The 57,671-nt window shown below is 40.2% G+C and carries 47 protein-coding genes and 1 tRNA gene (2 of these 48 running past the window's edge); 17 read left to right on the plus strand and 31 right to left on the minus strand.

Annotated features, from left to right (window positions below; translation table 11 throughout):
* On the minus strand, positions 1-36 hold the start of the coding sequence (locus ACRD69_RS01790) for a PSP1 domain-containing protein (RefSeq protein WP_430813345.1). 1,248 nt of this gene lie to the left of the window's left edge; 36 of the gene's 1,284 nt are visible here — the first part of the coding sequence; its start codon is at positions 34-36; its stop codon lies off the left edge, out of view.
* A 40-nt stretch (positions 37-76) separates the two neighbouring features.
* Positions 77-1,198, minus strand: coding sequence for a DNA polymerase III subunit (locus ACRD69_RS01795; protein WP_430813347.1), 1,122 nt, complete (start codon positions 1,196-1,198; stop codon positions 77-79).
* Between the two features lie 308 nt (positions 1,199-1,506).
* Here ACRD69_RS01795 and ACRD69_RS01800 point away from each other — a divergent pair, with 308 nt between their 5' ends.
* From ACRD69_RS01800 to ACRD69_RS01810, 3 genes are all read left to right on the plus strand, one after another.
* Positions 1,507-2,286 (plus strand): radical SAM protein, encoded by a 780-nt coding sequence (locus tag ACRD69_RS01800; RefSeq protein WP_430813348.1) that lies wholly within the window; start codon positions 1,507-1,509, stop codon positions 2,284-2,286.
* A 41-nt stretch (positions 2,287-2,327) separates the two neighbouring features.
* A complete protein-coding gene (locus ACRD69_RS01805) occupies positions 2,328-3,407 on the plus strand; it encodes a glycosyltransferase (RefSeq protein ID WP_430813349.1) in 1,080 nt (359 codons plus the stop codon).
* Positions 3,408-3,604: 197 nt separating this feature from the next.
* The gene (locus tag ACRD69_RS01810) at positions 3,605-4,057 is read left to right on the plus strand and encodes a hypothetical protein (protein ID WP_430813350.1); all 453 of its coding nucleotides are present in this window, start codon (positions 3,605-3,607) and stop codon (positions 4,055-4,057) included.
* 102 nt (positions 4,058-4,159) lie between these two features.
* Here the strand turns inward: ACRD69_RS01810 and ACRD69_RS01815 are convergent, their stop codons facing one another.
* On the minus strand, positions 4,160-5,047 hold the full coding sequence (locus tag ACRD69_RS01815) for a hypothetical protein (RefSeq protein WP_430813351.1): 888 nt from the start codon (positions 5,045-5,047) through the stop codon (positions 4,160-4,162).
* 271 nt (positions 5,048-5,318) lie between these two features.
* On the opposite strand from ACRD69_RS01815, the gene ACRD69_RS01820 reads away from it, so the two are divergent.
* The 3 genes from ACRD69_RS01820 to ACRD69_RS01830 are packed head-to-tail and all read left to right on the plus strand — an operon-like array spanning position 5,319 to position 8,314.
* A complete protein-coding gene (locus ACRD69_RS01820) occupies positions 5,319-7,145 on the plus strand; it encodes an Ig-like domain-containing domain (RefSeq protein WP_430813352.1) in 1,827 nt (608 codons plus the stop codon).
* The gene (locus ACRD69_RS01825) at positions 7,145-7,456 is read left to right on the plus strand and encodes an MTH1187 family thiamine-binding protein (protein ID WP_430813353.1); all 312 of its coding nucleotides are present in this window, start codon (positions 7,145-7,147) and stop codon (positions 7,454-7,456) included. Before ACRD69_RS01820 ends, ACRD69_RS01825 begins: the two co-directional genes overlap by 1 nt.
* A 45-nt stretch (positions 7,457-7,501) precedes the next feature.
* On the plus strand, positions 7,502-8,314 hold the full coding sequence (locus ACRD69_RS01830; RefSeq protein WP_430813354.1) for a DUF3108 domain-containing protein: 813 nt from the start codon (positions 7,502-7,504) through the stop codon (positions 8,312-8,314).
* Here the strand turns inward: ACRD69_RS01830 and ACRD69_RS01835 are convergent.
* From ACRD69_RS01835 to rnr, 4 genes are all read right to left on the minus strand, one after another.
* A complete protein-coding gene (locus tag ACRD69_RS01835; RefSeq protein ID WP_430813355.1) occupies positions 8,301-9,113 on the minus strand; it encodes an HAD hydrolase family protein in 813 nt (270 codons plus the stop codon). The genes ACRD69_RS01830 and ACRD69_RS01835 overlap by 14 nt on opposite strands.
* A gap of 67 nt (positions 9,114-9,180) precedes the next feature.
* Positions 9,181-10,098: a homoserine O-acetyltransferase MetA gene (metA, locus tag ACRD69_RS01840; protein WP_430813356.1), complete on the minus strand. Its 918-nt coding sequence runs from the start codon at positions 10,096-10,098 to the stop codon at positions 9,181-9,183.
* A 41-nt stretch (positions 10,099-10,139) separates the two neighbouring features.
* Entirely contained in the window at positions 10,140-10,751 is a 612-nt protein-coding gene (locus ACRD69_RS01845) for a TetR/AcrR family transcriptional regulator (protein WP_430813357.1), read from the minus strand.
* A gap of 142 nt (positions 10,752-10,893) precedes the next feature.
* Positions 10,894-13,053: a ribonuclease R gene (rnr, locus tag ACRD69_RS01850; RefSeq protein ID WP_430813358.1), complete on the minus strand. Its 2,160-nt coding sequence runs from the start codon at positions 13,051-13,053 to the stop codon at positions 10,894-10,896.
* Positions 13,054-13,256: 203 nt separating this feature from the next.
* On the opposite strand from rnr, the gene ACRD69_RS01855 reads away from it, so the two are divergent.
* The 4 genes from ACRD69_RS01855 (at position 13,257) to rnhB (ending at position 17,509) form a co-directional block, all read left to right on the plus strand.
* A complete protein-coding gene (locus tag ACRD69_RS01855) occupies positions 13,257-14,072 on the plus strand; it encodes a toxin-antitoxin system YwqK family antitoxin (RefSeq protein WP_430813359.1) in 816 nt (271 codons plus the stop codon).
* 259 nt (positions 14,073-14,331) lie between these two features.
* A complete protein-coding gene (gene cysS, locus ACRD69_RS01860) occupies positions 14,332-15,807 on the plus strand; it encodes a cysteine--tRNA ligase (RefSeq protein ID WP_430813360.1) in 1,476 nt (491 codons plus the stop codon).
* A 4-nt stretch (positions 15,808-15,811) separates the two neighbouring features.
* Positions 15,812-16,822, plus strand: coding sequence for a M28 family peptidase (locus tag ACRD69_RS01865; protein WP_430813361.1), 1,011 nt, complete (start codon positions 15,812-15,814; stop codon positions 16,820-16,822).
* A gap of 84 nt (positions 16,823-16,906) precedes the next feature.
* A complete protein-coding gene (rnhB, locus tag ACRD69_RS01870; protein WP_430813362.1) occupies positions 16,907-17,509 on the plus strand; it encodes a ribonuclease HII in 603 nt (200 codons plus the stop codon).
* Positions 17,510-17,801: 292 nt separating this feature from the next.
* Here rnhB and ACRD69_RS01875 read toward each other — a convergent pair whose 3' ends face one another.
* The gene (locus ACRD69_RS01875; RefSeq protein ID WP_430813363.1) at positions 17,802-18,374 is read right to left on the minus strand and encodes an outer membrane beta-barrel protein; all 573 of its coding nucleotides are present in this window, start codon (positions 18,372-18,374) and stop codon (positions 17,802-17,804) included.
* A gap of 354 nt (positions 18,375-18,728) precedes the next feature.
* Here ACRD69_RS01875 and ACRD69_RS01880 point away from each other — a divergent pair, with 354 nt between their 5' ends.
* The 3 genes from ACRD69_RS01880 to ACRD69_RS01890 all read left to right on the plus strand — a co-directional run bounded on the left by ACRD69_RS01880 (position 18,729) and on the right by ACRD69_RS01890 (position 23,900).
* Positions 18,729-20,879, plus strand: a complete 2,151-nt coding sequence (locus ACRD69_RS01880; RefSeq protein WP_430813364.1) for a S46 family peptidase — start codon at positions 18,729-18,731, stop codon at positions 20,877-20,879.
* A gap of 172 nt (positions 20,880-21,051) precedes the next feature.
* Complete coding sequence (locus ACRD69_RS01885; protein ID WP_430813365.1) at positions 21,052-23,229, plus strand: S46 family peptidase; 2,178 nt, start codon at positions 21,052-21,054, stop codon at positions 23,227-23,229.
* 41 nt (positions 23,230-23,270) lie between these two features.
* Positions 23,271-23,900, plus strand: coding sequence for a ribonuclease H1 domain-containing protein (locus ACRD69_RS01890; protein WP_430813366.1), 630 nt, complete (start codon positions 23,271-23,273; stop codon positions 23,898-23,900).
* A gap of 9 nt (positions 23,901-23,909) precedes the next feature.
* Here the strand turns inward: ACRD69_RS01890 and ACRD69_RS01895 are convergent, their stop codons facing one another.
* A complete protein-coding gene (locus ACRD69_RS01895; RefSeq protein WP_430813367.1) occupies positions 23,910-25,676 on the minus strand; it encodes a tetratricopeptide repeat-containing sensor histidine kinase in 1,767 nt (588 codons plus the stop codon).
* 479 nt (positions 25,677-26,155) lie between these two features.
* Between ACRD69_RS01895 and ACRD69_RS01900 the strand changes: the two genes are divergently transcribed.
* Positions 26,156-27,754, plus strand: a complete 1,599-nt coding sequence (locus tag ACRD69_RS01900) for an RluA family pseudouridine synthase (RefSeq protein ID WP_430813368.1) — start codon at positions 26,156-26,158, stop codon at positions 27,752-27,754.
* A gap of 359 nt (positions 27,755-28,113) precedes the next feature.
* Positions 28,114-28,260 carry a hypothetical protein gene (locus tag ACRD69_RS01905; RefSeq protein ID WP_430813369.1) on the plus strand — a complete coding sequence of 49 codons (147 nt, stop codon included), beginning with the start codon at positions 28,114-28,116 and terminating at the stop codon, positions 28,258-28,260.
* Positions 28,261-28,609: 349 nt separating this feature from the next.
* Here the strand turns inward: ACRD69_RS01905 and ACRD69_RS01910 are convergent, their stop codons facing one another.
* The 4 genes from ACRD69_RS01910 to ACRD69_RS01925 all read right to left on the minus strand — a co-directional run bounded on the left by ACRD69_RS01910 (position 28,610) and on the right by ACRD69_RS01925 (position 30,573).
* Positions 28,610-28,804 (minus strand): YwbE family protein, encoded by a 195-nt coding sequence (locus tag ACRD69_RS01910; RefSeq protein WP_430813370.1) that lies wholly within the window; start codon positions 28,802-28,804, stop codon positions 28,610-28,612.
* A 365-nt stretch (positions 28,805-29,169) separates the two neighbouring features.
* A complete protein-coding gene (locus ACRD69_RS01915; RefSeq protein WP_430813371.1) occupies positions 29,170-29,721 on the minus strand; it encodes a VOC family protein in 552 nt (183 codons plus the stop codon).
* Positions 29,722-29,736: 15 nt separating this feature from the next.
* Positions 29,737-30,132: a VOC family protein gene (locus tag ACRD69_RS01920; RefSeq protein ID WP_430813372.1), complete on the minus strand. Its 396-nt coding sequence runs from the start codon at positions 30,130-30,132 to the stop codon at positions 29,737-29,739.
* A gap of 60 nt (positions 30,133-30,192) precedes the next feature.
* Positions 30,193-30,573 carry a helix-turn-helix domain-containing protein gene (locus ACRD69_RS01925; protein ID WP_430813373.1) on the minus strand — a complete coding sequence of 127 codons (381 nt, stop codon included), beginning with the start codon at positions 30,571-30,573 and terminating at the stop codon, positions 30,193-30,195.
* 87 nt (positions 30,574-30,660) lie between these two features.
* Between ACRD69_RS01925 and ACRD69_RS01930 the strand changes: the two genes are divergently transcribed.
* Positions 30,661-32,964, plus strand: a complete 2,304-nt coding sequence (locus ACRD69_RS01930; RefSeq protein ID WP_430813374.1) for a tetratricopeptide repeat-containing sensor histidine kinase — start codon at positions 30,661-30,663, stop codon at positions 32,962-32,964.
* Positions 32,965-33,075: 111 nt separating this feature from the next.
* Here ACRD69_RS01930 and ACRD69_RS01935 read toward each other — a convergent pair.
* From ACRD69_RS01935 to folB, 3 genes are all read right to left on the minus strand, one after another.
* A tRNA-Cys gene (locus tag ACRD69_RS01935) sits at positions 33,076-33,146 on the minus strand.
* A 51-nt stretch (positions 33,147-33,197) separates the two neighbouring features.
* Positions 33,198-33,392, minus strand: coding sequence for a cysteine-rich CWC family protein (locus tag ACRD69_RS01940; protein ID WP_430813375.1), 195 nt, complete (start codon positions 33,390-33,392; stop codon positions 33,198-33,200).
* A gap of 2 nt (positions 33,393-33,394) precedes the next feature.
* Positions 33,395-33,763: a dihydroneopterin aldolase gene (gene folB / locus ACRD69_RS01945; protein WP_430813376.1), complete on the minus strand. Its 369-nt coding sequence runs from the start codon at positions 33,761-33,763 to the stop codon at positions 33,395-33,397.
* A 141-nt stretch (positions 33,764-33,904) separates the two neighbouring features.
* On the opposite strand from folB, the gene ACRD69_RS01950 reads away from it, so the two are divergent.
* Positions 33,905-35,617 carry a glutamine--tRNA ligase/YqeY domain fusion protein gene (locus ACRD69_RS01950; protein WP_430813377.1) on the plus strand — a complete coding sequence of 571 codons (1,713 nt, stop codon included), beginning with the start codon at positions 33,905-33,907 and terminating at the stop codon, positions 35,615-35,617.
* Positions 35,618-36,295: 678 nt separating this feature from the next.
* Here the strand turns inward: ACRD69_RS01950 and gltX are convergent.
* The 15 genes from gltX to ACRD69_RS02025 form a co-directional block, all read right to left on the minus strand.
* The gene (gene gltX / locus ACRD69_RS01955; RefSeq protein ID WP_430813378.1) at positions 36,296-37,819 is read right to left on the minus strand and encodes a glutamate--tRNA ligase; all 1,524 of its coding nucleotides are present in this window, start codon (positions 37,817-37,819) and stop codon (positions 36,296-36,298) included.
* Positions 37,820-38,076: 257 nt separating this feature from the next.
* Positions 38,077-38,925 carry a sugar phosphate isomerase/epimerase family protein gene (locus ACRD69_RS01960; RefSeq protein ID WP_430813379.1) on the minus strand — a complete coding sequence of 283 codons (849 nt, stop codon included), beginning with the start codon at positions 38,923-38,925 and terminating at the stop codon, positions 38,077-38,079.
* Positions 38,922-39,668: a 3-keto-disaccharide hydrolase gene (locus ACRD69_RS01965; protein WP_430813380.1), complete on the minus strand. Its 747-nt coding sequence runs from the start codon at positions 39,666-39,668 to the stop codon at positions 38,922-38,924. The genes ACRD69_RS01960 and ACRD69_RS01965 overlap by 4 nt, the downstream gene beginning before the upstream one ends.
* 134 nt (positions 39,669-39,802) lie before the next feature.
* Complete coding sequence (locus ACRD69_RS01970) at positions 39,803-41,287, minus strand: glycoside 3-dehydrogenase (RefSeq protein WP_430813381.1); 1,485 nt, start codon at positions 41,285-41,287, stop codon at positions 39,803-39,805.
* 42 nt (positions 41,288-41,329) lie between these two features.
* On the minus strand, positions 41,330-42,880 hold the full coding sequence (locus tag ACRD69_RS01975) for a Gfo/Idh/MocA family protein (RefSeq protein ID WP_430813382.1): 1,551 nt from the start codon (positions 42,878-42,880) through the stop codon (positions 41,330-41,332).
* Positions 42,881-42,882: 2 nt separating this feature from the next.
* Positions 42,883-43,365, minus strand: coding sequence for a DoxX family membrane protein (locus ACRD69_RS01980; protein WP_430813383.1), 483 nt, complete (start codon positions 43,363-43,365; stop codon positions 42,883-42,885).
* A gap of 191 nt (positions 43,366-43,556) precedes the next feature.
* A complete protein-coding gene (locus ACRD69_RS01985; RefSeq protein ID WP_430813384.1) occupies positions 43,557-45,728 on the minus strand; it encodes a beta-glucosidase family protein in 2,172 nt (723 codons plus the stop codon).
* Positions 45,729-45,950: 222 nt separating this feature from the next.
* A complete protein-coding gene (locus ACRD69_RS01990) occupies positions 45,951-48,305 on the minus strand; it encodes a glycoside hydrolase family 3 C-terminal domain-containing protein (RefSeq protein WP_430813385.1) in 2,355 nt (784 codons plus the stop codon).
* Positions 48,306-48,363: 58 nt separating this feature from the next.
* Positions 48,364-50,085 (minus strand): MFS transporter, encoded by a 1,722-nt coding sequence (locus tag ACRD69_RS01995; protein WP_430813386.1) that lies wholly within the window; start codon positions 50,083-50,085, stop codon positions 48,364-48,366.
* Positions 50,086-50,108: 23 nt separating this feature from the next.
* Positions 50,109-50,906 (minus strand): glycoside hydrolase family 16 protein, encoded by a 798-nt coding sequence (locus tag ACRD69_RS02000; RefSeq protein WP_430813387.1) that lies wholly within the window; start codon positions 50,904-50,906, stop codon positions 50,109-50,111.
* A 14-nt stretch (positions 50,907-50,920) separates the two neighbouring features.
* Positions 50,921-52,369 (minus strand): MFS transporter, encoded by a 1,449-nt coding sequence (locus tag ACRD69_RS02005; RefSeq protein ID WP_430813388.1) that lies wholly within the window; start codon positions 52,367-52,369, stop codon positions 50,921-50,923.
* A 40-nt stretch (positions 52,370-52,409) separates the two neighbouring features.
* Positions 52,410-53,450: a glycosyl hydrolase family 17 protein gene (locus ACRD69_RS02010; RefSeq protein WP_430813389.1), complete on the minus strand. Its 1,041-nt coding sequence runs from the start codon at positions 53,448-53,450 to the stop codon at positions 52,410-52,412.
* Between the two features lie 10 nt (positions 53,451-53,460).
* A complete protein-coding gene (locus tag ACRD69_RS02015) occupies positions 53,461-54,405 on the minus strand; it encodes a glycoside hydrolase family 17 protein (RefSeq protein ID WP_430813390.1) in 945 nt (314 codons plus the stop codon).
* Positions 54,406-54,425: 20 nt separating this feature from the next.
* The gene (locus tag ACRD69_RS02020; RefSeq protein ID WP_430813391.1) at positions 54,426-55,313 is read right to left on the minus strand and encodes a glycoside hydrolase family 17 protein; all 888 of its coding nucleotides are present in this window, start codon (positions 55,311-55,313) and stop codon (positions 54,426-54,428) included.
* Positions 55,314-55,375: 62 nt separating this feature from the next.
* A protein-coding gene (locus ACRD69_RS02025) for a hypothetical protein (protein ID WP_430813392.1) crosses the window boundary here: on the minus strand, positions 55,376-57,671 show its 3' portion. Its footprint extends 1,157 nt past the window's final position; only the last 2,296 of its 3,453 coding nucleotides appear in the window; the start codon falls outside the window, past its right edge; its stop codon occupies positions 55,376-55,378.

A 57,671-nucleotide genomic window follows, 5' to 3' on the forward strand; every position in this document is an offset into this window, starting at 1 on the left:
ACTCTGCTTTTCAGTATCTTGAATAACTTCTTCCATAAAAAAAATAAATAAAAGGCTCTAAGACCTTGTGAACCTACTATTGCTTTAAAAGCATAATTACTTTCAGGCATAAGTCCATTAATATAATACGAGCATTCCCATTTTGTTCAAGATGCGAATGCGCCAGGCTAAACTCTTCACTCAATTGCAAGATGTTACCATCATTAATAAATGGTGAAAATCGTGCCGAGAAATTCTCTTCTTCAGGTGTAAGATACAATAAATCCTGTTCCTGAATGTTCATCATAAAATTTTCACGAATCAAACGCAGGGCAAAATCAAAGAAATTCTTCTGCCTTTCTTTAGACTGCCTGTTCATTTCATCACACCAGTCAATTAAATCAAAGAGCTTTCGCTGATATGCCAAACGCATCATACTTACAAACTTATCAAAAAAGTATGCACGCTCTGCACCCTGTCCTACAATTTCTTTAGCTGCAACAAAGTTGCCAACCGACAGTTTTGCAAAACGCTGGCTCTCTTCATCGCTTATATCATATTCCTTTTTAAGGGCTGCGGCAATGTCTGAAATTTCAAGAGCGGGAATATTTAATCGCTGGGCGCGACTTTGAATGGTTCCCAAAATATCATTTGGATTATCTGACACTAACAGAAAAACCGTTCCTTCAGGGGGTTCTTCAAGCAACTTAAGCAATTTGTTAGAAGCCGCCACATGCATCTTTTCGGGCAGCCAGATAATCATCACTTTGTATTTGGCCTCAAATGTTTTCAGGCTTAACTTCTTGATAATCTCCTGACTCTCCTGGCTGTATATCAAGCCTTGTTTATCTGCTTCAAGAAAGGTAAACCACTGTCGAATGTTAAAATATGGTTCATTCAGCACAAACTGACGCCATTCATTAAGATATGAATCACTAACAGGATTTTTATGTTTTGTGCTTTTTACAACTGGGAAAACAAAATGCAAATCAGGATGAATCAGTTTTGCATACTTCAAACACGAAGGACATTCTCCACATGAATCATTTGCCTGACGGTTCTGACAGTTTAAATACTGCGCAAAAGCCAAAGCCAGGTTTATTTTCCCAACACCTTCGGGTCCGCCGAATAACTGAGCATGGCTAACACGGTTTTCATTCACCATGTTCACCAAATGTTTCTTTATTCTTTCGTGTCCTATTACCTCGTTAAACTTCATGAAGCTGCCTAAAATTCAAGTCATCAAAGATAGCAATTTAGTTGGTTGTGGAAAATGACGTCAGGCCTCTTAATTCCTTTGGCATATTTCAGCCTTATGCAGATAAAAGAAAGGCATCATCTTTTAAAGCTATAGGGCTTAATAAGCGGTGAAACAGAAAATCTTCCATTCATATGCAACGGTTGCTTTCCGGTAAAATGACATAGTATTGCGGCCACTAAAACAACAGTCTTCTCCTCAATAATGACTTACATCAGTTAAGGCAATACTTACATAGATTCCATTACCTTTGCACAAAATTATATAGCATGTCTACATTTTTGTTTGATGAAATTGTTTTTGGTCCCGTCAATAGTCGTCGACTTGGTGTTTCACTGGGAATGAATTTACTTCCTGTTAACCGCAAAATATGCTCTTTTGATTGTATTTATTGCGAGTGTGGTTTAAATGGTGAACTGGGTGATAAAAGCGGACAAATGCCAACCCGGAAAGAAGTCAAAACAGCTCTTTTCAACAAACTACAGGGCATGCTGAAAGATAATCTTAAGCCAGACGTCATAACATTTGCCGGCAATGGCGAACCAACATTACATCCTGAATTCAGTGGTGTTATAGACGACACGATAGAGCTACGCGATCAGTTTTGCCCGGAAGCCCGTATAGCAGTTCTTTCCAATGCTTCGCGACTGCACAAACCGGAAGTTGTAAAAGCACTTTTGAAAATAGAAGACAACATTCAAAAACTGGACTCCGGATTAAAAGAAACCATTTTACGACTGGATCAGCCCAATTATCCTTTCGACCTGAATAAAACCATCAGTCAATTAAAAGATTTTAACGGTCGTTTAATTATTCAAACCATGTTTGTAGCCGGAGAGATGAATGGTGTTGACGTCGACAATACAACAGAAGCAGACATCAGTTCGTGGCTCGACGCGCTAAAAGAGATACAACCTGAGAAAGTGATGATATACACCATTGAGCGCGATACCCCCTACAATTCTCTTAAAAAGGTACCCTTGGATAAACTAAAGGAAATAGCACAACGAGCTGAAAAATCAGGTTTTACTGTTTCGGTTTCCGGCTAACATAGTAAAGCCTGCTTCATGCATATTATTATATTTGTAATGTGGCAGAAGTTAAATCACATCGACGCATATTAGTCAGTCCTCTGAACTGGGGCTTGGGTCATGCCACACGTTTAATACCGGTTATCAGTGCGCTTATTAAGCAAGGCCATTATGTGATAATCGCAGGTGAAGGTGCTTCTCTGTCGGTGTTACGAAATGCTTTTCCTGAACTGGACTGGATTTTGCTTCCTGGCTTCAATGTATCGCTTTCACACCACCAATTTCAATGGTTCAAACTATTAAAACAGGTACCATCATTTATTAGAGCTCTAAATGAAGAACATGTCGCCGTTAATAAATTGATTAAATCACATAAGATTGATTTGCTCATATCCGACAATCGATATGGAATTTATTCAAAACAAGTATCTTCAGTAATTATTACTCATCAAACCAATCCATATCCCGGAAAATACCTAAGCTGGATACGCCCTTTCACCCGGGCTATCTCAACCAGACTAATAAAGCAATTTGATGAATGCTGGATTCCTGATAACACGAACGAACCCAGGCTATCGGGTTCTTTATCGACTCCGGCAAAACGATTAAAATACAAGTACATTGGATATCTGTCACGCTTAAACCCAATGCTTCATACAAGCAGAGCATTTTCAACAGATGTACTAATCATTTTATCGGGTCCTGAACCACAACGAACACAATTGGAACAAATACTCATCGATCAGCTTAGGCAAAGCCAGCTTAAAACGACCATTCTTTGTGCACGTCCTGATAAAAAAACGGCACAGATCGGCACCATTACGCTGCTACCACATTGCACGGCAGAAGAACAAAATCAACTCATTAACAATAGTAAATATATTATTTGCCGCTCAGGCTATTCCACATTAATGGATTTAATGCTGTGTAACAGAACCGCATTGCTAATTCCTACACCAGGTCAGTATGAACAGGAGTACCTGGCACAAAGAGCCTGCACCTTATTCGGCTTTCAATCAATCAGTCAAAGCGAATTAAAGAAAGGACATTTACCCGCCAAACTGAAGCATGACAACAACTTAAACAAAACGATTCAAACACCCGGATTTAAGCTTCCCTCCCTGCCTCTAAAAAAGTAGTTAATCGGTTTCAAACTTGTTTTAAAGGCATTCATCCTGAATTAAGGTCATCTCGTCAATAAAAATGTAACCTTTACGTCTTATGTCAGTATCTATAATCGGAATTGCACATCAAAGGTGAGTTTAATTTTCATCTAAAGTTAATTCTATCTAAACCGAACTCTTACAGGTATTGTAGGACATATATTAAAGACAAAATGACAACGTTACTAATAACATTATTATTACTATTGGCTTTCGGCCTATGGTTCTGGAAAAAAGGCATCGCCTTGCTGGCTGAACGTTATGCATCCAAAGAACTTGAAAAGTTATTATTTCCAAAAGGAGATAATGAAAAAGAAGCCATATTAGAATCGTTAGTTAAAATTACCAAAGGAAAATACAACAAGGAGTTATTACTTGATTATTTTTTGAAGATAAAAGGATTGCAGGTTATCAACATGTATGATCCTGTAGATTTCTGGACACGTCGATTTTTAATGAGTCCAACAAAGTTAAAGCTTAACTACTTTGAACAAGTTAAATTTTACGAAAGCTTTTTAAACTATCCTGAAGCTTCGGCCAGGATATTGGCAACGCAAACTGAGGATAACGATTATATCACATCCGAATCAAATGGGGGCTTCTACAAGAAGAAGCAGCTGGCCTAGTCAGCAAAACAAATGGCGCAAGTGGGATACAATTACTACTTGACAGGAAAGAAAACGGGAAGCCATCTGGCTTCCCGTTTTTTATTATTTTATAAGGTAGTGTTATTTCAATTCGAAGGTACTGGTTCCAATATTAAAACCATCAACAAAAACATCAACTGTGTATACGCCACCTAACAATTCACCATCTGCAGCTGCATAAAAAACACAGACATCAACATCTTCACCACCATATTCAAATTCACGACTGGCTGAATAGTTGATTTCCTGATCCTCATAGGTAAATACATTATCCTTTGAGTTTATTAACAACACTTCATCCGGTCTTTGAATACGCACATAAATTGTTTTAATACCAACAGGAGCTGTTACATTTTTATTAATGGTACAACACATGCGTATCTTTGCAACACTTCTGGCTTTCTTAGTAGTTTTCCCTTTTGCATTTAAACCCTGGGTTTCAATATTGCTGGTTTCCAACTGCGATGCTATCTCCACCTTTTTATCCAGGGTTTTCTTAACCTCTTCAAGCTCCTTATATGACTGTGCTATTTGATCGTGCTGCTTTCGGTACTTAATATTTTCCTTTGTCAGCTCCTCATTACGCCGGTTAAGCGAATCGATCTGAATAACAAAATTGCGCATTACGCCTCTCAGAGTTGTTAATTCCTTTTTGTACTCTCTTATTTTCCGGGCATTTGTCGCTTTTATAGTTTTAATCTCTTCAATTAAATGGGTAATCTTTTCACGTTCCTGCTCCAGCATCAGGTTTAATGTATCATTATTACTATGCAATGAATCATAATCCAAAGCCAGTTCCTGAAACTCTTCTGTTAACAACACTTTCTCTTCAGTCATCTCTTCAACAACCGCACGGTACTCCTGACGGTTACTGATAAAAAAGAATAATAAAACAGCAATAACAACTACAGCAACACCGCCAATAATATATACCAGTTTATTCGACGATGGTTTGTTTGTATTTTCCATAACTAACAGTCTACTTTTGAGTCTGAACACAAAGTTATTATTTTTTAACGTGCCTGCAATGACTGTCAATACAGTTGCACCGTTAGCTCAATAACATATCCTGCAATCGACATGCTTATTGGAATTATTGCAATCAAACCAACAAACTATTTACAAAGGAATTATAGATACAATCCAACCTCAATTGTTACCAATTACTGAAAATAAGTATTACACACTATAAACTATCGAACTATTATATAAATTTGTGAAGAATTAAAAAGTAGCTGTTTTGAAGAAAAAAATATTTCAACTGGCCATAATCGCTGTTATCTCTCAATTATTTTGGTATTGTGCAAACGTAGGAATGCCTAGCGGAGGCATCAAAGATGAAAATCCTCCTGTTGTTGTTAAGTCAATACCCGAGGCCAATGCTTTAAATTATCAAAAAAACACCGTTTATATTGAGTTTGATGAACTGATTCAGTTAAAAGACTACCGAAGCAAGTTTATTGTTTCACCTCCGGTTAACGAGCAACCTATTGTTGAAGCCCGGGGCAATCGCTTGATAATTGATTTTGAAGATGAAGAATTACAGCCAAATACAACCTACACACTTGACTTTGCCGATGCTATTGTTGACAATAATGAAGGAAATGTATTAGAAAACTACTCATTTTCATTCTCAACAGGCGAATACATAGATTCACTGCAGGTTTCAGGTAATCTTTACGATGCCGATGACCTTTCTCCTTCTGAAGGTGTTCTTATTTACCTGCACAAAAACCTGAACGACACGGCCATTCAAACACTGGTTCCAATACGTATAGCAAAAACAAATTCACTGGGACGTTTTAACATACGTAATGTCAGTCCGGGTAAGTACCGTATTTACGCGCTTGATGATGCCAATCGTAATAATAAATTTGATCAGCCAGGTGAAGCTATGGCATGGTCAGACATTATTGTTGAACCAGGTTTTGAGTACCGTACTTTTGCCGATACCATACGTATCGATTCTTTAGAAACAGATTCAATCAGCTATTATGAAAAACTGGTTTATACACCTGATAGTCTGCAGTTGTTTAAGTTTCAACACGATTATAAAGAGCAATACCTGGTCAGCGAAGAGCGCAAAGAGCGTGCTAAACTAACCTACTACTTTAATCGTCCACTGGAAGAAGACGCGAAAATATCATTGACAGGCAAAGATGATTTAAGAGATGTTTTTTTCATGGATCGATCTGCCATGAACGATACGGTTACCTTCTGGTTAAGGGATAGCACCTATTACAACCAGGACTCTTTATCAATTTCGATCAGCTATCCAATGCGTGACACGCTGGATAATCCATTCACCAAAACAGATACAATAGCCATGTACTTTTTTGAAGTGAAGGACAAAAAGAAAAAAAGACGTAAGAAAGATGAAGAACCGGAGCCTATTCCAACCATTAAATTGAAAAATGTTAAAAACAAGCTGGATGTATTTGGTCAGTTTCACTTCTCATTGCCGGCTCCGGCAACAACCTTTGATACGAAAGCGATAAAATTGTACAATCATAAAGACACAATACCTGAGGAACAAGCCTTTGAATTTATTCACAACGAGCATCAAATACTTAACTACACCATTAAGAGCGACTGGGAACCGGGCATTAAATACGAAATGATTATTGACTCAGCTGCAATATTTGATATCTATGGCTTATACAATGACTCGATCAACGCACAATTTTCTGTCAAATCGGTGGATAGTTATGGTCTGATACGCATCCAGGTATTAAATCCTCAAAAAAACTGGCTGGTTCAACTTATCAACCGAAAGGACATTATTGTACAACAAAAATACATTCGCAACGAAACTGGTAAAATTGGTTTCCGCTATATTAACCCTGGCGAATACATGTTACGCATTGTTGTTGATGAAAATATGAATGGCGAATGGGATAGTGGTAATTACTACGAACGTATACAACCCGAACAAATGTATTACTTCCCTAAGAAATTAAATGTTCGCAAAAACTGGGAAGACAATCATGGCACCTGGGATCCAATCTTGTTCAACGTTGATAATTTCTCCAGACAGTTTCGTAAACCTAAGAAAAAAGAAGAATAATGTCAGTACTGCTTAATTTTGCCATGTTTCCGACCGACAAAGGAGACAGCGTAAGTAAATATGTGAGTCAGATAATTAACCACATTAAAGAGAGTGGTGTTAGTTATAAGTTAAATCCCATGGGCACAACCATTGAAACCGATACCATGGAGCAGGCTCTTCAAATAGTACAGGAAAGCTATGATATTCTTGAACCGGTTTCCAATCGTATCTATTGCTCGATTAACATTGATGCTCAGAAAAACAAAGGAATGCGAATAGCCAGTAAAATTGCATCAATTGAAGCTAAAATTGGTGAAGTCAATAAGTAATTCGGGGCACTGTTTTTGATAGCAAACTGCCGTTAAATTATTTTTATGCAGAAATTACTTTCAGCAGTGCTTTTCACGACATTGAGCCTGCACATTAATGCCCAGTGCGATGACATTAACACATCCTTTAAATCGGGTGAAGTTGTTAATTACCATGCATATTATAACTGGGGATTTATATGGCTTAATGCGGGGCAGGTTTCGTTTACCGTTGAAGATTTTAAAGTTAATGATGTACCTGCCTATCATTTAAAGGCTCATGGTGCCACTTATTCTTCATACGATATCTTGTTTAAGGTACGTGATACCTTTGAAACCATTGTAGACACACTTCACCTTGAGCCTTATGAATTTAAGCGTATCACCAATGAAGGTAGCTATCATGCAAGCTATCTATATCAGTTTGACAGGGATAAACGGCAAATTAATGCAAGCATAAAAAAGGAAAAGGAGGCTCGACGCGACACCATTCTGCAATGGAAAGACTGTTCCTTTGATCTGCTGACAATGGTGTACAAAGCACGTAATATCGATTATACACAATACCAGGTAAATGAAAAAATCCCTATCAGCATGGTAGTTGATGGAGAAATACATGACATTTATATTCGTTACCTTGGAAAAGAAACTATTAAGAACCGGGACGGACGCAAGTTCAATTGTCTGAAATTTTCACCACTTTTAGTTGAAGGAACGATATTCAAAAGCGGGGAAGATATGACAGTTTGGGTAACCGATGATGCCAACCGCATTCCCATAATAGTTGAGGCAAAAATTCTTATCGGCTCAGTAAAAGCTGTTTTTGTAGATGCCTTCAATACACGTTACCCAATGTCTGCCGAGATTAAAAAGATGTAAATCGCTCTTTCCAATCCATTAATGGCGCCTGATAAACATCTTTTAAAATTGTAAACCGCCTCTTCAGGTCATCAGGCGCATTACCAACAACAAAGGTTCTTTTGAATGTTGTTAGCATATCCAGGTCATTGTAGTCATTACCAATAGCTGAAACATTAATGGCATCTACACCTTCCAGTCGACAAACCTCCAATATCCCATTGGCTTTAGAAACTTCAGTATTAAAACATTCCATCCAGATGCTAACACCATCAATTGGTGAGGTAGCCCTCACCACTTTCACACCAGACAATTGCTTCTCAATTGCCTTATATGTATCTATATCAGGAATAAAAGCAAGTGTCTGCGTATAGTCCAGTTCCGGAACGGAACCATTGATCACCTCCGCATGCGGATGATTAAATTCAAGGTAGCGTTCAAAATCGGGATGCGGATCATTTCCTTCAGGATGGAAAAACAAATGATTCTCAGGTATTGGATGATGTAATGTATACTCAACATGAAACTGTTTAAAAACCTCAACCACATCTTTGGTCTTTTTATAGCCAAGATGACACGTTTTTAATAATTTCTTTGTTTTCCAGCAATATATGCCGGCTCCGGATGAAAACACGAGGTAATCAATCGGAAAATCATCAGGTAAAACCCTAAAGGCTGACTGCAAGGTACGACCTGTTGCCACAACCCTTACAACACCATTCTCTCCCAACATTTTAAACACTGATAAATCCTTGGCATTAAAATCATGATCTCGTGCCAATATTGTTCCATCCAGGTCGCTTGCAACTAATTGTTTCATCTTTCAAATTAATTTTCAATATTGGTCTGTTCCTCCTGCACTATAGCCTTATTATCCAGGATGTATACTATTGTATTTGATCCAATTGATAAGGAGTGGCCTGATAAACGTAATAATTAAGCCAGTTAGAATATAACAAGCTGGCGTGACTTCGCCACAAGACCATCGGCTCATTATCAGGATTATCGTCAGGAAAATAATTCTCTGGTATGGCAATATCCAAACCCTTTGCCACATCACGGTCGTATTCCTCTTTTAGGGTCGATGCATCATATTCTGAGTGACCGGTCACAAATATTTGACGACGATCTTTCGACATCACCATGTAAACACCGGCCATATCTGATTTCGACAGTAAGATCAAATCAGGATGAGATAGTACCTCACTCTCTTTTACCTCGGTATAACGTGAATGGGGGGCATGGTACAGATCATTAAATCCGCGCATCAATGGCTCTTCCCTTTTTTCAACAGTATGCTTGAATACGCCAAACATTTTACTGTCGAGTTGATATTTTTTGATACCAAAATGATGGAACAAACCAGCCTGAGCACCCCAGCAGATATGAAAGGTGCTGGTCACATTGTTTTTGCTCCAATCCATTATCTCCTGTAATTCGGGCCAGTAATTCACCTCTTCAAAATCCAGCAGTTCAACAGGTGCACCGGTTATGATCATACCATCATACTTGTTGGCACGCACCTCGTCAAACACCTTATAAAAGGCAAACAAATGCTCTCTTGGAGTATTTTTTGAAACATGACTTGAAGTCATTAAAAAATCAACTTCAACCTGCAGCGGACTATTTGATAATGCTCTTAACAGGTGTGTTTCAGTAGCTATTTTTAAAGGCATCAGATTCAATATCAAAATTCTGAGGGGCCTTATATCTTGATGCAAAGCGCGCGTTTCGCCTATAACGAAAACATTTTCATTTTCCAGCACGTGGCGTGCCGGCAGCGCATCAGGAATTTTAATTGGCATATGGTGGTATTAGTTGTGTGGTGGTTAATGTTTTGCCAGTATTATCTTTTAACTATTCCAAAAAACAGAATATTTAAAATATTATCGATCTGCACTTTAAAATCTTCAAAGTTATCTAATGCCTGAAAAAGAGGACCTTCCAGACCTTTTAAGGCGATGGCAATTGCGACTGCAGCCATATTCACATTCTTCACCTGAAAACTATCGTCTTTCTGTCCTTCTTCCAGCATTTTAGTTAAAAGCTGTGCTTCTTCTGCTTCTCCTTTACCTCTTAGTTTATCAAAGAAATCGTATACACCTAGCGCGTCGTCTTTCAGTACCTTCATATAGTTCTCCAGCATATGAATGGTTTTCATGCGGGTGATAACGTATTCTTTAAATTTATCTTTTGGCTTTAACTCTGAGTCAACTACTTTATTCAATTCGGTAAAAAGTATGTCTTTTTCCATTTCAATTACGGCCTGAAAGATCTCCTCTTTATTTTTAAAATAATAATAAAGCGAGCTCTTTCCTTTACGCAACGCATGGGCAATATCTTCCATGGTTGTTTTCTTGTAGCCAAATTTTGCAAACAGCTCTCTGGCCGCCTCAATAATTGCAATGCGCATTCCGTCACTTGTCGTTTCTGACGGATAAGCAACTCCTATAGTCATCCCGGTATTTTTAGTAAGTATTTAAGCACAAAAATAAAAATACTTTTCTCGAATCAAAAGCACAGACCAAACGATTCTAAAATTAAAACTCTTATACCTCTGATTTGCTGCTCATTAAAAATCACTGAACCATTTGGTCGAATTACCTCTTCTCCTCAACCAATGCAAAATCCAATTGCTTTTTCTCCAGGTTAGCACTTGCAATCGATATCTTTAGCTGATCACCCAACTGATATGTTCTATTGAATTTACGGCCAACCAAACAATAATTATCTTCATCAAATGTATAGAAGTCATCATCCAGGTCTCGTATTGGAATCATTCCCTCACATTTATTTTCAATGATCTCAACATACAAGCCCCATTCTGTAACACCGGAAATAACTCCATCAAACTCTTCTCCCAGGTGATCTTTCATAAACTCAACCTGCTTGTACTTGATGGATGAACGTTCGGCATCTGCAGCACGTTGCTCCATATCCGAACTGTGCTCGCACATCTCTTCGTATGTTTCTTCATTAACCGAGCGTCCGCCATCGAGGTAGCGTTGCAGCAGGCGATGTACCATCATGTCCGGGTATCGGCGGATTGGCGAAGTAAAATGCGAATAGTGCTTAAACGCCAAACCATAGTGACCAATATTGTGTGTTGAATAAACAGCTTTAGCCATGGTACGGATGGCGAGTGTTTCAATCATATTTTGCTCACCTTTACCCTGCACTTGCGTTAACAAACGGTTCAATGAAGCACTAACTGACTCGGCACCTTTAGGCATGGCTTCATATCCAAACTTACGAACAAAGGATGCGAAGTTTTCAAACTTATCAGGGTTGGGCACATCATGGATTCGGTATACAAATGTTTTGGCCTTTCCTCGTCGTCCCTTATCCATCTCTTTATTACCTATGAGCTGAGCTACTTTTTTATTGGCCAGCAACATAAACTCTTCAATCAGCTTATTGGCATCTTTCGATTCCTTAAAATAGACACTTAATGGTTTGCCTTTATCATCGATCTTAAACCTCACTTCAATACGTTCAAAACCGACTGACCCTTGTGCAAATCGTTTATCCCGCAATTGTTTAGCAAGTTTATCCAATGATAAGATCTCATCCTTTAAGTCACCCTCTCCTGTTTCTATAATTTCCTGTGCCTCCTCGTAAGTGAAACGGCGGTCAGAATAAATCACTGTTCGTCCGAACCAGCTATTGTGAATATTGGCATCATCATCCATTTCAAAAACAGCGGAGAAACACAATTTCTCTTCATGCGGTCGCAGCGAACAAATAAAATTACTTAGGCGCTCCGGTAGCATCGGCACGACGCGGTCGACCAGGTAAACTGAAGTAGCACGTTCATACGCCTCTTTCTCCAGTAGAGTTTTTGGTTGCACATAATGGGTTACATCGGCAATATGCACACCCACTTCCCAACGTCCGTTTTCAAGCTTTTGAACAGAAAGGGCGTCATCAAAATCTTTGGCATCTACAGGATCAATGGTGAAGGTGGTAACATTCCTAAAATCCCGACGCTTCTTGATCTCTTCTTCAGTGATCTCAGCATTTATTGTTTCAGCTTCATCTATCACTTCCTGTGGGTATCGATAAGGTAAATTGAATTCAGCCAAAATAGCATGCATCTCTGCATGATGATCGCCTGCATCACCTAAAACATCAACGATCTCACCTATAGGATTCTTGGCTCTTTCAGGCCATTCTACTATACGGGCAATCGCCTTTTGTCCGTCTTTAGCATCTTTTAAACTCTTCCCGGGAATAAAGATATCATGCGACATTACACGGTCATCTACAACTAAAAAGGCCAGTCCACGTGATATTTGCATGACTCCTACAAAAGAGTCACGTTTGCGTTTTAAAATTTCGATAATTTCACCTTCAGGCTGCCTGTTACGACGGCGGGCATGCATAAATACTTTTACATGATCGCCGTTAAGCGCCTGGTTCATATTATTGCGTGGAATAAAAATATCGCCACCTTCATTTTCCTCATCAGGAACAACGTATGCCGAGCCTGAAGCTGTCATATCAACAACTCCGGTTATTGTAGACCCTCGACTTAAGAGTTTATATTTACCTGCTGCTACTTCGGTCAGGTAACCCGATTCAAACAAATCACTTAATATAATCTGTACCTTCTGACGCCCTGTTTTTTTCCTCACTTCCAACAACGACGCCACTTGTTTATAATTAAATGTTCGTTTGGGGTTATTAAAAAACAGTCCTTGTATTAATTGTCTCAGCTCATCTGTTCGGGATGGCTTTTTCTTTTTCTTCTTTACCATTTTAATTTCATTTGTGGTTTAAGGTTATGTCAATCTCCATGCATAAGCATTGATTTTATTGGTTTCGGGAGCACTACCCAAAGGTATAAAATAAATCCAATCGTAATTCCCTCCAATTTATGCTAACCTTTTCTTCATATTATCAGTATAAAAAGTTCCAGCAAGTCATTTTGTTTGGCTTCTTAACACCCAATATTGAAAAAATGCGAAATTACTTAATCATTATACTACTGACAGTTAGCTTCAATTGTATAGCCCAATCATATGAGTTATACAAAGGAGATACAATCAACTACACCGATATTAACAATCTGAAACAAGGATTATGGATTAAATTCAACAATTCGGGTGATGAGATACTGGAGCAGGGTATTTACACAAGCAACAAAAAAAAGGGTAGCTGGATCAGCTACTATCCCGACGGGAAAATAAAGCATAAAATAACCTACAAGAACGGTAAAGCAATAGGGCCAGCAGTATTTTATTACGAAAGTGGCTTAATATCGGAACAGGGCATCTGGCACATTGATCACTGGAAAGGAAATTATAAGTTCTACAATAAGAACGGAAGCCTTGCCTATGATTGGAATTATGATGAAAAAGGGAAACGAACAGGCACACAAAAATATTACCATGATAATGGAACCTTAAAGTATACAGGTGAGTGGAACGAGGGTAAAGCGACCGGTACTTTAAAGATATTTGATGATGATGGAAAGCTGGTTACAGAGCGTGTATACAACGATGGTGAGTTCCAGGAAAACAAAGCCATTACTGAAGTTATTACAACCAAAGAAGTGGCACCACGACAAGAAATGGCAGAAGCCAGAACAGCAAGTACGTTTAAAGGCACAGGTAATCACACCATATACAATCTGCACGGATTAGTTGAAAAACAAGGCTTTTTTGTCAACGGTAAAATTTTCACAGGCAAACATTGCTTTTATGACAGCCAGAATGAACTATCTAAAGTCATTCACTATCAAAACGGCAACATCATTAAAACTGAAGTATTTTAAACCATCAATTCACAAGCGTAAGATTTAGCGGTTCATTGATACAATTTCCAGATTTTAAAAGTATTAAACGTGCAATCTTAACTCAGCAGGACGGGGCTATGCCTTATTTCTATAAAACCTTGTTTTATTGTACTTTCACTGTTCATGACAACATTCTAATACATAATCCGGGTTAAACTACTGAAATAGTGTTCGTGGGAACAAGGTTTTTTGTAATTTAGCGGCTTGTTAAAAACACCACAATTAGGTTTGAGCAAGCATGGAAAATAAATTATTTCTATACAACACCCTATCTCGGAAGAAAGAAGAGTTTCAACCAATCAACCCCAAGCACGTTGGTTTATATGTATGTGGACCAACTGTTTACGGAGATCCTCATTTAGGCCATACGCGTCCGGCCATTACATTTGATATACTTTTCAGATACCTTAAGCACAGCGGCTTTAAAGTGCGTTATGTGCGTAATATTACCGATGTTGGTCACCTTGAAAACGATGGTGATGTTGGTGAAGATAAAATTGCTAAAAAAGCACGCCTGGAGGAACTGGAACCAATGGAAGTGGTACAATATTACACCGATCGCTACCATTCATACATGGATGAACTGAATGTACAAAAGCCAAGTATTGAACCACGTGCATCAGGACACATCATTGAACAGTTGGAAATTGTTGAAGATATACTTAAAAAAGGCCTGGCTTATGAAAGTAACGGCTCGGTTTACTTCGACGTTGAAAAATATAATAAAGACCATAACTACGGTGCACTTTCAGGTCGTAACATCGAAGACCTGTTAAGTACAACACGTGAACTGGACGGTCAGACTGAAAAGCGAAACAGCTTTGATTTCGCATTATGGAAAAAAGCTGCCCCTGAGCACATTATGCGTTGGCCATCTCGATTCAGTGACGGTTTTCCTGGCTGGCACCTTGAATGTTCGGCTATGAGCGCCAAGTACCTGGGTACTGAGTTTGACATTCATGGAGGAGGCATGGACCTGTTATTCCCGCACCACGAATGTGAAATAGCGCAGAGTACAGTTTGTAACGGACACACACCCGCACGTTACTGGATGCACAATAACATGATTACCATTGACGGACAAAAGATGGGCAAATCGTTGGGCAACTTTATCACATTAGAACAAATGTTCTCAGGTGATCATGAAAAGCTGGAGCAGGCCTACAGCCCTATGACTGTGCGTTTCTTTATCATGCAGGCACACTATCGCAGTACTCTTGACTTTTCAAACGAAGCCCTCCAGGCTTCGCAAAAAGGAATGGAACGATTGCTTGATGCCTGCAGTAACATGGATAAATTATCTGCCGGTCAATCTTCAAGCTTTAGTGTTAAGGAATTAAGCGACAAATGCTATACTGCATTGAACGATGACTTAAACACACCGATATTAATTGCTCACCTTTTCGATGGCGTTAAAAACATTAACAGTATGCTTGCTGGTAAAGCAAGTCTTAATGAAGCTGACCTCGAAACATTAAAGCAGTTAATGAACAATATGGTGGTTGATATCCTTGGATTATCAGTTGATGCTGATAGTAATTCAGGAGGCAATGATGAATTATTATCAGAAACCATTAACTTGTTATTGAATTTAAGAGTAGATGCCAAAGCCAACAAAGACTGGGCTACCGCCGACAAGATCAGAAATGAGCTTCAGGCACTGGGCGTTACAATTAAAGACACAAAAGACGGCTTCGAATGGAGCGTAAAATAATACAATGAAGATATTATCTAAACATACAACAGCAGGTTTGGCAATAGTTGCCAGCCTGCTTTTTTTTGGCTGTAACGAAAAGAAATCAACCGGCAGCAGTTCTAAGAAAAGCTCCAATGTTAAAACATTAGCAACCCCTGTATTTAATGCCGACTCGGCTTACCAGTATGTTGCCAGGCAGGTTGATTTTGGCCCAAGGGTACCCAATACAAAAGAGCATGCGGCCTGTGCTGAGTACCTGGCAGGGGAGCTTAAACGCTTTGGTGCCGACGTTATTGTACAGGAGGCCGATGTGGTAGCATATGACAACACCATATTAAAAGCCAAAAACATCATCGGACAATTCAATCCTGAAAAGAAAAATCGATTACTATTATTTGCTCACTGGGATACTCGCCCTTTTGCCGATTATGATCCTGATGAATCAAAACGGAACACTCCTATTGACGGGGCCAATGATGGCGCAAGTGGTGTAGGTGTTTTATTAGAGATAGCAAGACAAATTGGAAAACAGGGTCATCAACTGGGCATTGATATTATATTTTTTGATGCTGAAGATTATGGTCAGCCAGCCCACCTGAACCTGCCAAACAAAGAGGACACCTGGTGCCTGGGCTCACAATACTGGGGCAAAAATCCTCATAAACAAGGATATACAGCACGCTATGGCATCTTGCTTGATATGGTGGGTGCCAAAAATGCTCTTTTTTACAGAGAATTATATTCCAAAAGTTTTGCTCCAGAGCTTCTGAACAAAGTATGGAACACCGCTTATGACCTGGGCTTCGGTCAATATTTTGCTTTTGAAGATGGCGGAATGATAACAGATGACCATGTATATGTTTACCAGTTAACCGGTATTCCTTGTATTGATATTATCCAGCACGATCCTTCTTCATCGACAAGTTTTGGCAGCTATTGGCACACCCACGATGACACAATGGATAATATTGACAAACGCACCTTAAAGGCGGTAGGGCAAACGGTACTGGAAGTCATTTACTCTGAAAATTAACCCCGGGTTAAATATAAACAGTGAGAAGAACACTTCAATTGAGGTGTGACTTCTCTTCTTTTAGATGGAATAATAAAACTAAAGATGCCTCACTTACTTCCATATTTAAATGAACAGCTGATTGAAGCGGGTTGCGACGAAGCGGGTCGCGGATGCCTGGCTGGTCCTGTTGTAGCTGCTGCCGTTATACTGCCAAAAGATTTTAAGCACGAGTTATTGAACGACTCGAAGCAACTAACAGAAAAACAACGCCAAAAACTACGCCCGGTTATTGAACAGGAAGCCATAGCATGGGCTGTTTCATTTGTTGACCACCGGGAAATTGATGAAATAAACATATTAAAAGCATCGTATGTAGCCATGCATCGCAGTGTGGACCAGCTGACAACAAAACCTCAACACTTGTTAATTGACGGTAATCGCTTTATTCCTTACAAAGGCATTGATCATACTTGTATAGTAAAAGGTGATGGTAAATACTTATCTATTGCTGCCGCCAGTGTATTAGCCAAAACACATCGCGATGATTACATGGAGAAGATGCATGAACAATATCCCTTTTATGCCTGGGATAAAAACAAAGGATACCCAACCAAAGTACACCGGGCAGGTATTAAAGAACATGGCATCTCCCCCATTCATCGTAAAACCTTTCGTCTGCTCGATGAGCAATTGAGCCTGTTTTAGTGCTACTATTCCTTGATCAGGGAAAGTCATATGACTAAATTATTGCCTAACAACCTTTTTGTTGATGGTCATTGACGAGGCATCTTATGAAGTAACTCACAGGTAAGGTATCACTTTTAGTGAGGTGAAAACGACCATCACTGCCTGTCCTGTTCATAAAAAAAAGTCATGTACAGCTATTACTTAACTACATATGGCGTATAAACACTGAGCAAACATTTTCTTTGATGGTGGAACGTAAAAAAACCGGCCTGTAGCCGGTTCTTAATAACTTATCTGTCGGTATATAGAATCAGAAATAAACAGAGAAACCTCCTGTGAAAGCTACACCTCCGGCTTTAAGCTTAAACTTATCATCGTCATCATCTGTTTCGGTAAGCGATGCGTAACCAAGCCCCAGATCAATTGAAACAAAATCATTTAAAAAGATGGCAACACCAGCTCCTAAATCCCATCCTGAAATATTAGATTTCGACTCTTCATCTCCATCATCAGCTTTCGAATTACCAACCAATACATCGGCCTGAACATATGGTTTTACTTTTGAGGCGCCAATATAGTATCGTACCGTTGGTCCGAACATAAAAGAGTTTTCTTTGTAATCATCAATTTTTTCAAACTGATAATTAAAGGCTAAACCAATTGCAAGATTATCAATCACAAAGTAACTAACAGTCGGTTTAATGTTGAAATTGGTGACACCAAAGTCTTCTCCTACATCTTCTCCATCATACTCAAATTGATAGTTTAATGCTGAAAAATTCAAATCAGACGCGCCTGAAACTGCGACTTTTCCTTTTTCAGTTTGACCAAATGATACAACAGTGACCATAATAAGAATAACAAGTGATAAATACTTTTTCATAAATAAATAAGATTTGATTAAAACATAGTGCTTAAAGTTAAATACTAAGTATTAGAATACAATAACAAGCAATACAAAATAAACATAATACATATCATTGCTTATTATCACATCCCCTTGATAGCTCCAGTAATATTCATTGAATAGCGCCTTATTCCGGAAGAACTAAAAGGCCTGCTACAAAACACGCCTCACTTTTCGTCAAAAATTATATCTTTGGCAATCTGAAAATAGATTATAAATCAATAGACTTTGAATGTTGAACGAGCTTTGATTGTTGATAACTGTCCCATTTACAATCATTAATGACAATTAAAATTTGTAAGCAACTTCAAATCATTAAAGTACAGTAGTATGAGAAAAATAGCAGCGATTTTGCTAGTAGCATGCATTGGCTTTGTACAATTTGCGAAAGCTGATGAGGGTATGTGGTTATTGCCACTTATCAACAAGTTAAACATTGAGAAAATGCAGGAAATGGGCTTTAAACTTTCAGCTGAAGAAGTTTACAGCATCAATAATAGCAGTTTAAAAGACGCCATTGTCATTTTTGGTCGTGGCTGTACAGGTGAATTGATTTCCGACCAGGGATTGATCCTTACCAACCACCACTGCGGATATGGTAACATTCAGGAATTAAGCTCCGTTGAACACAACTACCTTAAAGATGGTTTCTGGGCTAAAAGCTTTGAGGAAGAGTTACCAGCACCTGGATTGTCTGTTACTTTCTTAAAGTACATGACAGACGTAACAGAGGATATCAACGCTGAGTTGAACGAAAACATGACCGAGGAAGAGCGAGCAGCTAAAATCAAGGAAGTTTCTGCTAATCTGGTTAAAGCTGCTCAGGAAGGTAACGAGTATCAAATTCGTGTACAGAGCTATTTCGAAGGCAACCAGTTCTTCCTGATTGCATACGAAAAATTTAACGATGTACGTTTCGTAGGTGCTCCTCCATCATCAATTGGTAAATTCGGTTTCGATACTGACAACTGGATGTGGCCTCGCCACACAGGTGATTTCAGCATGTTCCGTGTATACTGTGGTCCTGATGGCAAACCTGCAGAATATTCAAAAGACAACAAGCCTTATAAGCCAGCTCACCATCTACCTGTATCTTTAAAAGGTGTGCAAATGGATGATTATGCGATGACTATCGGTTTCCCTGGTAGCACTGAGCGTTATTTAACTTCATGGGGTATTGAAGAACGCATGGACATCATTAACCAGGCTCGCATCAAGCCTCGCGGTGTTAAGCAGGACATCTGGTTAAAAGACATGCGTGCTGATGAAAAAGTAAATATTCAGTATGCTTCAAAATTTGCCGGTAGCTCAAACTACTGGAAGAACTCTATTGGAATGAACCGCGGTTTAGAGAAATTAAATGTTCTTGGTCAAAAGCGTGAGTTAGAGAAAGAATTTACTGAGTGGGTAAATGCCGATAGCGACAGAAAAGCAAAATATGGCAATGTATTAGCTGAATTGGAGAAATCGTATGCTGATCGTGCTTCATTTGTAAAAGCCACTTCTTTCATAGCTGAATGTCAACTTCGTGGTGCTGAAGTATTCTACTTCGCATTTAAAGCCGGAGGCCTTGAAAAAGCCTTGGAAGAAGGTAAGCAGGAAGATATTGATAAAGCAGTTGCTAATCTTAAAAAAGCTGGTGAAAACTTCTTTAAAGATTACAACCCGGAAACAGATCGTAAAGTGATTGGTGCATTGTTGAAAATGTACAACGAGGATATTGACACCAAATATCACCCTTCGTTCTACGAAACAATTAACAAGAAATTCAAAGGCGACTTCCAGAAATTTGCTGACTATGTATATAACAAGTCTGTATTTATGGATGAAGCTCGTTTTAACGCTTTCCTTGAAAAGCCTTCTTTGAAAGTATTACAAAAGGATTTAGCTTACATCGGTGGTGTATCTTCAATTGAAAAATACCGTGAAATCAAAGGTATGGAAGCTGAAAGCGCTATTGCTATTGGCAAAAACAACCGTTTATTCATTGCCGGACTATTTGAAATGCAGCCTGACAAGGTATTCTATCCGGATGCTAACTTCACAATGCGTTTATCATACGGTAAAGTTGGTGACTACGAGCCAAAAGACGGAGTTCTTTACAAGCACTTCACCACCATTGAAGGTATCATGGAAAAAGAAGATCCTGATAACTTCGAATTCGAGGTACCAGCTAAACTTAAAGAACTTTGGAAGAACAAAGATTACGGTCAGTATGCTGATGCGGCTGGTTACATGCCTGTTTGTTTTACTTCAAACAACGACATTACCGGTGGTAACAGTGGTAGCCCTGTAATCAATGCTGAAGGTCATTTATTCGGTCTTGCGTTTGACGGAAACTGGGAAGCTATGAGTGGTGATATTGCTTTTGAAACAGAGCTTCAGAAGTGTATTAATGTTGATATCCGTTACGTACTGTTCATCATTGACAAGTATGCAGGAGCAACTAACCTTATTGATGAAATGACTTTGATAAAGTAATTCAGAATAATAGATAAACAAAAAGAGCTGCCGGATTCATCCGGCAGCTCTTTTTTGTTAAAATTGCTTAAATTCAGGCAGATTCATAGTATTCACCCGTTTAATCTTGTAGTTTCGTGCCACTTGAATGAACTTTAAAAATCCAAAGTATTCCATGGATTAATAGCTATTTTTGGAATATAAGCTAACTAGACTGATGCGCATCTTTTTAACTGTTATATTAATAGTACTATACTCTTCTGTTTTAAAAGCTGATGAGGGCATGTGGCTCCCATACCTGATCAGTAACAATCAAATTGAGCAGATGCAGGATAAAGGCCTGAAAATTCCTTTTGAATCGGTTTACAGCCAATCGGAGCCATCACTGAAAGATGCCATTGTTTCGCTGGATGACGGAAGTTGCACAGGTGAGTTTATCAGTAGTCAGGGATTATTGCTTACCAATCATCATTGTGGTTACAATGAAATTCAGCAACACAGCAGTGTAGAACACAATTATCTTCAAAACGGATTTTGGGCACGCACGAAAGAAGAAGAATTACCAAATCCGGGCAAAACAGCTACTCTGCTGATCGAAGCTCACGATGTAAGCGAACAGATACTGCAACATGCCCATGCTTTAAATGGAACCGGGCGACAAGTAACAATTGACAGCCTGATCAACATCATTGAAGCGGAGGCCTCAATAAAGCATCAACTTGATGCCAGGGTAAAATCATTTTTTAGCGGCAACACCTATATACTTTTTCTAACGCAAACGTTTCGTGATGTGCGATTGGTAGGAACACCGCCATCATCTATCGGCAAATTTGGCGGTGACACCGATAACTGGATGTGGCCCCGTCATACAGGTGATTTTAGTTTCTTCAGGGTGTATTGTGCTCCAGATGGCACACCGGCCGAATACTCAAAAAACAACATTCCTTTTGAACCCAAAATGCACCTCAAAATTGACCTCAGCGGAATAAAAAGAGATGATTTTACAATGACACTGGGTTATCCGGGGCATACACAACGCTATCTGACATCCTTTGGAATCAAGGAAATAAAGGAAGTTGTCAACCCTGTAGTTGCTGAAACCAGAAGTATAAAACAAGACATTTGGTCAAAGGCCATGAAAGCCTCAGAAGAAATTAATATTAAGTATGCTGCTAAATATTCTGAATCGAGTAACTACTGGAAATATGCTATTGGTCAGAATAAAGCGCTTGAAAAACTTGATATTATTGCCAAACAAAAGGAAATCGAAAGCAGCTTTACTGAATGGTTTAAAAACGACTCTCTCTATCTTAAAGAATATGGGAAGACGCTTCCTGTCATTGAAGCATCTTACCTGCTTGGTAACAAATTAACCCTGGCCGAAACCATTACCCAGGAGACGATGCTTGAGGGGCCTGAAATAATAAACTTTGCTTTGGAAATAAGCACTCTTTATATGGAGTTGCAGGAAAAAAGAGGAGACTCTGAAGCCTACGTTCAGGATCTGGAGCATTATACCAAAAGCATTGATCAACTGTATAAGGATTTTGACGCTGCACTGGACCAAAAGATATTTATGGCCATGCTAAGTTATTACCTTGAAGAAACACCTGAGAAACTAAGACCTGAGATTGAGTCTCTGCTTGGTAAAAAATACCTGGATAACTGGTCGGAATTCACTGATGACCTTTACGCAAAATCAGCCCTGTCCGACTCAGACACAGCCATAGAGTTAATAAAGAGTGATAATCCTGATGCTTTCTTTGAAGATCCGGCCATTGCCTTCTCATACCAGGTATTAGCCTATTTTTATAAAATATTAGACTTACATGATAAACTAAACCGCCAATACGACGATGCACAACGTCTGTTGGTAAAAGGTTACATGCAACAAAAGCCTGAAAAAGATTTTTACCCTGATGCCAACAGCACCTTAAGGTTATCATATGGCACAGTTGGCGATTATGAGCCTAAAGATGGGGTTAAATACAAATATCTGACCACTTTAAGCGGCATTATTGAAAAAGAAGATCCGGAACAACTGGATTTTAGGGTTCCCGAGCAATTAAAGACCCTGTACTACAAAAAAGATTTTGCCTCCTATGCGCTTGACAATGGCAAAATGCCGGTATGTTTTCTAACCAACAATGATATAACGGGAGGAAACAGTGGAAGTCCGGTTCTTAATGGCGACGGCAATTTAATTGGTTTGGCTTTTGATGGAAACTGGGAAGCCATGACCAGTGATTTGGCATATGAGGAACGCCTGCAAAAATGTATTTGCGTTGATATACGCTATATTATATTCATTCTTGACAAAATGGCCAATGCACAGCACTTAATTGATGAGATGGAAATAGTTAATCAATAACAAATTCGATTTATATTTACATACTCATTATATTAACACTGATGGCAAAAAACAAATACTACGTCGTTTGGATAGGCGCAAAACCAGGCATTTACAAAAGCTGGCCAGAATGTCAGGCACAGATAAAGGGATTTCCTGCAGCTAAATACAAAGGTTTTGCCACACTAGAAGAAGCACAATCGGCATACAGCAATGGCTTTTCTAATTACATATCACAGGGTACAAGAGGTAGCAAAACCAAAACACCATCCATCAATTCAAAAGCCAATATCATCAGTAACAGTATTGCCGTTGATGCAGCCTGCAGTGGTAATCCGGGGGTCATGGAATACCAGGGGGTATATACCAAAGATAACCGCCAGTTGTTTCATCAAAAATTTAACCTGGGGACCAATAACATTGGTGAATTTCTGGCCCTTATACATGGAATCTCCTATCTGCAGAAAAACAACCTGAATATTCCAATTTATTCAGATTCGAAAATTGCCATTGGATGGGTTATGAAAAAGCAGTGCAAATCAAAACTGGCTGAAACACCCAAAACAAAAGAATTGTTCGAACTGGTCAGAAGAGCTGAAAACTGGCTAAAGACCAACACCATTAAAGTTAAAATACTGAAGTGGGATACCAAAAACTGGGGTGAGATACCGGCTGACTTTGGTCGTAAATAGGTTTTAAAATCAGTTAAGTGTCATAAAAGGCACTCTGAAAACAACCCGCGTTCCCTTTCGACCATATTTCGACAGATCTTCTACCATAAGGGTGACCGCTTGCTTCTTGTCATTATCATTCATCAGTTCAAGGCGCTCTTTGGTTAAACTCATAGCTACCGATGCATGCTTTTTACCTTTTACCTTATTTTTCTCCATTGAGCTCTTAATGCCAATGCCATTATCTTCAATTGAAAACTCCAGCTTATCATCATTGCGCTTCAGGCACACATGAATATAACTATCCTCTTTTGTCAACTCACCATGTTCAATGGCATTCTCAAGAAAGGGCTGCGTTAACATAGGCGGCACCAACACACTGCTTAACTCAATAGCATCTTCAAATTCTATCTTATAGTTGATCTTATTGTCAAACCTGCGATTTTGCAGACTCATATACTTGTCTAAAATCTCTTTTTCCTTTTTTAGAGTAATACGCTCTTGTTTGGCATATTGCAGTATTAAGCGCATTAAGGTGGAAAAGTCAGCTACAAAATCAACCGCGTCTTCCTGGTTGTTTTCAAGAATAATGCACTGCAGGGCCGATAAGGAGTTAAAAATAAAATGAGGATTCATCTGTGTGCGCAGCACCTTCTGCTCCATGTTTAGGCGACGCTGTCTTTCTTTAATTTTCATGACATTGAACCATATCAGAGCGATAATTGTCAGTAGCAGAAAGAATATTGACAAGCCCCACATATACAAATGGTTCCGTTCTACTTTCGCTGAGGCAATAAGCAACTCTTTCTCACTCTTCTCATTGTGGTATTTCTTTTCTAACTCAATAAGTTTATCAAGCTGCTGCTGATCAAATATTGAATCTTTTAAAGCATAGGACTGCTCCAGCACTTCATTTGCCTGTTTATACTTCCCAAGTGATTTATAGGCCCGGTATATCTCCTCAAGATTATCGCTCTTAACTTCTCTTAAACCAACCTTCTCATTGTACTCAGCTGCTTTTTCGTAGGCACTAAGGGCCAAATCAACCTGACCTTTGTTTAGGTGCATTTCACCCTTCATGCTGTAAGTGTGCACCAGTCCAATATGATCACCCAGTTCGGTAAATATCTTCAGTGCCTCATTAAAGTATTCTTCAGCTCTTTCATTTTGTCCCTGTAAGCCAAACAACCTACCAAGATTGGCTGAAACAGAAGCCATGCCATCCTTTTTATCCAGATTTCGATACGCTTCGTACGCTTTCTTGTAATACTTGAAACCAGCATCCAGATCATTGATGCGAACACTAATAACAGCCAGGTTATTTGTCACAGCAGCCACTGAAGAATAGTCTTCAAGCTCCTCGTAGATTGCCAGGGCATTGTTGTAATATTCATAAACCAGGTTATACCGCTCCCACTTACCATATATAATACCCAGATTTTGGTATGACATGGCTATTCCTTCCTTATTATTGGCTTTTTTCTCCAGCTCCAATGATCGGTTATAGGCTACCAAAGCACTATCAAAATTAGCTTTCAAATAATGAACCAGTCCAATATTATTATACAACGCAGCCAGTTGAGCTGAATCACCAACTTCCTGAAATTTAACCAATGCCGATTGATATGATTGGAGTGAGTGGCTTAACTCCTGCTTGTAGTAATACACCTCTCCCATAAAATTATGGTAATATGCCTTTCTTTTTAAATCGCGAAACGGACAATCATCGAGGTGATTTAATGCAAGAGCATGCACGCTATCGATGTTTTCGTATACTATAGCAGTCAGCTCTTTCATCCGCTGCTCCCATTTAGCACCGGAATCAGGCTCAGTGTTTTGTCCAATAATATGTAGAGGTATCTGTAGAAACAGAAGAGGGATGATTAAAAAACGAATGCTTACCATAATCCTATTGTAACTGTAACCAAAAGTAATATCTTTTTTTGGATTGTTAATCAACTACATCCACCACCTTTAATTTAATACTGATTTTTAGCTGACTGCGATTGTGATTTACATTTACCCATGCTTCCCTCAACTTTACCCTCACAAACCTCTTTCGCTTTCTTAAACTATAATTAAGCTCTGGCGACACATTAACGACAAAGCCTCCTTCAACTCCTTTTACTCCGTCTCTTTTATAAGCTTCTGTTAGAGTCCTTGAATTATCAATATGGACAGCTATTAGCAGTTCTACATGCTGTATTTTTGTAATTTTACCACGATTTCAATTTATTGCCGGGCATATTGCCTGATAATTATAGTTCGATTTTTTAATGCAGTGTTTTTATCCGATAACAGAGCAACAACTCAATGAATTACCAAACGCCTTTAATGATCCGTTTGATTATTCACCTCATCCACTTTGCATATATGCCAAAGAACAATTAGAAACAAAACTCCCCTTACCATCTGAAATGAATAAGGGCAAAATGTATGGTGTACTAATTGTAAAAAACGATGAGGGTCAATTGGGCTATCTGACTGCCTGTTCCGGCAATGAAAAGGAAGAGAGCGCTGATCTTCATTTTGTACCCCAGGTATATGATATCACTAATCCTTCGGGCTATTTCAGAACAGAGGAACAGAAACTGAATAAGATCAATGAGGCTATCAAAAGCTTAAAGAACTCATCTGAGCTGGAGCTGCTGAAACAGCAGCTATCAACAAAGGAAAAGACTGTTAAGCAGACTATTGACGAAATTAAAGAACAGAACAAAATAAATAAGGCCAGGCGTGACATAGTGCGCCAAAGCACAAGCGACAATGCCATCCACCAGCAGCTTATTAAAGAGAGTCAGACAGAAAAAAGTCAATTCAACAAACTTAAAAAGCAACTTAAAGAAGAACTGGATGCACTCAAAGAGACCATAAAAACGCATCATGATAAAATCAGTACTTTAAAAGCACTGCGAAAATCGAGATCTGCTGAGATACAACAAGAGCTTTTTAATAATTACATCTTTGTAAATGCCAATGGAGAAAAGGCCAGTGCCACAGAGATCTTCAGGCAGAAATTAAATACACTACCTCCTGCAGGTACGGGCGATTGTGCAGCTCCCAAGTTGCTTCAATATGCCTTTCTGAATAGTTATGAACCAATTGCCCTTGCAGAGTTTTGGTGGGGTCCGTCACCACAAAAGGAAGTTCGCCGGCATGGCTCCTTTTATCCGGCCTGCAAAAGCAAGTGTGAACCTCTTCTTGGATTTATGCTTCAGGGTCTTCCTGTTGATTCAGACAAGCAAAAACAAACATATCAGATTGAACTTTTGTTTGAAGACCCATCTTTTATGATCATAAACAAGCCCTCGGGTTTGTTATCGGTGCCTGGTAAATCGAAGGACGAATCGGTTTATTCACAAATCAGGCAACTGCGCCCGCAAGCTGAAGAGCCATTCATTGTTCATCGCCTCGACAGAGACACTTCGGGCTTAATGATAATAAGCAAAACGAAACAAGCCTATGTCAATATTCAAAAGCAGTTTCTGAACCGTGATGTCAGAAAGCAATACGTTGCCATTCTGCAAGGAACCATTAAGGGAGACACAGGCATTATAGATCTTCCTTTGCGTGTTGACCTTGAAGACCGTCCCCGTCAACTGGTGTGTGATCAGTATGGCAAGCCCGCAAGAACTGAATTCAAAGTCATAAAAAGGCACAACAACCAGACACGCATCTGCTTTTGTCCGCTTACAGGTCGCACTCACCAGCTACGGGTACATGCAGCTCATATCAAAGGGCTCAACACGCCAATCATTGGTGATGTGCTATATGGACAAAAGGCAACACGTTTAATGCTTCATGCCGAAACAATCGCATTTAAACACCCTGTTACAAATAAGGTGGTATCATTTAACTGCCCGGCTCCTTTTTAGGGTATTGAGCATATGAACTGTGTGGATTGCCGGACAGTCACAAACAGAGTCATAAAGGAATTGATTTGATGATGTGTAGATTCGTCGAAGCGGTAACTTGTTTATCTGTCAAATTGATTCTTATAACTGCACACCCTACCGCGCATTCACGATAGCTATCGAACACGTCAAATTCTACATCTATTCATTGAAAAACTATTCAGATAACTATACGCGATATGATAAGTTATCTGATGACTTACAGAAAGTCGCCTTGTTAAAAACCGTTATGCTTAGCACCAAAAAGTTAAATCTAATTTATTAAGCATGAGTGGCATTGTTATTGAAATGTGTGATGTACAATTTTAAAATTTATCGATATGAGCGAAAGAATGAAGTATTTTGTAATGACACATGGCATTGAAATTCCACAGGAGATTGACACTAATCCATACATAGGACTGACACAGGAGGAAATTGAAAAAGTTACGCAACAACTCAGGCAGGAAAACCTGCTGTTCTTTTAGCACCTCTATATTCAAAAACAGGAAATGTTACTAATATAAACTCCCGATCTCTTACTATGAGATCGGGAGTTTTTTCATACAATAAGTTAGGTGGTATATAACAACATTGTAACAATGCTAATAAGCCGGGATTGAAATTTAATGTCAAACACTATTTAAAATGAGATATAAAAAAAGAGGATGTCCGAAAATAAAGTTTCACGCTAAGAACGCTAAGAATCTCGCAGAGGCCGCAAAGTGTAAAATATTACTTTTCAAAACTTTGCGTTCTTTGCGATTGTTTTACTTTGCGCATTTGGCGAGAAATGTTAATGTTTTTGTACACCCTCTTCAAATTTCTTTCTCAAAACTACAGTTTAATCATCTTCACCCTTCCTACCTGACCTGTTTTAAGACGACACTCAATGCCTTTAAGGTGAAAAGAAACTTCATCCAGGATATCCTGAACCACACCATGTGTCAGATGTCCACTCCTTTCATCCTGCTTTTGAAGAATTGCAACCTTTGTTCCTTTCTTAATGTTTTTTCTATCCCTTCCATCCATATCTATAGTAGATTATATAAATTATTGTTGTACTGGCTATTCTATAACTATAGGTTTGGTCAATGCCATTCACTAATAAAAGTTCCCCCAAAAATGGCTTGCAAATATAGGAAATCAGTGATTGTATATCGAAATATGAGTTCAAAAATATCAATGCCCTCTCTGGTTCCAGGGCACTGATTTATCAAGCTCATTTAATGAACTTTAAAGCCATGCACCACCATATAATCATGTAATATCAGAGACGAATTTTGATATTTTTAACAATTGACCCTTCCTTTAATTCTGCACAACGATTTGTTCTATTTGAAAAAAAGCCACTCTTGATGAGAACAATGGGCAAGCAGATGTGGAATTGGAGAGATTTACTCAATTAAATTCAACTGCCAGGAAACACCAAACCGATCTGCAACGAAGCCAAACTTGTCACTGAAACCATAATTATCCAAAGGCATCATGATTTGTCCGCCTTCTGAGAGTTTTTCAAATAGCTGATCAATTTCTTCTTCAGTGTCAATATCAACATATATTGAAACAGCAGGTGTAAACGACCATTCGTGTTTAATATAGCTATCACTGCAAATAAATGGACTCCCATTCAATATAAACCTTGCCATTTTTATGCTTCCCTCTTTGCCTGCCTCGCTTTGCTGATAGCGTTGTATATCGATAATTTTTGAATCATCGAATAAGCTTACATAAAATGTCATCGCTTCTTCTGCATTCCCCTCCTGAAAAGTTAAGAAGCTGGCCACTTGATGCTTTCTATTTAACTTGTTCTGATCATGTATATTTTTAATACTATCCATTTCGTGTTTCAGTTGATCGATTTCTCCTTGTAACCTGTCTTCTTTCTTTGAGTCAGAACAGGCTGTTATTAGAATCCCCAAAAACATAAGTGTGATAAATTGTCTCATAGGTTTAAATATTAATTACAAGATTTCTACCAGTTGAATATGATTACCGCAGGTATCGTTAAAAACAGCTAGTTTTGCTGTCCCCATTTCTGTTGGCTTAACACTGAACTCAACACCTAAAGCGGCCAACCTTTCATACTCTTTTTCAACATCCGAAACATCAAATTGCGTATATGGTAAGCCGGCATCAAAAAGAGCCTTTTGATAGATTTTGGCCGGTGCAAAATCTTTAGGCGAAGGTTCCAGCAACAATTCAGGCCCGTCTTGTTCTTCCCCTGAAACCAATGTCAACCACCTATTGCCATCTCCGACCGGAATATCAATTTTCTTTACGAAGTTTAATTTCTCCGTGTAAAATTCAAGCGCTTTTTCCTGATTATCAACAGGGATACTTACAAGTTTAATTTTCATAATCTGAAGTTTTTATTGTGATTTGATGATGCAAAGATTTAAAATCGCCATCAAACTAATTTATCGAAAATTGCTCTTTTGATAGGCGCTTGGTGTAAAGCCGGTTTTTCGCTTGAATAATGAACTAAACGAGCTAATGCTTTCAAAGCCTACTTCATAACATGCTTCTGAAACAGATCTTCCGTTTTTAATGCATTCTTTGGCTTTTTCAACGCGCTTATCGATTAAATACTGATTGGGGGTCTGGCCGTAATAGCGTTTAAACAATCGTAGCAGATGAAATTTAGAGACAAACCGAATGCGAGAGAAAAGATCCAGATTCAAGTTCTCCCTAAAGTTGTTGTTGATGTAGTTCCTTAATCCTATAACGGTATCTAATTGCCATTGCTTAGAATAACAATCAGCTTTAATTCGTAATATCTCCTTTTTATATTGCGTCATCTAGTTGTTTATTATCATCATATATCATTACTGTGCATGCAATTTCTGAAAAAATTGGTATTTTCAACAACACAAAACACATAATTCATGAAGATCGCCATCCTCTTTATATCATTGTTTCTGTTTATAATATATCCCCAATCCACCTATTCTCAATCCTCACACATTGACAGTCTTGAAAACTTACTTTCCAGGATGACACAGCGAGATACGGCACGTGTAAACCTGTTAAACAAGACAGCTGCATCACTTCAAAACGTTGAGCCGCAAAGAGCGTTTAAACATTTGACAGAGGCAGGTAAAATAGCAGAAGAATTAGATTATCAAAAGGGTATGGCCGATTATTACGATCAGTTGGCAATGTATAATTATGTGGCTTCAGAGTTTGATCTGGTATTGGAGTATGCCAATAAAAGCCTGGTTATTAATCAGTCAATCGGTAACCTCAAAGGGACGGCGAAAAACTATTACTACATTGGAAAAATACATTATTTCCAGGGAAAGGTTGACCAGGCAACCAACTTTATAAAAAAGGCGCTCGATATCAATATTGCACAAAAAGACAGCGTATCTATTTGTTACAACTATGCCAGTTTAGGTACTAATTATGCCGATATAGGTAATTATGACCTGGCCCTGCAATATGAAAAAGCTGCCCTTAACATGGCTTACAAAATAAAAAAAGATGAAGTCATTTCCTTTGCACTCAATAACCTTGGAGTTGTATACGAACATTATGGTAACTGGCCCAAGGCGCTTGAGTGCTATCAAAAAAGCTTTATAATTGATGAGCGTCAGAAAAACTACAAAGACGCCTCAATAGCTGCTTCCAACATTGCCAACATCCAAAAGATAAAGGGAAACTACAGTGATGCCATTGAACACTGCCTGAAAGGCTTGCATTATGCCGAAAAAGTCAGATTCAAAACAGGCCTTTGCTATAACTATGAATATATGGCCCACATATATGTTAAAATGGGCGATTACGACCAAGCCTGGGAGTATCAGCAGGAAACACTGGCTTTGCAAAAGGAGATTGGTAATAAACAAGGCGAAGTGATCGCTTACAGGGATTTGGGCGATATACTCGTATTAAAAGGCAAGTTTGCCGAAGCCATGGAGAGTTATAATACGGCCATCAGCATTAGTAAATCAATTTTATATAAACGAACTGAAATAAGCAGTTACATAGGCATATCGACTATTTACAGTAAGCAGAATAAGCATAAATTGGCTTACCGCTATAGTAAAAAAGCCTACCTGATGGCCACTGCCATTGACGATATAAACCTAATGGGCCAAAGCGCCGGCATACTGGCTAAGAGCAGTGAGAAATTGGGTTTATACAAAGAGGCTTATATGGCACATGTGTCCTATAAAACAATGAGTGATAGCTTGTACAATGAAGAAAATATCAGAAGAATCAGCAACCTCGAATATGAATATAAGTCAGCCAAGGAAAAAGAGCTGTTAAAGCAGGAGCAGCAGAAAAAAGATCGTTTACAGGCTGCAGAATTAAAAAAGGAGAAAACAGTCAGGAATGCATTTATTTTTGGATTTCTGTTTATGATCTTTTTTGCACTGATTATTTGGCGCGGTTTTATCGAGAAAAGAAAAGCAAACGTGCAGCTTCACGCCAAGAATCTTGAAATTAAAAAGCAAGCCATGGAGCTTATCCATACTAACCAATCACTAAAACGACTATCACAATTTAAAGAAGACATGACTAATATGATCATTCATGACCTTAAAAACCCACTTTCAACAATGATCAATGTTGACATTTTATCTGAAGTGGCTAATAAGGATGAATTGATCAAACATTTGGCCAATGAGATGCTGAATATGATAGAAAACACATTGGATGTATACAAGAGTGAATCGGTTGAAGTTGTTTTAAACAAGGAACAAAATGATTTGATCACCATTATTAATGGTGCTATTAATGAACTTGCATTCATAGCCCAGTTTAACTTGCTCAGCTTTAAAATAGTATTTGAAGATAAGATTGAAGTGAAAGCTGACGCCATGGTTTTACGCCGGGTTTTTGCCAATCTATTATCCAATGCCGTGAAATTTTCATCTAAGAATGATGTCATTACCATTAATGCTGATGTATTGGATAATAAGCTGTTAAAAGTTTCTATTCACAACAACGGTTCATATATAAGTTCTGAACAACAAGAACATATCTTCGAGAAGTTTGGTCAGGCCAATGTAAAAGCCAATAAAAAAATGCATTCAACAGGCCTTGGACTTACCTATTGCCGAATGGCCATTGAATCGCACAATGGGCATATTGGCGTTGAGTCGAGCCAGAAATATGGTACCACATTTTGGTTTACCATTCCGGAAGCCCAAAAAGCTCACAGCTATCAGGAAAAACTATAGTTGATCTGCTTTATTGAAGAGATGAAATAGTATTGGTGGAAATGAAGTGGTAGGCCAGAAAGCTATATAAAACAAAAGGATTGAAGTAAAAACTTCAATCCTTTTTTTGTGAGGTTCCTGGCGGACTCGAACCGCCGTAGCTGGTTTTGCAGACCAGTGCCTAGCCACTCGGCCAAGGAACCGTTGTGTTTCGGGTTGCAAAATAAGTAATAAATTATTTTCTGAGCAAATTTTTATTTCCTCTTTTCTGCATAAATACTGAGACAATCGGGACAAAGGCAGCCGTTGTATTTATCAGCCAACACTTTAAGATTTTCAGTTTTTATTTGAAAATTATTGCACCAGCACGTTTTGTTGGTATTACTATAGCATGTATAGCTGGCTCCGCACTTCGGACATGTTTTGGGTGTACCTTCTGTCTGACTCATAATTACCTCGAAAAAGTGACACTAACACATTTCATCTGGCCCCCCATGGGCGGATTCATCTTTGATACTTTTACCGTTGCTTTAAGCAGCTGTGGAAAACGCTCATAAATACCATCAATAATGCGTTTATTTAAATGCTCCAGTAAATGTGAGTTCTGCATAATCTGCTCTCTGACGATCTCATATACCGATACATAATTCAATGCATCATTAATATTATCTGTTTCGGCAGGCACTGTGCAGTCTGTTTCCAGTGTTACTTTTACCAAAAAACGATTACCAACGACCTGCTCTTCTTTAAAACAACCGTGGTAAGCATAAAATTCCATTTCTTCAAGCTCAATCACGCCTATCAATTGCTCCTGTTCCATTGTTGTGCTATTTTTTTGGCGAAAATAATCTTTTATCGCCGAATCATCAGATTTTTAAGTCGAAAAACACTTACTTTTGTGCCTGATGTTCACACATCCGATAAAGCAAATACATAATAACAGAGACAAAATATAGAGCAGATGGAATTGAACGAAGCGCCAAAGACAAATTTCATTCACCAGGAAATTGACAGTGATTTAAGTGAGAATAAGAATGGAGGAGCGGTATTAACCCGTTTTCCACCTGAGCCTAATGGCTACCTGCACATTGGTCACGCTAAATCCATTTGTTTGAACTTTGGACTTGGTAAGCACTACAAAGGCGGAACCAACCTTCGTTTTGATGATACCAACCCTACCAAGGAAGATACCGAATATGTTGAGTCAATAAAGGAAGATGTAAACTGGCTAGGATTCCAATGGAATGATGAGCCTAAATTTACATCTGACTATTTTGAGCAATTGTATCAGTGGGCTGTCCTTTTTATCAAGAACGGGAAAGCTTATGTTGATGACCAAAGTGCTGAGGAGATCGCTTCGCAGAAAGGTACTCCGACAACACCTGGACAGGAAAGTCCTTTCCGCAACAGAACTGTGGAAGAAAACCTGGACTTGTTTGAACGCATGCGTAAAGGTGAGTTCCAGAATGGAGAACGTGTGTTACGTGCAAAAATTGATATGGCATCGCCTAATATGCACATGCGCGATCCTCTAATGTATCGAATCATTCACGCGCATCACCACCGCACAGGCGACCAGTGGTGTATTTATCCAATGTATGATTTCGCACATGGTCAGGGCGACTTTGTTGAGGGTATCACCCACTCAATTTGTACACTTGAATTTGAAGTGCACCGTCCTCTTTACAACTGGTTCCTGGAGCAAATACTGGAATTTCAACCAGAGTTAAAAGAAAAAGCACGTCCGCGTCAGATCGAGTTTGCGCGCCTGAACCTTAACTATACGGTTATGAGTAAGCGTAAGCTGCTTCAATTGGTTAACGAAAACTACGTAGCCGGTTGGGATGATCCGCGTATGCCTACTATCTCAGGTTATCGTCGCAGAGGTTATACTCCGGAATCGATTCGCAAATTTGCCGACCAGATCGGTGTTGCCAAACGTGAAAATGTAATTGATGTGGCTTTATTGGAGCACTGCATTCGCGAAGACCTCAATAAAAAAGCACCTCGTGTATATGCTGTATTAAATCCTGTTAAAGTCATTATCACCAACTATCCGGAAGGGCAGGTTGAATGGATGGAAGCCATTAACAATCCTGAAGACGAAAGCATGGGTTCTCGTAAGCTTCCGTTTAGCCGTGAAATCTATATTGAGCGTGACGACTTTATGGAAAATGCTCCCCGCAAGTTTTTCCGCATGGATGTGGGACGTGAGGTACGCCTGAAAAATGCTTATATCGTTAAGTGCGAAAGCATTAAGAAGGATGAAAACGGTGAGATCTCTGAAATTTACTGTACTTACGATCCTGACACCAAAAGTGGTATGGAAGGCAGTAACAGAAAAGTAAAGGGCACACTTCACTGGGTTAGTACTGAGCATGCTAAAACCGTTCAGGTAAAGCAGTATGACCGCTTATTTATGGACGAAGCACCTGACGGACACAAGGACAAAGAATTCCTTGAGTTTTTAAACCCTGATTCTTTATCAGTTATTAACTCATGCTATATTGAGCCTAACTATAGAGATGCCGGCGCTAATTTTGATGATGGTGTTGAGCGCTATCAGTTCCAGCGTTTAGGTTACTTCTGTATTGATAAAGATTCGACTGAAGACAATGTTGTTTTCAATCGTACCGTGACCTTAAAAGATTCATGGTCTAAGAAGAAGAAATAATCTTAGATAAAAGATAAAAAAATCCCGTACCTGTTAAGATGCGGGATTTTTTTAGTCATTCTGAACAACCTTTGATATTATAACATTCTCGTTTTTATAGAAATACTTCCCAATTAAAACTTTTAACCACAAATTTCTCAAATTACGCAAAATTCACTCTTGAATTTCAATTGGTGCCAATTGGTGCAATTTGTGGTCAAAGCAGATATAAATAACAAATCCCGTACCTGTGTTAGGGCATTTTTTTTGTTATTCTGAACAACCTTAGATATTATAACATTCTCGTTTTTATAGAAATGATTCCCAATTAAACTTTCAACCACAAATTTCTCAAATTACGCAAATTTTTGTTCCGCATGGCGGAACTATTTGTGTTAATCTGTGTAATTTGTGGTTAAAACAGCTATAATAAAGAAATCCCGTATTTAAATCAGGTGGGGAATATTTATATCTTATTATAAACAACAACCTATGATATCATAGCATTCAAGTTTTAACAGAAACGATTCTCCATAAAAAATTTCAATCTCAATTACTCAAATTTCACTCGTGCTTTTCAATTTGTGTCAATTGGTGCAATTTGTGGTCAAAGCAGGTAGAATAAAAAAATCCCGCACCTGTTAAGATACGGGATTTTTTATTCGCGTAATTCGCGATTATCTATATTCGATCAATTCGTTATCCGATATTTTCAACAGCGGCATTCACACGCTTAACGGTTTCTTCTTTTCCGATCATTTGGGCAATGGTCATCAGGTCAGGGCCAAAACCTCCACCAACAAGCGCCAGTCTGAAGGCATTCATCACCAAACCAAAACCAAGTCCTTTGGCTTCAATCTGAGCCGATATAGCTACTTTTATATCATCAGCTTTCCAGTTTTCAACTTTTTCAAGTTCTGCTGTTAAATCAGCCATAAATGCAGGTACATCGCCTTTCCAGCGCTTTTTAACCACTTTAGGATCATACTCAGTCGGTGCTTCAAAAAAGAAAGCGCTTTGCTCCCACAACTCACTAACAAAGTTAACACGCTCTTTAACCATGCCCACTACTTCCTGCACAAATCCATTACCAACTTCGTGTCCTCTCTCTTTTAGCTCACGCTGGTATAGAGCAGCCAGCTCTTCATCATCCTTACGCACCAGGTGTTGCTGGTTGAACCATTTGGCTTTATCAGGGTCGAAGCGGGCACCAGATTTATTAACACGTTCAATGGAGAATAACTCAACCAACTCATCCATTGAGAAAAGCTCTTGCTCTGTTCCAGGATTCCATCCCAACAGTGCCAGCAGGTTAACAACAGCTTCAGGGAAATAACCGCTCTCGCGATAACCGGCCGCAATACCATCTTCCAGTTGCCAGTTCAATGGGAATACCGGGAAACCACCTTTATCACCATCGCGTTTCGATAACTTACCCTTACCGGTTGGTTTCAGGATCAATGGCAGGTGAGCAAACTGCGGCATGGTTTCTTCCCAGTTTAATGCACGATACAACATAATGTGCAAGGGCACCGATGGCAACCATTCTTCACCACGGATAACGTGTGAGATCTCCATTAAGTGATCATCCACGATATTAGCCAGGTGATAGGTTGGCAGTTGATCAGCACTTTTATACAATACTTTATCATCTAAGGTATTGGTATTGAATGTTACAGAACCACGCACCATATCGTTGGTTTGCACCTCTGTATTTTCAGGCATTTTAAAACGGATCACCCAGGGCTCTCCTGCCTCCATGCGCTGCTTAACCTCATCTTCGCTCAAAACAAGCGAGTTTTTTAAGCCATTGCGTGAGTGCATGTCATAGGCAAAGGTTGTTTTTTCCGCTTCTGCTTCTGCACGCAAAGCATCCAGTTCTGCTGGCGTATCAAAAGCATAATAAGCCCAGCCTGTTTCAACAAGCTGATCGGCGTATTTCTTATATATCTCGCGACGCTCACTCTGCTTATACGGACCAAACTCACCACCTTGTTTCACGCCTTCATCAATGGTCATACCCAACCATTCCATACTTTCGTTGATGTACTCTTCTGCTCCTTCAACAAAACGTGTTGAATCAGTATCTTCAATACGAAGAATAAAATCACCACCATGTTTTTTTGCAAACAGGTAGTTAAACAAAGCGGTACGAACACCACCAATGTGTAATGGTCCGGTCGGACTTGGCGCAAAGCGCACACGTACTTTACGAGTTGTCATATGTTGTTTTTTTTGCAAAGATAGTTTTTAAAAGTTGAATTGTTAAAAAACTCACCCTATGACTATGGCATATCGTTTAAAGTCATTTGATGAGTTTTTCGATAAATAGATGTACCATGCGACAAGAGTCGCGAATCCAATGACATTATATTAAGGCCGAATTGAAAATTGACGCAATCAAAGCCTGCTATTGACAGTTGAACTAAAAAAAAGAGGCTGTCAAAAATCAACAGCCTCTTCACTCATTATCAAACTAACTACTTAACGTACTTTGCATTTAACAGATATTCAAGACTCTTCTCCACACTCTCAAGAGGCGTGTAGTTATAGCGCTCCACCTCAACAATTATCTCTTTCATCCCTGCCAGAGCCGACTCTTTAAAAATGGGCTCGAAGTCCATTTTACCGCTTTCACCCAATTCCTTTTCATCCTTAACATGCCATAGCTCAAAGCGTTTAGGATAATTTTTGAAATAAGTAAGGGCATCTTTTTCACCAACCATGATCCAGTATAGGTCCAACTGAAACATGACGTTTTCAGGCCTGGTATTTTGAAGCATATAATCATAGCGCACAATGCCATCCACTTCTTCAAATTCCTTATCGTGGTTGTGGTATCCAAAGCGAATGCCTTTGGCATTGCACTTCTCACCAATGGCATTAAAATAATCGCAATAGCGTTTAAGATCTTCAAGGGACCCATAACCCTTTTCGTCCATAAATGGCTGAACAATGTACTTAACTCCCGCCTTTGCATGCGCATCAATACACACATCCCACCATTGCATTATTTCATCCTGGTTTTCCTTATCGGGTAAGGCCATACCACAATGCGATGCGGTAAACTGCAGACCATTCTTATTCAACAGCTTTTTAAAGGCAAGGGGCTCCATTCCATAGAATTTCCCGTCCTTGTATCCTGCTGCTTCAACAAAGCTATAGCCCATTTCTCCGAGCTGTTTAATGGTGCCTGGCGCATCTTTTTTCATATCATCGCGAACAGACCACAATTGTATACCTATGCTCTTTTCCACTTTTTGCGCGTTTAAACTGACCATTGAACCAACATAAAAAGCGATACCCAATAACAGCGTTAAACGCATCATAATTCTTTGATTTTAATATTGCGGAACCAAACATCATCACCGTGATCCTGAAGCCCTATATAGCCTTCAGTTGCCACATCGGCCCAGGTTGGATTCAAAGCAGGAAACTTACTACCCGCTACCAACTCATTCCATTCCGGCGTCCACAGGTGATATTCAACCACTGTCTCACCATTTTGTATATGCCATACAGATCCCTTATAAACTTTTATTTCTACAGCATTCCATTCTCCATAAGGTTTGGCATTCTGGGGAACAGCAGGGTATAAATCATACAATGAACCGGCCTGACGATTGCCTGCTATGCCTGCCTTGGCATCAGGATGATTTACATTATCCAGTACCTGCATTTCGGGTGCCGTCTTCCAAATGTAATCCAAAGAATCATTTTCCTGTCCCAGGTAGAAGATGCCCGAGTTACCACCCTTTGATATTTTCCATTCCAGCTTCAAGTGGAAATTGCTGAACATCTTGTCACCATACAATATATCACCACGATCTTTACCGCCTGCTTCACCACGACCTGAACCAGGACAATGTATCGTTCCATCTTCTGTTATTTCCCAACCATCAGGGAACGTTGTTTTGCCATAGTTACGCCAGCCATCTGATGTTTTTCCATCAAATAACAGTTGCCACCCGTCGGCCTTTTCTTCTTTAGTTAATGTATTATGTTCCTGCGGCTTCTCGCTGCATGATGAAAACATGGCCATCACTAATACTAATATTACCAGATACTTCATTTTATTTTAGATTTAAATAAGGTTATTAACTCTTTACTTTCAATATTTTAGCGCATTAGATATGAGTGGTGGAAATTGATTAATAAAATTAAATTCATTACTCAATTCAACACAACTTCATACCTGCATTTAAATCATACGGGCATTTCCGGTAAAGTCCATCCATCCCGGTAGGTATGTTTGATCAATTCCTGCGCAAAAGCATTGGCGTTAACAGGCTCTGTCCATTCTTTGTCGAAAGTTGGATGTCCGTCATGGATCTTAAAGCCATCGCTGATAACAGTGCGGATGGTTTCGTCATCGCCAATATTGGTAAAACGCATATTTTCGCCATCCCACTCCAATTCTTTATTGAGTGATTGCAGGCGAACGGCCAACACCCCCATTACTACCATTTCGTTGAATGGGCCGGCCTCGCTAAAAGGCGATAGTGTTTCCACCCTTTTTTTCGGGCTTTCTTTACAGGCACGTACCCAGTCCATTTCGTGACTAATGGTAATACGTGGCTCTGTTTTTGGCACATCGGGTACACGCCCTGATAATAACCAAGGATCGCGACCATAACAACCACACACCAGTGTATCTTTAGAACCATGGAACAGAACGCCTCCACCATGATTATTCATGTCTTTACCAGCCGGCCAGCCATCGGGCTTAAGCGGTTGAAGGCCGCCATCGTACCAATGCACTTCAACTTCAGGCATGGCTACTTTTTTCAAGCCTGGTCTTTCGGGGAATACCAGACGAACTTTTTGGGCAACCGGAGCAGCATCTGTCAGTAACAAAGTAGAGCTTCCCTGTGCTTTGCTTGGATAGCCCAGCTTCAGTCCTTTAAATACAGGGTGAAGAATATGGCAAGCCATATCACCTAATGCACCTGTACCAAAATCCCACCAGCCTCGGAAATTCCATGGTGTGTAAATCTCATTAAACGGACGCATCCTGGCCGGACCTACAAACAGGTCCCAGTTAAACGTATCAGGAATCGCTTGTTCTTCCGTTGGGCGATTTAAGCCCTGTGGCCATATTGGCCGGTCGGTAAAAGCCTCCACTTTTCTGACTTCTCCTATCTCTCCATTCTGAATCCATTCGGTGGTTAAAGCAACACCTTCACCCGAAGCTCCCTGGTTACCCATTTGTGTGGCTACCTGGTGTTTGGCTGCCAGTTTAGTCAGTAAGCGTGATTCATAAACCGTATGGGTTAATGGCTTTTCGACATATACATGCTTGCCCATTGTTATGGCAGTGGCAGCTATGATAGCATGCGTATGATCGGCCGTTGCCACAACTACAGCGTCAATATCTTTGCCCATCTCATCGAGCATTTTACGCCAGTCCCAATAACGCTTGGCCTTTGGGAAATACTCAAAACAGCCTTTGGCATATTTCCAGTCCACATCACAAAGGGCCACAATATTTTCACTTTCCATGGCTTTCAAAACACCAAAACCTCTTCCGCCTACTCCTACTCCTGCAATGTTTAGTTTACCATTTTTTGAACGTGGACTATTTCCCATTGCCATAATTGAGGGCATCAGGGTAAGCCCGGCTGTGGCGAGTCCTGCATTGGTCAAAAATCTTCGCCGGTCCATTTCAAGCCTTTTCTTGTTGTTATTCATAACTGTTTAGTAAGGTGATTAATAATGAGTTTATAAAGGGTATTATATTACTTGTTCTTTGTCTGCATCCCAGTATACTTTGCGGCTTTCGCGATAAGCAATGGTTGCCATATGAGCTGTTATTGCCTCTTCAAAAGCCTGGTTGATATCACAACTGGGTTGCTTTTGCCTTCTGATACATTCGAGCCATTCTTTCATATGCAGATGGGCTGTATTGACCCGCTTACCCTGCACATGAGTATACAATAATCCCCTGCTCGCGAAATACTGCTCAGTCGCCGATGTGGTTCCATCAAGGGTATTCCGACCAGGCTCATAGGTGATCATGGGTTGATCGGGGGATATCAAACCAGCATCCAGCTGCTTGCGGTATTGGGTTGACCGGTTATCAGGATAGATCTCAAGCTTGTTTTCCATTTTCATGGTGGCGTCGTGTCCCATTATGATCTTACCCCGGTACAATTCATTGGCCAATGAGGCACTGTACATCAATGTCAGGTCACGCTCCGGATATTCAAATACCGCCTGAAAAACATCAGGCACTTCTCGCCCATCCTTGAAATAGTAGATACCACCCGATGCAACAGCCGAATGAGGAATACCCAGCTGTAAGACCTGGTTAATGGCATCGTACTCATGGGTCAGCAAGTCGCCCCCCAATCCGGTTCCATAGTCCCACCAGCAACGCCAGCGAAAGAAACGCTCAGCACTGAAGGGATGTGAGTTGGTGGGCTCAATAAATTGCTGCCAGTCAATGGTGTTCTCATTGGCTTCGGGATGAATAGGATAAACCCAGGCCCCATTGGGATCATTGCGATTGGTGCACACTTCAATCAAAGAGATTTTACCCAAAATATTTTTATCAAGTAACTGCCTGGCTTTGTTAAAACTGGCAGTCTGTCGTCCCTGGTGCCCCAGTTGAAACACCACCCCTGTTTCCTTAACAGCTTTTCGAAGTGCAAAAGCCTCTTCAACAGTACGGGTCAATCCCTTTTCTATGTAGATGTGCTTACCTGCCTTAGCAGCATCGATGCCCATTTGTGCATGCCAGTGATCAGGCGTTGCAATTATGACGGCATCAATATCTTCAGCAGCCAATAACTCACGATAGTTGCGGTAACGCTTTACATGTGCGGATACCTCATTTAGTGATGTTGATTTCTCAGCATTGCTGGCAGACAACATGGCCTGCCCGGCATGTACATCAAAAATATCACAGACACCACGAATTTCAATGTTCAGATCATCCTGCCCCATATAGTCACCATAGCGGGTATCTGCCTTATTTTGCTGATTTTGTTCGTACCAGTGCTTAACAGTATCAGGATGTGCAAAACCTGCCGCCTCAAGCAGGTATTTTCCACGCCCGCCGGTTCCTATAATACCCAGTCTTATTGTCTGTCCCTTACCTGAACTAAGCATCTCAGGTTCATCGTACAGGTTTATTCCCAATTCTTCGGCTATGTTATACACCTTCTGCTTTTCATACTCCAGTTTCCTGAGCACGCCATAGCCCATTGCACCCAGTACAGGTACCGTTGCCAATGTTTTAACAATAGCTCTTCTGGAGAATTTCTTTACGTCATCACCCATGATCAATTTCTTTTAAAGAAGATAAAACGGTCGAGCCCGATAATATTACTGGTCGGAAATAAATACAACAATACAAGTACACTAATGAAGATGAGATTCTTATCGACCCAAAGCGTATTTTCATTGGTCATTAATACCTCATTGGCATGAATTAAGGGAGGATGTGCCAGATAGTATAATAAGATAAGAAATGCACCTGACAGAGAAGCGATACGTCCCAATATACCAAGAATAAGGCCTAAACCAATAGCGATCAGGCCCCATATATTAAGAAAATTAACAACATCGATAGCCTGGGAACTGTCGGCCAGGGAATGGAAGAAACCACTCAGGAAACCTTGTGCGCTTTTGAGGTAACCAAAAGATGACCAGTGCGGGTTAAACAATTTGGCCAGCCCTTCATATAAGAGGTACCAACCAAGCAGAATGCGAACAACTACCAGTGAACATAGTTGAAATGCATTAAGTTGATGAGAATAGTTCATTTTCAAGTCAGATTCTGATTAACAAATCAAAAATTACCAGAAAATTCAATACAAACAAATACTATTCAATCAAATAGCTATTTAAAACACACTATTTGAACATTTGTCAACTTCTCATCAAGCTACACACTTCAACTTTTCACCCTTTCTTACGCATTACACTGTTTAGTATTGATAATCTGATACTTTTCCTATTGAACGTTTATTGTGACGGTTTTCTTCACCTGGTTGGATGCCGTTCCGATCAATAACTTGTACGATCCTTTTTCCAGGTTCCAGTCATGAATGCTTTCATCGTAAAAAGCAAAGGAATCAACAGGCAGCTCCAGCTCCACCATTTGGGTTTCACCTGCCTGCAACTTCACTTTTTTAAAGGCCTTTAATTCCTTTACAGGTCGCATAACCGAAGCCTTCACATCTGTGACATACACCTGAACAACTTCAGCCCCGTCAAGCTCACCTGTGTTGCTGAGTGATACATTGAGCCTGATCACATCACCGGCACTATATTCATTCGTATTAACCGAAGCCGTGTTTATTTTGAAGGTGGTATATGACAAGCCATAACCAAACGCATAGAGTGGTTTTACCTTTTTGGTATCGTGCCAACGGTAACCTACCAGTATATCTTCTTTATAAACCTGGTCAACACCATCACCCGGATAGGATAATTCGTCGTAGGCATGAGCGCCATTGTCTTCCAGTTTCACAGGGAAGCTCATGGGTAATTTTCCCGATGGATTAATGTCACCTGACAACACATCGGCAATGGCATGACCTGTTTCGCTGCCCAGGTACCAGGCCTGAACAATAGCCTGGGCTTTTGACTGCCATGGCATGGCAACAGCATTACCACTGACAAGAATAACAGCCACATTTTTATTAACGGTCATTATTTCATTCAACAGTTCATCCTGGCCAAATGGCAGGTGTAAACTTTTACGATCACCATTCTCACAGTCCTGCTCATGATTTTTGTTCAAGCCCCCGACAAACAATACCATGTCAGCATTTGCTGCAGTTTCAATGGCTGCCTGCCTCAATGAATCCTGATCCAAATCCGGTGCGATCACCCTGTTGTAAACAGAGGGTCCTGATGAATATCCCATAGCATGAACAATATTGGCCTTGGAAAAACGCTTTATAATACCATCCAGGGGTGATAGCTCATGAACGGTTTTTAACTCGGATGAACCACCGCCAACAGTCATCATACGCGTGGCGTTTTCTCCAATCACCGCAATGGTCTTTGTTGTTTCCGGATTAAGAGGAAAGAAGTCCTTGTTGTTTTTCAACAGCACAATTCCCTCCTGTGCCACTTCACGGGCAAGGTCAAAATGTTGCTGGTTAGCTTTGCGACCAAAGGGACGTGTCTGATCCATGTTGGTGCGGTACATCAACCGAAGAATACGACGTACCTTATCATCTACCACACTTTCGTCGATTTCTCCACTTTTAAGCAAGTCGAGAAAAGGATTAGCCAGGTAATAATAGTCGTAGGCATTTTCTTTGGAAGAGCTTAAACCATCGGTACCCGTTCCCATCTCAATATCCAAACCATTGAGTGCTGCCTCCCGCGTATCATGGGCACTGCCCCAGTCGGTTACAACCACACCATCAAATTCCCAATCACCTTTCAGTATATCATTGATCAGTACTTTATGATGACTGGTGTGCTGACCATTGTATTTGTTGTAGGCTCCCATAATGGACCATACATCGCCTTTTTGAACAGCTGCTTTAAATGCCGGCAGATATATCTCATGCAGTGCACGGTCACTCACCTGTACATTGATATGATCACGCCATACTTCCTGGTTATTGAGTACATAATGCTTGACACAGGCCGCCACTCCATTGCTTTGAACTCCATGGATATAAGGCACACACATGACAGAAGCCAGGTAAGGGTCTTCACCCATGTATTCAAAATTACGACCATTAAGGGGTGTCCGGTAAATATTGACTCCCGGCCCGAGTAAAATATCTTTTCTGCGGTAGCGCGCTTCTTCGCCAATGGCAACACCATATTTGTAGGCCAACTCAGGATTAAATGTAGACGCCAGACAAGTGAGTGCCGGAAATGCGGTACACGAATCATTGGTCCAGCCTGCATAACTCCAGCTATCCCATTCTATCTCTGCTCTCACTCCATGTGGTCCGTCTGACATCCATATTTCGGGTATGCCAAGGCGTTCAACACCAGCCGAGCTAAACTTGGATTGTGCATGGCACATCTTTACTTTCTCCTCGAGTGTCAGCTGACTGATAATGTCATCGATCTGCTTTTCTATCTTATCCTGATCCTGGGCAGACACAACTGCACCAAAGAACAATACACTCAAAATTAAGAGATACTTCATGGTTCTATGTTTATTATTGGAAGAGCAAAAATAGCTGAAAGACGAATCAGCCTTATGTATGAAATGTTTTCAATTGGAAGGGCAATTGTTAACAAAACGGGAAAAGTAGAAGACAAGTCCGGCCTGAATGTAGAATCTGCGATTATTCCTTATTCAATTTAATTGACGACGTCTCGCCACAAAGTGTAATAACCGGACTTACTCTTATATTTTCAATGTTGATCAAAAAGAGACATTTTCAACTTCTTTAAACGTTTTATAGCCGGGAGTGTAGGTAATGCTTTTGCAACGTTCAATTAACTCATCAACTTCTTCATGCGTAATTTCATTGTGAGTAATATACGGAAATTTGATCATTGGATGCTCCATAAAGAATCCCGGTATATTGGCTTCGTCCATCGACTTGCCTTCAGGTGTCCACCCTTTGATCCAGTTAGGCATATATTCTTTTAACAACTCACGTGCATCAGGATTATCCCATAGCTCTTTGGCAAAAGTATATTTATCGGCCATTAACGGCACTTGTTGAGTTGACTCCAGTTCAATGGTTTCTTTCAGGCGAATATCGCGTGATGAGGCCGCTACCATAACTGTAAAATCTCCGCTTTCAGCAATCCACATATCGCGTTTAGCATCATAATAAGAATAATCACGACCAGATAGTTCAAAACTAAGCTCCTTGGTCTCACCCGGCTGAAGCTCCACTTTTACAAAACGCTTCAACTCCTTTTCAGGACGCTGCAGTGTACTTTCAGCATCACTAATGTATAACTGAACAATTTCTTTACCGGCCACTGCCCCTGTATTGGCAACTTTTACACGCACTTCCAAAACATCCTTGTCCGTCACTTTCTTTGCCGATACCCTGATATCAGAATATTCAAAGCTGGTGTATGACAAGCCATGCCCGAACGGGAACAATGGTTCAATTTGTTTTTCATCGTAATAGCGGTAACCAACAAAGATACGTTCACCATAAATGACGTTCCCCTGTTCACCGGGGAAATTAAAAGACGCAGGTGTATCAGCCAGTTTTACTGGGAATGTTTCAGCCAGTTTTCCCGATGGGTTGACAGCTCCGAACAATACATCTGCTACAGCACCTGCTCCGGCCTGACCACCCAGCCATGTTTCCACAACAGCAGGTACTTCATTAATCCATGGCATAGCCACAGCACTTCCGTTGGTTAAAACAGCTACTGTATTAGCCTGGACTTTTGCCACTTCTGCCATCAGTTTGTTATGAGCAGCAGGCATATCAATGTGCTTACGGTCAATACCTTCTGATTCATAGTGTAAAGGCAGGCCGGCAAAAACCAGTGCGATATCTGATTCCTGTGCCAACTTAACGGCTTCATCGATCATCGTATAATCATCATCATCCTTAAGGTTGTATCCCTGTGCATATTTCACCTTGACACCTTTGCCATATTCAGCCTTGATAATATCCAATACATTGTCAAGTTGTGTTGGTTTTACTTCAGAACTACCGTTACCCTGATAGCGCGGATCAGAGGCAAATTGTCCAATAACAGCTATCTTTTTATACTTGTCATCACTGATTGGTAATACCGCATTATCATTCTTAAGCAGAGTAATGGCCTGACCATGCACCTCACGGGCAAATTGATGGTGTTCGTCAACCTTCTGGTCTACACCTTCACGATCCAGTGATTTGGCTTTTAATACCACCATTACTATTTCCTTCACCAGCTTATCCAATATCGCCTCATCCAGGTCTCCGTCCTGAACTGCTTTTAACACGATCTCATCATTGACATTACTCACATGTGGCATTTCAATGTGCATACCTGCCTTTAAAGCTTCGACCCTGTCGATCACCGCAAACCAGTCAGAGACAACGATACCCTCAAAGCCCCATTCTTCCTTTAGAATCCTGGTCAACAGGTACGGACTCTGGGTGCCATATACGCCTTGAACACGGTTGTAACAGGCCATCACCGTCCATGGCTGCGCTTTTTTAACGGCTATTTCAAATGGTGTCAGGTATATTTCATGTAGCGTACGCATATCCACATCTGAATTCATGAACATGCGCATGGTCTCCACATTATTGGCAGTAAAATGCTTTAAGGATGTTCCAACACCCTGGCTTTGCACCCCATTGATGTAGGCTGCTCCCAATTCACCTGATAAAACAGGGTCTTCTGAAAAATACTCGAAGTTACGTCCTCCCAGCACCGAGCGTTTGATATTGACACCAGGACCCAATAATACATTGACACCAAGTGCCTGACATTCTTCTCCAAGCGCCTGTCCTACTTTGTAGATCAGATCAACATCCCATGACGCGGATAAAGCTGATGCCGTTGGAAAGCAGGTGGCCGGGTGCTGATCACCATAACCCGCTTTGTTAGTGGCCGGTGCCCTGCGTAAACCATGAGGACCGTCGGCCATCCAGATCCACGGAATATCCAGTCGTTCGATAGGTTGAGAGCTCCAGTCGTCACGACCCGAACACAATGATACTTTTTCTTCCAGTGTCATTTTTGAAACCAGATCATTTACTTTTTTCTCCAACTCATTATTCTGAGCTCTTAATCCAAATGTGGTCATGATCAAGAGAATTAAAAACGATGTATTTTTCATCTTGCTGGTATATTATGATTGTCAATTAATTTTCATTCTCTTTAGAACGTCTTTCCTCAAGGTCTGCCTGCATTTGCAAACACGTTTTCCTATCAATGGTATAGAAATAGAGCAATACCGCACAAGACATGTATAAGATACCCGGAATTACTGATATCATCAACTTAATACCATTAATAGTTGATTCGCTTTGAACGGCATTGGCCTCAAACTTAAACCAAACCAATAACCAACTGGCTAATGCTGCACCAATACCCCATCCGGCTTTTTGCGCAAAGGTCGCTGCAGAAAAAACTAAACCTGTCGAGCGCTGCCCCGTTTTCCACTCGGTATAATCAGCGGTATCGGCCAGCATGGTCCACAGAAGTACCACTGCTGGTGCATAAGTGAACTTAGCCAGAACATTAAAAATATAGATAAGGGTATAATCTCCGGCTTCAGGGATGTAAAGTAAGGCAAAGAAAATACCCGATAAAATAGTACTGGCCATAAATACATTGCGATTACCAAATCGTTTGGCCAAAGGTTTGGCCATTGGCAATCCTATGATCAAGGCAACACTGCTGACCACATTAAATAACTGCACGTTTTCTTCCGTTCCGATGTAATATTTGAAGTAATAAGCGATGGATAAGTTCTGAAGCGCAAACATGATAAAAGAAACAATACCTACCAGGGCCAGGATTAACCAAGGCCGATTTTTGCCTAAGTTTTTTAGATCAGACCATATCGATTGATTCTGAATAACCGGTGGGGCAACTCGTTCCTTTGTGGAAAAGAAGGTTATCAGGAAAAATACAACACTTAAAAAGCCCAGTACCAATAAGGTATACTGGTAGCCCTTAGCTTTATCGACTGTATTATCATTTTCCCGCACATCGATAACCGTTTCCTTGGTATCAGCAGTAATGTAATGCACATCCTCACGAACCATGGGATATGAAACAAAACTCGCCTTACCTTCACGGGCCTTTATGCTTGTTGAATCGAAAACAATTGTATTCTCGCTGTAAACCAACGTATCGTTTTCAGCCGGACTGACTACAACATACAGAAATCCTTCAGCAGATTTAGCATCGACATCTTCGATAGAATAAACCAGGGTATCAATGCCGACAAAACCAGGTTTTACCTGGTAACGAATGCTATCGCTATTGATCACTTCAGCCACACCACCTTTTGCAGGTTGACTTACAATGTTGGTTGTAAAATCTCCTTTTCCGAAATAAATGGCCATAGACAAGGCCAGTCCTGTTACAATTAATTGTCCTGAAAAAGCACTGATAAAACGGTAGGTATTTATTCCTGCCCGTTCGTTGGAATCAGAAGTCATTACAGCCATTAATGATGAGTAAGGCAGGTTGATGGCAGTATAGGCCGTCATCAATAAAAAGTAAGTAACGGCAGCCCAGATTATTTTACCGGTCTGGTTCAGGTCGGGGGTGGTAAATGTTAAAACAGCCAATATAGCGTATGGCACTGCTGTATATAAAATATACGGTCTGAATTTTCCCCAACGTGTATTGGTACGGTCGGAGATGATACCCATCAAGGGGTCATTGATCATATCCCATACACGGGCTATCAGCATTATGGTACCCGCGGCAGCAGCTGAAATACCAAAGGTGTCTGTGTAAAAAATAAGAATCCAGAAACCTACCATGTCCCACACAAAATGGGACGCAGTATCTCCTAAACTATAACCTAATTTTTCCTTGAATGATAACTTTGTTGCTGTTTTATTCATCCGTATGGTTTATTTAATGATGTTTATTTCTGATAAATTCTCACATACTCTACTTCCATCGTCTGTGGGAAAGCCAAAGTATCAATCCCTTCAACACTGCCCCACGCGCCGCCAACAGCCACATTAAGCAAGAGGTAAAATGGTTTTTCGTACGGCCATTTATCAACACCTAGACCTTCATTGCCATAGGCGAAGTATTGCTGCTCGTCAACAAAGGCTTTCATGGTATCTGGTGTCCATTCCAGAATGTAATTATGGAATTGTGTATCAACATCAGGCACATTAATAACGCCGGTTTGCTGTGTGCCGGTTTGCCACTGGTAATCCTTTGAATGAGCTGAAGCATGGATCACTCCCAAATCGTGTCCCACATGCTCCATAATGTCTATCTCACCAATATTTGGCCAGTCGCCGTCATTAAAACTCCAACCTCCGGGCATCATCCATATGGCCGACCAGGTTCCGACTCCCTTGGGTAACTTTGCCCTCACTTCAACCTTACCATGCAGCCAATCGGCTTTTGACATTAACCTTGCCGATGTGAAGGCTTTACCTTCGTATGCTTCATTGATGGCTGTGATATGTAGTTTACCATCTTCTACCCAGGCATTTTCTTTACGTGCCCTGGTATAAAACTGAGACTCATTATTACCCCAGCCATGTGCATTTCCTTCCTGATCGTATGCCCATTTAGTGGAATCAGGCAATCCGACATAATCAAATTCATCCTGCCAAACCAGCTTGTATTCATCTTTTGAGCAGTTGCAAGCTGCTAAAGCCAGTAACAAAAGTCCAATTAATGATACTCTCAATCTCTTCATAGCTATACTTTTTATTATTCTTCTCCCTGATGCTTCACTTTACCACGTCGGGCAATTAATTGATCCTTTATTTCATTGGCCCTTTCTTCGGTCAAATCATAATTTTTCATGACCAGTATGGCAATAATTCCAAAGATGATTGGAATGACGATATCGGCGATACGCAGTCTGGTCATAGCTTCGGCAGACTGCACTTTAATGTCTTCATTAAATCCGATATAATGCAACACCACTCCACTTAGAAACATAGCTATCGATTGTCCGATTTTAGTCATCCACCAATAAACAGCTCCAAACATCGCTTCTCTGCGCTCACCGGTATTTAGTTCATCCAAATCACACACATCGGCTGTCATGGACATCATCAATGTAAATAAGCTGCCAATACCAAACGATAAGAATGGGATAGGCATAAACATCAACCATGGAATTTCAGGATAATTAAATCCCCACCATTTTAACACATAGCCGATAAAGGATATCAACGTGGCAATAATGAATGCTTTCTTTTTACCATACTTTTCTGCAACCTTAGTAATGATGGGTATAACAATAAACATTGTTCCCAGTGCACTTGCCGAACCAAAAAGTCCAACCCAAATATTGGCAGATTCCTGATTTCCATTAAACCAGAAATAGACAATTATATACATAGCGAACTGTGCAATAATCTGAAAACCATTAAATATCAAAAAAGTGGCAGCACAAAGCCTAAGAAAAGGTTTATTAACAATAGTCAGTTTAATACCCCTAAAGAACTCTTTTATATTTGCTTTTAATTCTTCTCGTGTGAGGTCATTCTTTTTTTCCTGTTCAGGGACTATTATTTCTTTATTAAAAAATGCCGGTAATATTCCCAAAAGCATACATATCGCACCAACCCAGATAGCTATCGTCTTGGCGCCTTGTGGTGCTGACTCAAAAACAGTCGGTTCATATATTATAACCCAGAGCCATGGAGCTATTACCCAGGCAATTTGACCCATAAACTGCGAAATAGCCATTAATCGCGTACGCTCATTATAGTCAGGTGTCATTTCATAACCCAAACCAATTAAAGGAGTGGCAAAAATGGTATAACCAATATAAAAGAAGATAGATACAATCAGGAAGTAAAAGAAGTTATAAAGTTCACTGTTTTCAGGATTTAACTGCCACATAATCATATATGAAATACCGGCAATAACACTTCCTACAAAAATATACGGCTTCCTTCTGCCCCACCTTGACCTGGTATTATCCGAAATGTATCCCATTAGCGGATCAGTAATCGCATCAATTATTCGTGGTACCGCCAACAGGGTTCCCACCAATATCGGACTCATTCCTAATGACATAACCAATACGGCCATGCACATTGTAAGTGCCGCCGGAAATAATTGATTCGCCAAATGACCAGAACCAAACGTTACTTTCTGAAAGGTAGGGACCTTATCTTCCCGTGCTATTTTAATTGCATTCATAGATTTTTTCTTTAGTTAGTTGATGTGGATCTTTCTCTTCTTACTGCTTTAAAGCCTGAATTACTTTCTTAGGCTGACGGTCAACAGTGTATAATCCCCAGTGCTTTTCTGCACCAAGCGGATTATTTGGATTACCCTTCCAGTCCTCGTCAAAGGCCTCGAAAAAGAAAGTGGTTATCTTATTGTCTTTAGCCCAGGTCATCAGTTCATTATAGTATTGTAATTGTTTATCCTGACTGGCTCGTTCGCCAAACTCAGATGCAATGGTGGCCCATCCGGCTTCAGTGATAACAATGTTACTTTCGGGTAGTGCCTGACGTACCTCATTGACATTTTCAATGCTGAACGACAAGCCTTCATCAATGTCTTTCCCTTCCCAAACCGGGTAAAGGTGGATTGAAACAAAATCAACTACTTCAGACAATTCAAGGCCATGCTCTGCCCACCACTTGTAGTTATCGGCCACTGTCACCGGCTGATTAATTCTTTCTTTCACCATTTTCACATAGGCAATAACCGTATCGGGCGATACTTTATGATCGTTCCAGTCGACCAGTGCTTCATTACCCACATTCACTGCCACAACAGTCTGTGGATATTGATTAGCCAGTGTTATACCCCTGCCTATTTCTTTCAGGTTCTTTTGTCTGTTCTGCTCAAGCTTTTCCTGCGGGATAGGTTCATTCAGCCAGGCACAGGTTTCATGGGCGCTTAATTCGGCGTCGAGCCAAATGCCCAGCAAAACTTTAATATCTATATCGTTCTCTTCGATTACCCTGAGAACCATCTCTGAGTTATCACCACAATCGTACAATCGAATAAGCTCAAACAGGTTGTCTTCAGAGAGAATCATCAGGTCTTCAAGTATTTCATCGTAAGTCGGGTTAACGGCTCCTTCTCCCCTGTCGGGATGTTGTCCGCTTCTGAAGCCCGAATAACATACAGCCTTTGAAACGCCGGCCACTAAACCATCCTTATCAATATACTGTGGAAGTTTGTCCTTCCTGGATAATATCCCGCATGCTGTCAAGCCTGACAATATCAGGATGCTTATTAAAACCTTTAATTGATGATTCTTCATACTATTCTTATTAGATCACTGTTAAATCAGCATACAATTCCTGCATTACTTTTTTGGGTTTCCTATCCACGGTAAACAAGCCCCAGTGCTTCTCCGGCTCCATTGGCTCCGGTGAACCTTTCCACGGTTCATCAAAAGCTTCAAAAACAAAGGTCATCACACCTTCCCGCTCACTCCAGCTAACCAGGTCATTGTAATAGATCCCTTGTAATTCTTCACTTACATTACCCGGACAAATACCTCGTCCGTTGGAGTTTGTGGCCCAACCGGCTTCGGTAATAACAACCGGCTTACGCGGGTAGCGCTCTGCCACACCATTATAATTCTGTATGGTATAATCCAGAGCCTCATGAATATTTTTATACTCCCATACCGGATAAGTGTGTATGGAAATAAAGTCCACTTCTTCAGCTAAGGCCTTTAGCTTATCATGCCATGGCAGATAATTCTCGCAAAAGGTAACAGGTTGACTGGCACCTTTCTTTACCATCCTTACATATTCGATTACTGAATCAACCGGCACATAGTGATCGGTCCAGTCAACAGTGGCCTCATTACCTACCGATAGTGAAAAAATGATATCAGGGTATGTATTGGCTATCCCGATCAGCTTTTCAATCTGCTGCCTGTTTTGCTCTTTGTTGGCCTTCAGCTGATCCTCGGCATAAATGCCTCCCCACGGACAGCCATGATTATTAACTTCAGCACCTATGTAAGCACCCAACATCACTTTAAAGTCAAGCTTTTCATTGTGAATCACTTCCAGAACCAGGTCCGTTTGTTTGTCACAATCATATAATCGCAGGTATTTCCAGTTTCTTGCCAGTATCAGCAAATCTTCTTTTACCTGTTCATAGTCTGGAAACACACCGGTATCGGGACTTTGTCCCTGACGAAAACCCGAATAACAAATGGCGTTTCCCGATTCTATTTTGATCAATTCATTCAGCTTCATTTCGCTTTCTTCCCCTTTGCTTACCAGTATTTTAATTGTTCATCCTTATCCCATAGTCCCCAATAGGCACCTACATCGCCTTCAGTACCTGTTTTCCAGCTTTCATCAAAGGATGAGAAATAGAAAATCTCAATGTCATCTTCACGCGACCATTTTTGTGCATCGATAAAATACTTTAAAGCATTTTGTTCTGATGGCTGAGCACCATGAAAGGATTTACCGGTACTTGGCCAGCCTGTTTCGGTGATGATCACCCTTTTCCCATTACCTGCTTTTACAGCGCGACGGTACATATCTTTCATGTACAACAAGGAGTATTCAAGGCTGCAACCTTCCCAGAAAGGATAGCAATTGGCCAGAATAACATCACAGGCTTCTGTAATGGCGGGGCAATTTTCAAACTCATAATAGGCATCCACATAGCCAACAGGAATGTTCTTAACACTGCCTTTGACCTGGTTTATATGAAACAACAATTCTTCTTCACTCAGATCTTTACGATACAAGACCTCGTTACCAACGGCAATAATATCGGCATATCCTTTATGCGCCAGCTCAACAAGACCTTCAATCTCCCTCCTGTTAATGTCTTTATCTTTGCCTAACCAGCCACCAACAAGGGTTTTGATCCCTAACTCTTTGGCAATAACAGGAATCATCTCATTGCCTTCGGTGCATGAAAAGGTCCTGACCCATTTAATGTAAGGGCGAATAATATTTAGGCGTCTTCTGACTTGCTCCTCACTCAATTGATCACCAGGCTTCTGACCTTCAGTATACGGGCTGATGCATAAACCATGCATTCCTCCTTTTAATACATTTTTGAAAAGATCAACTAACTCGTCGTAAGACATGGCAGAGATATTGACTCCTGCCAGTGACATCACATATTCATTCCTTACTGACATATTCTGGTTTTGACTATTAATAAAAGAGCCTGGTTACTCAATGGTAACCAGGCATACTTATCTTATTTAAACTTCAATTGTATTGATTTGACTTTCGTGCTTCGGTTAAAGATCATAGCCGATGTTTCTGCATCAACTGTATGACCCTCAAACTGCTTCTTCATACCATCTGCCAAGTTGATCACCACCTTGTTGCTATCCGCTCTTGTATAGACAACAGGGATTTTACAAATGGTGAAACCAAGCTGCCCTGCGTTTAGCTCAACCTGCTCTTCGTTGTGAGCTGTATCGAAATAATTGAATGCCGCCGGGGCCGACAACAGCTCATCGGGATCCAACAAGGCCGTATTAAAGCTCAACTGACCATTTTCAACATGCACACCTAATTCGCCCATACGAGTAATAACATCTTCCTTTACCTGGCCTGTCATTCCCGGCTGTTTAACACCAGCTCCTCCGGGAGTATGTGAATAGGCATCAGTTGGAAATGCACCGTATAATTCAGGCGACTTATTAAGTCCTATACCCGCCTTTATCTCGTAGTAATGGTCTTTTAAGCGTCCAAGTAAAGCATCATCAGCCTTTGTTTCTATTGCTGTAAAATAGTTTTCCTGTACAGCCAGCAATAGCTTTGAAACCATGTGCCAGTAAATACTACCCAAACCTTCGTAACCATAGAACGTACCCGAACGACCGGTAAACGACTGATGATCAAACATCTCCTCATAAATATCGAGGACATCGTTCCTGCAACTTTCAATCAGCTGCCCATACTTATCAACATCAAGGCTGTTAAGTGCCTTTGTTAATTCATCAGCATTACGAATGGTACCATTGAAGTGATAGTTGCCCGCCTCATCCTTAGACAGGACGTTGATATTATTATCTGCTACCAGCTGCTTTAATAAGGCTGAATTTTCAAACCTGGCAAGCGGTATATTATTCTTCTCGACAAATAATGGTAACTGGCGGTCGGGATACAGAATATAACTGTACTGATCTTTGCGGAACAATGCGCTGGACTTTAAGGCATCCATCACCTTAAGACTTTCTTCGGCATTTAAATAACCGGCACTCAATACGGCTACCTGACCTTCAAGCATTTCGTACAGGTAACGAACTGAAATACCATCACCCTCAAAAGCAATCAGGTTATAGGCATGGTACAATCCATCGGTTCTTTTATTGGCCCTGATTGATTGATCCATATATGCCAGGGCAACATCCATAAACTGCTTCAATTCAGTTGTATTAACACTGGCCTTGTTTTCACTGAATGACTGTGAATAAATACTGTTTCTGTAATGTTCACCAGCTTTCCCCAGTGCATCTGCAAACACTTTTCTATCGGTGTTGCTAAATCCTTTTTCCGTCAGTCCAATATGCTCAACAAATAAACTGTTAATGGCATCCAGTAATTCTTTTACTTCAATTGAAATAACCAGTTCGCCGGCAGATGATTTTGCCAGTTTATCAGACCAGAACTGAATAAAACGACGCATGTAGTAAAGGGTCACCATTGAAACACCATTTCCAACCAGGGCGTTGTTCGCATCATTCCACTCCGGACGCTGCGTATTTAGCCAGATTCCGGCTTCAGGAATAAAGTTGCTTAACTTGGACAATAGGGTCACCAGTATTTTTTCTGTCAGGTTAACCTGGTAAAGGCCTCCTGCTTTATTATCCAGCATGCGGGCATCGGCTCCCAGTGCCTTCTCTCGTCCTTTGATCTGATCATTCAATTCAGAATCAAAAACAATTGTATCCTGTGGATTGGCTACCATATCGGCATATGACTTAATGCGATAAGGCACATTGGCATACACAAAAATATCTTTGCCCAATAATTCATCCAGTTTACCCGGATGGTATTTCTCAGATAACTCCAGTAATTTTTGCAGGTAGATGATCTGGTGGTCACCCCAGTATCCAATATAAGCCCACGGATCATGCGGATCAGGACATTCCCAGTCAATACCTTCACGTGTAATACGGTAAGGGTTATAACCATCAGGTGTTGAAGCGTTGACAAATTTGGCGATCATACCTTCGATAAACTCAGGGTACGACAATCCCAGTGCTTCCCAGTTCTGGAAGATATCACGCCAGTTACCCTGGTAGTTTAACTTAGGACTACCATCTTCATTCTTGGAGTCGATCGAGAATTGATTCCATGGTCGACTAGGGTCACCATGACGACGACTGAATGTTAATGGTAAATATTCGTAGGCTAAACGAATCAGATCGGCATTGCCCGTTTCTTCAGCTGCACTGATCAATGCTTTATAAGTAAGTGGTTGAGGTAATGTTTCAATCCACTCTTTTAAATCAGCCGCTACAGCTTTATTATTTTGCTCA

Source organism: Carboxylicivirga agarovorans (assembly GCF_050589845.1).
GTDB classification, from domain to species: Bacteria; Bacteroidota; Bacteroidia; order Bacteroidales; family Marinilabiliaceae; genus Carboxylicivirga; species Carboxylicivirga agarovorans.

Excerpts from the sequence above, each read along its gene's own strand:
- ACRD69_RS01960 (WP_430813379.1), bottom strand. The coding sequence starts at position 38,925 with ATGATGCGTTTAACGCTGTTATTGGGTATCGCTTTTTATGTTGGTTCA.
- ACRD69_RS01940 (WP_430813375.1), bottom strand. The coding sequence starts at position 33,392 with ATGAGTCAGACAGAAGGTACACCCAAAACATGTCCGAAGTGCGGAGCC.
- ACRD69_RS01835 (WP_430813355.1), bottom strand. The coding sequence starts at position 9,113 with ATGAAACAATTAGTTGCAAGCGACCTGGATGGAACAATATTGGCACGA.
- ACRD69_RS01795 (WP_430813347.1), bottom strand. The coding sequence starts at position 1,198 with ATGAAGTTTAACGAGGTAATAGGACACGAAAGAATAAAGAAACATTTG.
- ACRD69_RS01895 (WP_430813367.1), bottom strand. The coding sequence starts at position 25,676 with ATGAAAGAGCTGACTGCTATAGTATACGAAAACATCGATAGCGTGCAT.
- ACRD69_RS01825 (WP_430813353.1), top strand. The coding sequence starts at position 7,145 with ATGTCAGTACTGCTTAATTTTGCCATGTTTCCGACCGACAAAGGAGAC.
- ACRD69_RS01920 (WP_430813372.1), bottom strand. The coding sequence starts at position 30,132 with ATGAAAATTAAACTTGTAAGTATCCCTGTTGATAATCAGGAAAAAGCG.
- ACRD69_RS01880 (WP_430813364.1), top strand. The coding sequence starts at position 18,729 with ATGAGAAAAATAGCAGCGATTTTGCTAGTAGCATGCATTGGCTTTGTA.
- cysS (WP_430813360.1), top strand. The coding sequence starts at position 14,332 with ATGGAAAATAAATTATTTCTATACAACACCCTATCTCGGAAGAAAGAA.
- ACRD69_RS01800 (WP_430813348.1), top strand. The coding sequence starts at position 1,507 with ATGTCTACATTTTTGTTTGATGAAATTGTTTTTGGTCCCGTCAATAGT.
- ACRD69_RS01855 (WP_430813359.1), top strand. The coding sequence starts at position 13,257 with ATGCGAAATTACTTAATCATTATACTACTGACAGTTAGCTTCAATTGT.
- ACRD69_RS01815 (WP_430813351.1), bottom strand. The coding sequence starts at position 5,047 with ATGGAAAATACAAACAAACCATCGTCGAATAAACTGGTATATATTATT.
- ACRD69_RS01975 (WP_430813382.1), bottom strand. The coding sequence starts at position 42,880 with ATGGGTGATGACGTAAAGAAATTCTCCAGAAGAGCTATTGTTAAAACA.
- ACRD69_RS01965 (WP_430813380.1), bottom strand. The coding sequence starts at position 39,668 with ATGAAGTATCTGGTAATATTAGTATTAGTGATGGCCATGTTTTCATCA.
- ACRD69_RS01810 (WP_430813350.1), top strand. The coding sequence starts at position 3,605 with ATGACAACGTTACTAATAACATTATTATTACTATTGGCTTTCGGCCTA.
- ACRD69_RS01890 (WP_430813366.1), top strand. The coding sequence starts at position 23,271 with ATGGCAAAAAACAAATACTACGTCGTTTGGATAGGCGCAAAACCAGGC.
- ACRD69_RS02005 (WP_430813388.1), bottom strand. The coding sequence starts at position 52,369 with ATGAATGCAATTAAAATAGCACGGGAAGATAAGGTCCCTACCTTTCAG.
- ACRD69_RS01910 (WP_430813370.1), bottom strand. The coding sequence starts at position 28,804 with ATGGATGGAAGGGATAGAAAAAACATTAAGAAAGGAACAAAGGTTGCA.
- ACRD69_RS01985 (WP_430813384.1), bottom strand. The coding sequence starts at position 45,728 with ATGAAGTATCTCTTAATTTTGAGTGTATTGTTCTTTGGTGCAGTTGTG.
- ACRD69_RS01900 (WP_430813368.1), top strand. The coding sequence starts at position 26,156 with ATGCAGTGTTTTTATCCGATAACAGAGCAACAACTCAATGAATTACCA.
- ACRD69_RS01930 (WP_430813374.1), top strand. The coding sequence starts at position 30,661 with ATGAAGATCGCCATCCTCTTTATATCATTGTTTCTGTTTATAATATAT.
- ACRD69_RS01845 (WP_430813357.1), bottom strand. The coding sequence starts at position 10,751 with ATGACTATAGGAGTTGCTTATCCGTCAGAAACGACAAGTGACGGAATG.
- rnhB (WP_430813362.1), top strand. The coding sequence starts at position 16,907 with ATGCCTCACTTACTTCCATATTTAAATGAACAGCTGATTGAAGCGGGT.
- ACRD69_RS01925 (WP_430813373.1), bottom strand. The coding sequence starts at position 30,573 with ATGACGCAATATAAAAAGGAGATATTACGAATTAAAGCTGATTGTTAT.
- ACRD69_RS01990 (WP_430813385.1), bottom strand. The coding sequence starts at position 48,305 with ATGACCACATTTGGATTAAGAGCTCAGAATAATGAGTTGGAGAAAAAA.
- ACRD69_RS01980 (WP_430813383.1), bottom strand. The coding sequence starts at position 43,365 with ATGAACTATTCTCATCAACTTAATGCATTTCAACTATGTTCACTGGTA.
- metA (WP_430813356.1), bottom strand. The coding sequence starts at position 10,098 with ATGCCAATTAAAATTCCTGATGCGCTGCCGGCACGCCACGTGCTGGAA.
- ACRD69_RS01905 (WP_430813369.1), top strand. The coding sequence starts at position 28,114 with ATGAGCGAAAGAATGAAGTATTTTGTAATGACACATGGCATTGAAATT.
- ACRD69_RS01950 (WP_430813377.1), top strand. The coding sequence starts at position 33,905 with ATGGAATTGAACGAAGCGCCAAAGACAAATTTCATTCACCAGGAAATT.
- ACRD69_RS01915 (WP_430813371.1), bottom strand. The coding sequence starts at position 29,721 with ATGAGACAATTTATCACACTTATGTTTTTGGGGATTCTAATAACAGCC.
- gltX (WP_430813378.1), bottom strand. The coding sequence starts at position 37,819 with ATGACAACTCGTAAAGTACGTGTGCGCTTTGCGCCAAGTCCGACCGGA.
- ACRD69_RS01865 (WP_430813361.1), top strand. The coding sequence starts at position 15,812 with ATGAAGATATTATCTAAACATACAACAGCAGGTTTGGCAATAGTTGCC.
- rnr (WP_430813358.1), bottom strand. The coding sequence starts at position 13,053 with ATGGTAAAGAAGAAAAAGAAAAAGCCATCCCGAACAGATGAGCTGAGA.
- ACRD69_RS02015 (WP_430813390.1), bottom strand. The coding sequence starts at position 54,405 with ATGAAGCTGAATGAATTGATCAAAATAGAATCGGGAAACGCCATTTGT.
- ACRD69_RS01995 (WP_430813386.1), bottom strand. The coding sequence starts at position 50,085 with ATGAATAAAACAGCAACAAAGTTATCATTCAAGGAAAAATTAGGTTAT.
- ACRD69_RS02010 (WP_430813389.1), bottom strand. The coding sequence starts at position 53,450 with ATGAAGAATCATCAATTAAAGGTTTTAATAAGCATCCTGATATTGTCA.
- ACRD69_RS01875 (WP_430813363.1), bottom strand. The coding sequence starts at position 18,374 with ATGAAAAAGTATTTATCACTTGTTATTCTTATTATGGTCACTGTTGTA.
- ACRD69_RS02020 (WP_430813391.1), bottom strand. The coding sequence starts at position 55,313 with ATGTCAGTAAGGAATGAATATGTGATGTCACTGGCAGGAGTCAATATC.
- ACRD69_RS01830 (WP_430813354.1), top strand. The coding sequence starts at position 7,502 with ATGCAGAAATTACTTTCAGCAGTGCTTTTCACGACATTGAGCCTGCAC.
- ACRD69_RS01970 (WP_430813381.1), bottom strand. The coding sequence starts at position 41,287 with ATGAATAACAACAAGAAAAGGCTTGAAATGGACCGGCGAAGATTTTTG.
- ACRD69_RS02000 (WP_430813387.1), bottom strand. The coding sequence starts at position 50,906 with ATGAAGAGATTGAGAGTATCATTAATTGGACTTTTGTTACTGGCTTTA.
- folB (WP_430813376.1), bottom strand. The coding sequence starts at position 33,763 with ATGGAACAGGAGCAATTGATAGGCGTGATTGAGCTTGAAGAAATGGAA.